This window comes from Enterobacter sp. BIDMC93 (genome assembly GCF_001037805.1).
Lineage (GTDB): Bacteria > Pseudomonadota > Gammaproteobacteria > Enterobacterales > Enterobacteriaceae > Enterobacter > Enterobacter hormaechei_C.
Genome location: NZ_KQ089962.1, coordinates 817,062 through 873,095 on the forward strand (window position 1 = coordinate 817,062; position 56,034 = coordinate 873,095).

Annotated in this window: 60 protein-coding genes (1 of these 60 cut by a window edge); 41 read left to right on the top strand and 19 right to left on the bottom strand. The window is 56.2% G+C overall.

The features are described from left to right. The 4 genes from hslO to SK58_RS03760 form a co-directional block, all read right to left on the bottom strand. Window positions 1-756: the 5' portion of an Hsp33 family molecular chaperone HslO gene (gene hslO / locus SK58_RS03745; protein ID WP_023304550.1), read on the bottom strand. It extends 123 nt beyond the left edge of the window; 756 of the gene's 879 nt are visible here — the first part of the coding sequence; it begins with the start codon at window positions 754-756; the stop codon falls past the left edge of the window. Between the two features lie 24 nt (window positions 757-780). Beyond that, window positions 781-1,182 carry a ribosome-associated heat shock protein Hsp15 gene (gene hslR, locus SK58_RS03750; protein WP_017693863.1) on the bottom strand — a complete coding sequence of 134 codons (402 nt, stop codon included), beginning with the start codon at window positions 1,180-1,182 and terminating at the stop codon, window positions 781-783. Continuing rightward, window positions 1,179-1,862, bottom strand: coding sequence for a GMP/IMP nucleotidase (gene yrfG / locus SK58_RS03755; RefSeq protein ID WP_000550486.1), 684 nt, complete (start codon window positions 1,860-1,862; stop codon window positions 1,179-1,181). The genes hslR and yrfG overlap by 4 nt, the downstream gene beginning before the upstream one ends. A gap of 64 nt (window positions 1,863-1,926) precedes the next feature. Continuing rightward, complete coding sequence (locus SK58_RS03760) at window positions 1,927-4,065, bottom strand: intracellular growth attenuator family protein (RefSeq protein WP_017384151.1); 2,139 nt, start codon at window positions 4,063-4,065, stop codon at window positions 1,927-1,929. Between the two features lie 327 nt (window positions 4,066-4,392). Between SK58_RS03760 and nudE the strand changes: the two genes are divergently transcribed. Beyond that, window positions 4,393-4,953, top strand: coding sequence for an ADP compounds hydrolase NudE (gene nudE, locus SK58_RS03770; protein ID WP_003861622.1), 561 nt, complete (start codon window positions 4,393-4,395; stop codon window positions 4,951-4,953). A 94-nt stretch (window positions 4,954-5,047) separates the two neighbouring features. Here the strand turns inward: nudE and mrcA are convergent, their stop codons facing one another. Beyond that, entirely contained in the window at window positions 5,048-7,600 is a 2,553-nt protein-coding gene (gene mrcA, locus SK58_RS03775; RefSeq protein ID WP_017693864.1) for a peptidoglycan glycosyltransferase/peptidoglycan DD-transpeptidase MrcA, read from the bottom strand. A 120-nt stretch (window positions 7,601-7,720) separates the two neighbouring features. On the opposite strand from mrcA, the gene pilM reads away from it, so the two are divergent. The 12 genes from pilM (at window position 7,721) to trpS (ending at window position 17,669) form a co-directional block, all read left to right on the top strand. Continuing rightward, complete coding sequence (gene pilM, locus SK58_RS03780) at window positions 7,721-8,494, top strand: pilus assembly protein PilM (RefSeq protein WP_017693865.1); 774 nt, start codon at window positions 7,721-7,723, stop codon at window positions 8,492-8,494. After that, on the top strand, window positions 8,494-8,985 hold the full coding sequence (locus SK58_RS03785) for a PilN domain-containing protein (RefSeq protein ID WP_045339141.1): 492 nt from the start codon (window positions 8,494-8,496) through the stop codon (window positions 8,983-8,985). The genes pilM and SK58_RS03785 overlap by 1 nt, the downstream gene beginning before the upstream one ends. A 63-nt stretch (window positions 8,986-9,048) precedes the next feature. Then, complete coding sequence (locus SK58_RS03790) at window positions 9,049-9,441, top strand: HofO family protein (protein ID WP_230683378.1); 393 nt, start codon at window positions 9,049-9,051, stop codon at window positions 9,439-9,441. Next, entirely contained in the window at window positions 9,431-9,835 is a 405-nt protein-coding gene (locus SK58_RS03795) for a HofP DNA utilization family protein (protein WP_048219398.1), read from the top strand. Before SK58_RS03790 ends, SK58_RS03795 begins: the two co-directional genes overlap by 11 nt. Then, complete coding sequence (gene hofQ / locus SK58_RS03800; RefSeq protein ID WP_048219401.1) at window positions 9,747-10,985, top strand: DNA uptake porin HofQ; 1,239 nt, start codon at window positions 9,747-9,749, stop codon at window positions 10,983-10,985. The genes SK58_RS03795 and hofQ overlap by 89 nt, the downstream gene beginning before the upstream one ends. A gap of 286 nt (window positions 10,986-11,271) precedes the next feature. Continuing rightward, complete coding sequence (aroK, locus tag SK58_RS03810; protein WP_003861630.1) at window positions 11,272-11,793, top strand: shikimate kinase AroK; 522 nt, start codon at window positions 11,272-11,274, stop codon at window positions 11,791-11,793. 57 nt (window positions 11,794-11,850) lie between these two features. After that, window positions 11,851-12,939 (top strand): 3-dehydroquinate synthase, encoded by a 1,089-nt coding sequence (gene aroB, locus SK58_RS03815; protein ID WP_003861631.1) that lies wholly within the window; start codon window positions 11,851-11,853, stop codon window positions 12,937-12,939. A gap of 92 nt (window positions 12,940-13,031) precedes the next feature. Continuing rightward, entirely contained in the window at window positions 13,032-14,321 is a 1,290-nt protein-coding gene (gene damX, locus SK58_RS03820) for a cell division protein DamX (protein ID WP_048219403.1), read from the top strand. A 67-nt stretch (window positions 14,322-14,388) separates the two neighbouring features. Continuing rightward, complete coding sequence (gene dam / locus SK58_RS03825; RefSeq protein ID WP_033488054.1) at window positions 14,389-15,201, top strand: adenine-specific DNA-methyltransferase; 813 nt, start codon at window positions 14,389-14,391, stop codon at window positions 15,199-15,201. 39 nt (window positions 15,202-15,240) lie between these two features. Further along, window positions 15,241-15,918, top strand: a complete 678-nt coding sequence (gene rpe, locus SK58_RS03830) for a ribulose-phosphate 3-epimerase (protein WP_003861634.1) — start codon at window positions 15,241-15,243, stop codon at window positions 15,916-15,918. Beyond that, a complete protein-coding gene (gene gph / locus SK58_RS03835) occupies window positions 15,911-16,672 on the top strand; it encodes a phosphoglycolate phosphatase (RefSeq protein ID WP_048219404.1) in 762 nt (253 codons plus the stop codon). The genes rpe and gph overlap by 8 nt, the downstream gene beginning before the upstream one ends. After that, window positions 16,665-17,669: a tryptophan--tRNA ligase gene (trpS, locus tag SK58_RS03840; protein WP_015571430.1), complete on the top strand. Its 1,005-nt coding sequence runs from the start codon at window positions 16,665-16,667 to the stop codon at window positions 17,667-17,669. Before gph ends, trpS begins: the two co-directional genes overlap by 8 nt. A 137-nt stretch (window positions 17,670-17,806) precedes the next feature. Here the strand turns inward: trpS and SK58_RS03845 are convergent, their stop codons facing one another. The 5 genes from SK58_RS03845 to tsgA form a co-directional block, all read right to left on the bottom strand. Then, window positions 17,807-17,977 (bottom strand): YhfL family protein, encoded by a 171-nt coding sequence (locus SK58_RS03845; protein WP_008503029.1) that lies wholly within the window; start codon window positions 17,975-17,977, stop codon window positions 17,807-17,809. Between the two features lie 142 nt (window positions 17,978-18,119). Continuing rightward, complete coding sequence (gene cysG, locus SK58_RS03850) at window positions 18,120-19,493, bottom strand: siroheme synthase CysG (protein WP_047740764.1); 1,374 nt, start codon at window positions 19,491-19,493, stop codon at window positions 18,120-18,122. A gap of 134 nt (window positions 19,494-19,627) precedes the next feature. Continuing rightward, complete coding sequence (gene nirD, locus SK58_RS03855; protein ID WP_047740765.1) at window positions 19,628-19,954, bottom strand: nitrite reductase small subunit NirD; 327 nt, start codon at window positions 19,952-19,954, stop codon at window positions 19,628-19,630. Beyond that, window positions 19,951-22,494, bottom strand: coding sequence for a nitrite reductase large subunit NirB (gene nirB, locus SK58_RS03860; protein ID WP_048219406.1), 2,544 nt, complete (start codon window positions 22,492-22,494; stop codon window positions 19,951-19,953). Before nirB ends, nirD begins: the two co-directional genes overlap by 4 nt. 261 nt (window positions 22,495-22,755) lie before the next feature. Further along, window positions 22,756-23,940, bottom strand: a complete 1,185-nt coding sequence (tsgA, locus tag SK58_RS03865) for an MFS transporter TsgA (RefSeq protein ID WP_015571426.1) — start codon at window positions 23,938-23,940, stop codon at window positions 22,756-22,758. Between the two features lie 278 nt (window positions 23,941-24,218). Here tsgA and ppiA point away from each other — a divergent pair, with 278 nt between their 5' ends. From ppiA to SK58_RS03885, 4 genes are all read left to right on the top strand, one after another. After that, a complete protein-coding gene (ppiA, locus tag SK58_RS03870; RefSeq protein ID WP_000920483.1) occupies window positions 24,219-24,791 on the top strand; it encodes a peptidylprolyl isomerase A in 573 nt (190 codons plus the stop codon). Between the two features lie 105 nt (window positions 24,792-24,896). Further along, a complete protein-coding gene (locus SK58_RS03875) occupies window positions 24,897-25,481 on the top strand; it encodes a putative adenosine monophosphate-protein transferase Fic (protein ID WP_048219410.1) in 585 nt (194 codons plus the stop codon). A gap of 30 nt (window positions 25,482-25,511) precedes the next feature. Next, window positions 25,512-26,075 carry an aminodeoxychorismate synthase component 2 gene (gene pabA / locus SK58_RS03880; RefSeq protein WP_048219412.1) on the top strand — a complete coding sequence of 188 codons (564 nt, stop codon included), beginning with the start codon at window positions 25,512-25,514 and terminating at the stop codon, window positions 26,073-26,075. A gap of 87 nt (window positions 26,076-26,162) precedes the next feature. After that, window positions 26,163-27,383, top strand: a complete 1,221-nt coding sequence (locus SK58_RS03885; protein WP_172973738.1) for a bifunctional acetylornithine/succinyldiaminopimelate transaminase — start codon at window positions 26,163-26,165, stop codon at window positions 27,381-27,383. Here the strand turns inward: SK58_RS03885 and SK58_RS03890 are convergent. Further along, window positions 27,380-29,467, bottom strand: coding sequence for a YccS/YhfK family putative transporter (locus SK58_RS03890; RefSeq protein ID WP_032104001.1), 2,088 nt, complete (start codon window positions 29,465-29,467; stop codon window positions 27,380-27,382). The two genes, SK58_RS03885 and SK58_RS03890, sit on opposite strands and share 4 nt — an antisense overlap. A gap of 57 nt (window positions 29,468-29,524) precedes the next feature. Beyond that, window positions 29,525-30,157, bottom strand: coding sequence for a cAMP-activated global transcriptional regulator CRP (crp, locus tag SK58_RS03895; protein ID WP_000242758.1), 633 nt, complete (start codon window positions 30,155-30,157; stop codon window positions 29,525-29,527). A gap of 310 nt (window positions 30,158-30,467) precedes the next feature. Here crp and SK58_RS03900 point away from each other — a divergent pair, with 310 nt between their 5' ends. After that, a complete protein-coding gene (locus SK58_RS03900; protein WP_015571423.1) occupies window positions 30,468-30,872 on the top strand; it encodes an OsmC family protein in 405 nt (134 codons plus the stop codon). Window positions 30,873-30,967: 95 nt separating this feature from the next. Here the strand turns inward: SK58_RS03900 and SK58_RS03905 are convergent, their stop codons facing one another. From SK58_RS03905 to SK58_RS03915, 3 genes are read right to left on the bottom strand one after another with little or no spacing between them, the layout of a single operon-like run. Continuing rightward, window positions 30,968-31,837 (bottom strand): phosphoribulokinase, encoded by an 870-nt coding sequence (locus SK58_RS03905; protein WP_003861663.1) that lies wholly within the window; start codon window positions 31,835-31,837, stop codon window positions 30,968-30,970. 30 nt (window positions 31,838-31,867) lie between these two features. After that, window positions 31,868-32,086 (bottom strand): YheU family protein, encoded by a 219-nt coding sequence (locus tag SK58_RS03910; protein WP_014171926.1) that lies wholly within the window; start codon window positions 32,084-32,086, stop codon window positions 31,868-31,870. Next, complete coding sequence (locus SK58_RS03915; protein WP_017693875.1) at window positions 32,086-33,105, bottom strand: hydrolase; 1,020 nt, start codon at window positions 33,103-33,105, stop codon at window positions 32,086-32,088. Before SK58_RS03915 ends, SK58_RS03910 begins: the two co-directional genes overlap by 1 nt. A 228-nt stretch (window positions 33,106-33,333) precedes the next feature. On the opposite strand from SK58_RS03915, the gene mdcA reads away from it, so the two are divergent. The 8 genes from mdcA (at window position 33,334) to mdcH (ending at window position 40,380) form a co-directional block, all read left to right on the top strand. Beyond that, complete coding sequence (gene mdcA, locus SK58_RS03925; RefSeq protein WP_015571421.1) at window positions 33,334-34,989, top strand: malonate decarboxylase subunit alpha; 1,656 nt, start codon at window positions 33,334-33,336, stop codon at window positions 34,987-34,989. Then, entirely contained in the window at window positions 34,989-35,846 is an 858-nt protein-coding gene (locus tag SK58_RS03930; RefSeq protein ID WP_017384166.1) for a triphosphoribosyl-dephospho-CoA synthase, read from the top strand. Before mdcA ends, SK58_RS03930 begins: the two co-directional genes overlap by 1 nt. Before the next feature lie 9 nt (window positions 35,847-35,855). Continuing rightward, a complete protein-coding gene (mdcC, locus tag SK58_RS03935) occupies window positions 35,856-36,155 on the top strand; it encodes a malonate decarboxylase acyl carrier protein (RefSeq protein ID WP_000411786.1) in 300 nt (99 codons plus the stop codon). Beyond that, window positions 36,148-36,981, top strand: a complete 834-nt coding sequence (locus SK58_RS03940; protein WP_017384167.1) for a biotin-independent malonate decarboxylase subunit beta — start codon at window positions 36,148-36,150, stop codon at window positions 36,979-36,981. Before mdcC ends, SK58_RS03940 begins: the two co-directional genes overlap by 8 nt. Next, window positions 36,981-37,781, top strand: coding sequence for a biotin-independent malonate decarboxylase subunit gamma (gene mdcE / locus SK58_RS03945; RefSeq protein WP_032104009.1), 801 nt, complete (start codon window positions 36,981-36,983; stop codon window positions 37,779-37,781). The genes SK58_RS03940 and mdcE overlap by 1 nt, the downstream gene beginning before the upstream one ends. 123 nt (window positions 37,782-37,904) lie before the next feature. Beyond that, window positions 37,905-38,864: an AEC family transporter gene (locus tag SK58_RS03950; RefSeq protein ID WP_000222846.1), complete on the top strand. Its 960-nt coding sequence runs from the start codon at window positions 37,905-37,907 to the stop codon at window positions 38,862-38,864. Between the two features lie 2 nt (window positions 38,865-38,866). Then, window positions 38,867-39,484 carry a malonate decarboxylase holo-ACP synthase gene (locus SK58_RS03955; protein WP_045614221.1) on the top strand — a complete coding sequence of 206 codons (618 nt, stop codon included), beginning with the start codon at window positions 38,867-38,869 and terminating at the stop codon, window positions 39,482-39,484. Then, the gene (gene mdcH / locus SK58_RS03960) at window positions 39,484-40,380 is read left to right on the top strand and encodes a malonate decarboxylase subunit epsilon (RefSeq protein WP_048219416.1); all 897 of its coding nucleotides are present in this window, start codon (window positions 39,484-39,486) and stop codon (window positions 40,378-40,380) included. The genes SK58_RS03955 and mdcH overlap by 1 nt, the downstream gene beginning before the upstream one ends. An 84-nt stretch (window positions 40,381-40,464) precedes the next feature. Here the strand turns inward: mdcH and SK58_RS03965 are convergent, their stop codons facing one another. Beyond that, window positions 40,465-41,397: a LysR substrate-binding domain-containing protein gene (locus tag SK58_RS03965; protein ID WP_015571415.1), complete on the bottom strand. Its 933-nt coding sequence runs from the start codon at window positions 41,395-41,397 to the stop codon at window positions 40,465-40,467. Between the two features lie 15 nt (window positions 41,398-41,412). Further along, entirely contained in the window at window positions 41,413-43,317 is a 1,905-nt protein-coding gene (locus SK58_RS03970; protein ID WP_045333837.1) for an ABC transporter ATP-binding protein, read from the bottom strand. Window positions 43,318-43,449: 132 nt separating this feature from the next. Here SK58_RS03970 and kefG point away from each other — a divergent pair, with 132 nt between their 5' ends. The 4 genes from kefG to slyD all read left to right on the top strand — a co-directional run bounded on the left by kefG (window position 43,450) and on the right by slyD (window position 46,705). Next, on the top strand, window positions 43,450-44,001 hold the full coding sequence (kefG, locus tag SK58_RS03975) for a glutathione-regulated potassium-efflux system ancillary protein KefG (protein WP_003861686.1): 552 nt from the start codon (window positions 43,450-43,452) through the stop codon (window positions 43,999-44,001). Continuing rightward, window positions 44,001-45,806, top strand: a complete 1,806-nt coding sequence (gene kefB / locus SK58_RS03980) for a glutathione-regulated potassium-efflux system protein KefB (RefSeq protein WP_032103994.1) — start codon at window positions 44,001-44,003, stop codon at window positions 45,804-45,806. Before kefG ends, kefB begins: the two co-directional genes overlap by 1 nt. A gap of 13 nt (window positions 45,807-45,819) precedes the next feature. Then, entirely contained in the window at window positions 45,820-46,020 is a 201-nt protein-coding gene (locus tag SK58_RS03985; protein ID WP_003861689.1) for a YheV family putative zinc ribbon protein, read from the top strand. A 94-nt stretch (window positions 46,021-46,114) separates the two neighbouring features. After that, window positions 46,115-46,705: a peptidylprolyl isomerase gene (gene slyD / locus SK58_RS03990; RefSeq protein ID WP_003861691.1), complete on the top strand. Its 591-nt coding sequence runs from the start codon at window positions 46,115-46,117 to the stop codon at window positions 46,703-46,705. A 51-nt stretch (window positions 46,706-46,756) separates the two neighbouring features. Here the strand turns inward: slyD and SK58_RS03995 are convergent, their stop codons facing one another. After that, window positions 46,757-46,975, bottom strand: coding sequence for a protein SlyX (locus SK58_RS03995; protein ID WP_003861693.1), 219 nt, complete (start codon window positions 46,973-46,975; stop codon window positions 46,757-46,759). A gap of 238 nt (window positions 46,976-47,213) precedes the next feature. Between SK58_RS03995 and fkpA the strand changes: the two genes are divergently transcribed. The 11 genes from fkpA (at window position 47,214) to bfr (ending at window position 55,415) form a co-directional block, all read left to right on the top strand. After that, entirely contained in the window at window positions 47,214-48,032 is an 819-nt protein-coding gene (gene fkpA, locus SK58_RS04000) for an FKBP-type peptidyl-prolyl cis-trans isomerase (RefSeq protein WP_003861695.1), read from the top strand. Window positions 48,033-48,199: 167 nt separating this feature from the next. Beyond that, window positions 48,200-48,922 carry a helix-turn-helix transcriptional regulator gene (locus tag SK58_RS04005; RefSeq protein ID WP_003861697.1) on the top strand — a complete coding sequence of 241 codons (723 nt, stop codon included), beginning with the start codon at window positions 48,200-48,202 and terminating at the stop codon, window positions 48,920-48,922. Then, on the top strand, window positions 48,922-49,308 hold the full coding sequence (gene tusD, locus SK58_RS04010) for a sulfurtransferase complex subunit TusD (RefSeq protein WP_003861699.1): 387 nt from the start codon (window positions 48,922-48,924) through the stop codon (window positions 49,306-49,308). Before SK58_RS04005 ends, tusD begins: the two co-directional genes overlap by 1 nt. Beyond that, a complete protein-coding gene (gene tusC, locus SK58_RS04015; protein ID WP_003861700.1) occupies window positions 49,308-49,667 on the top strand; it encodes a sulfurtransferase complex subunit TusC in 360 nt (119 codons plus the stop codon). Before tusD ends, tusC begins: the two co-directional genes overlap by 1 nt. 7 nt (window positions 49,668-49,674) lie before the next feature. Next, window positions 49,675-49,962 (top strand): sulfurtransferase complex subunit TusB, encoded by a 288-nt coding sequence (gene tusB / locus SK58_RS04020; protein WP_015571409.1) that lies wholly within the window; start codon window positions 49,675-49,677, stop codon window positions 49,960-49,962. A 124-nt stretch (window positions 49,963-50,086) separates the two neighbouring features. After that, complete coding sequence (gene rpsL / locus SK58_RS04025) at window positions 50,087-50,461, top strand: 30S ribosomal protein S12 (protein ID WP_000246815.1); 375 nt, start codon at window positions 50,087-50,089, stop codon at window positions 50,459-50,461. Between the two features lie 96 nt (window positions 50,462-50,557). Further along, window positions 50,558-51,028: a 30S ribosomal protein S7 gene (rpsG, locus tag SK58_RS04030; protein WP_003861706.1), complete on the top strand. Its 471-nt coding sequence runs from the start codon at window positions 50,558-50,560 to the stop codon at window positions 51,026-51,028. 96 nt (window positions 51,029-51,124) lie between these two features. Then, complete coding sequence (gene fusA, locus SK58_RS04035; protein ID WP_006812195.1) at window positions 51,125-53,239, top strand: elongation factor G; 2,115 nt, start codon at window positions 51,125-51,127, stop codon at window positions 53,237-53,239. A 69-nt stretch (window positions 53,240-53,308) separates the two neighbouring features. After that, the gene (gene tuf, locus SK58_RS04040) at window positions 53,309-54,493 is read left to right on the top strand and encodes an elongation factor Tu (RefSeq protein WP_022651945.1); all 1,185 of its coding nucleotides are present in this window, start codon (window positions 53,309-53,311) and stop codon (window positions 54,491-54,493) included. 178 nt (window positions 54,494-54,671) lie between these two features. Next, window positions 54,672-54,866: a bacterioferritin-associated ferredoxin gene (gene bfd, locus SK58_RS04045; RefSeq protein ID WP_003863268.1), complete on the top strand. Its 195-nt coding sequence runs from the start codon at window positions 54,672-54,674 to the stop codon at window positions 54,864-54,866. 72 nt (window positions 54,867-54,938) lie between these two features. Then, entirely contained in the window at window positions 54,939-55,415 is a 477-nt protein-coding gene (bfr, locus tag SK58_RS04050) for a bacterioferritin (RefSeq protein ID WP_003863270.1), read from the top strand. Here the strand turns inward: bfr and SK58_RS04055 are convergent. After that, on the bottom strand, window positions 55,399-55,872 hold the full coding sequence (locus SK58_RS04055) for a prepilin peptidase (protein WP_048219418.1): 474 nt from the start codon (window positions 55,870-55,872) through the stop codon (window positions 55,399-55,401). The genes bfr and SK58_RS04055 overlap by 17 nt on opposite strands. Between the last annotated feature and the right edge of the window lie 162 nt (window positions 55,873-56,034).

A 56,034-nucleotide genomic window follows, 5' to 3' on the forward strand; every position in this document is an offset into this window, starting at 1 on the left:
GATGCTGTCGATCTCTTCATCCGGCAGCGTTTTCAGGGCGCCAGCACAACGCTCGCGAGAGCAGGTGCACTTAAATTCCACATCCTGCGGATCGTAAACCGTCACTTCTTCTTCGTGGTACAGACGCCACAGCACGTCGGTCGCCGACAGGGTGAACAACTCTTCCGCTTTGATGGTTTCCGTCAGCGTTGCCAGATGCTCGAAATCATTGGTCTGCGCATCCTGCGCAGGCAGAACCTGAAGCAGCATACCACCGGCAGCAGGCTGACCATCCACTTCACCGGTGCGGATGAACAGGCGGGTTGGCAGCTGTTCGGAACGCATGAAGTAATCTTCCAGGCAGGCGGCAAGCGTGTCGCCTTCCAGACCGACAACGCCCTGATAGCGCTCACCCTCTTCAGGCGAGATCGTGATAACCAGGTAGCCATTTCCGACCAGCGTTTTCAGATCCGCATTTTCAGGGATATCGCCCTGAACGCGCGCCACGCCGCGCATCTGCTGCTGGTTATTGCCGTTGATCACCGCCAGCGACATCGGGCCATCACCCTGCAACTGAACGGTAATATCGCCAGCGAACTTCAGCGTGGCGGTCAGCAGGCTGGTGGCAACCAGCAGTTCGCCCAACAGGGTTTTCACCGGCAGCGGGTAGTTGTGGTTTTCCAGAATCTGTTTCCAGGTTTCGGATACGGTGACCAGCTCGCCGCGCACGGCGAATTGTTCAAACAGATAGCGGTGTAATTGGTCGTGTTGGGCCATTTTCATCTCTCGTGCAGGTGAGGGTTACTCGCTCTCACCGTGTTTAAATTTCATCAGATCGCGGCGCTCTTTTTTATCCGGTCGCCGGTCCGGGTGAGGCATGGTCAGCGCATTCATCTTGCGCGCCAGCGCGGTTTTCTCGCGCTTCTCTATGCTTTCGGCCGTCTCTTCATACAGCAAAACGGCTTCGGTTGCGGGCCGCCGCTGCTCGGTAATGGCTTTCACCACCACCGTTTTCTCATCGTTGCCCTGGCGAAGCGTTAGCGTGGCATTCAGTTCAACCAGCTTGCTCGGTTTGCTGCGCTGACCGTTGTAATGCACCTTTCCGCCATCAACCATTTCACGGGCAAGGGCGCGCGTTTTGTAAAAACGGGCGGCCCACAGCCATTTATCCAGTCTTACCCCATCAGCGGGTTTTTCTTTCATGGCGTCTCCTTCACGGTGAGTGAGGGGATCATCCGGCGATAGTCGTTCAGCCCCGGATGTCGCAGATAGCTTTTTTCAGCCAGGCCGGAATCCGGATTGGTCACGCCCAGACAATAGCGAATGCCAAAAGCGGCCGCAGAATCCAGAATCGGCTCGCTGTCGTCAATAAACAGCGTGCGTTCCGGCTGTAAACCGGTCTCTTCCACCACGGCATGCCACAACCGCTGATCCTCTTTCGGATAACCAAATGTGTGGGTGGAAAGCAATAAATCAAGGTGTGAAGCAAGACCGGTATGTTCCAGCTTCACGGCCAGGTTATGGGGATGCGCATTCGTCAGCAAAATGCGGCGCTTACCGCAGGCTTTCAGCGCATCCAGGAACGGGACCGTATCGTCGCGCAGTACGGCGCGTGCGCCCTGGGCGGTGGTCATGGCACAAATATCCAAACCGAGTCGCTCGCTCCAGTAGTCAAGACAGTACCAGTTTAGCGTATGCTGCACCGCGCTATATTGCGAACGAATGAATTCCTGCGCTTCCGCCGGGGAGATCCCCTGCTGTTCACCGTATGTTTCCGGGACCAGCTTTTGCCAGAAATAGTTATCAAAGGCGAGATCAAGCAGCGTGCCGTCCATATCAAGCAGGACGGTATCGACCGCCTGCCAGTCGATATTAAGATGCATAAGGGGGAACTCCAGCCAGAAGAAACGTGCGCGACAGGGTAGCACAACTTGTCGCGCAGGGACGTTATCCGATCAGGCTCTCGGAAGAGGAGATCAGTTTCGGGTTCAGGCAATTTTCGTAGTAGGCCTGGATTTCTGCCAGCCGCGTGCGGGAACGCTGATAGCGGCGTACGGCCTGATAACCGTTCCAGACAATGCACGCCAGCATTGCAATCAGCAGCAGGGATGTCCCTATATAGCGCCACAGGCCAGCGCTATCCGGCATACGGTGCAGGCCAATATGACGCGTGCCGTTGGCGTCGGTAAAGAGGGTGGTGACGATCCCTTCCGCGCTGAATGGCGTCTGCATCAGCATCTGCGCCAGACGCTGGAATTCGCTCCACTGCTCCTGGGCAGGATAGTCATAGAGCGAAACCTGCGGATAAGGTTGATCCACCAGGTCGCTGCCTTCATCGCTGGCAATCACAAAACCGCCGGGCGCGGGGCTGTTAAGCGCCTGGGCGGCACGGGTGGTTTCACGCATCACGAAGGGGGCGGTAGAGGTCGCCACCAGGTTATCCAGCGACTCGGCGCTGACCGGACGCAGAAGCACGTTCACACCGTCCAGGCGTCCCGCTTCGGCGCGTTTCACCAGCGCGTCCCAGTCTTTGCTGTTGCCGAGGTTGACCAGCGCGTTCTTCAGCCGGATACAGTCATCCTGGGCGGAACAGAGATCCTCGGTTTTCAGGACGATTTCGCCAAAGTCATCCAGCAGCACCATGCCCGACTTCTGAATAGCCGAACGCAGGGCAGGGCTGACGCGAGAATCATCATCCGGTTTTGGATGGAGCTGGCGATTAATCGTCTGGGTGAGCGCAGTGGCCTTGTTGACCACATCCGATTCCGGCAGCGGCAGCGGAGAGGCGTCATTCCAGATGATCTGAGAGCAGTCGAACGGCGCGAACGGCGAGTTCTGGCGCGTGTTCCAGGCGCCCGGCGTGTGGATATTACACATCCCGGTGCCTTTGAGGCGCAACGTATCTCCCACGCGTACACCCGCTTCTTCGAGCTGCTGTACGCTGGTGGCTTCCACAGTTTGCGCCCCTTTGATCCACGACAGGGTAAATTTAATCGGCATATCCAGCGGCACGAAGAGCAGCAGCATGACGAAGATTAACGCGGCACCACCGGCAATCACCGCGCTGCGGAGCCAGTGCTGAAGCGGGAAGTTTTTCACTTCGTCGTGCAGGGATAAGTAGCGCCCCTGGCGTACAACGTGGCGGTCGAGATAGATATCAATATCCGTTTTGTGGCCAAGGTCCTGCGCAATCCACGGCTGCCAGTGGCGCGGATAGATAAGATCGATGATCCCGAGCGAGATATTGTTGATATGTTCCTGATCGTTCTCACCGAACAGTCCCCAGCGTTTTGGGGTTCCGCGCAGGCAGTGAATTTCGCGTAATGACGTTTTTGCCGGCGGAGCAAATATGCCCCACAGCCCGGCGGCCAGAAGCAGTACTGCGCCACCCGCGAGCCACGGAACAAACACGTCCGGCGTCAGCAGGCAGATGAAAAAGAGCAGGAACGAGGCGACAATCAACACCGCTTCGCGAATGCCATCCGGGCGGCTCAGGACGTACTCTTCATGCGTCTCCTGGCGGATGTTCAGCAGTTCGATCTGCTCAGTCTCTTCACCGCGAATAGAGGCCTGCGTTCCGCTTGCGCGTTCCAGCGCAAAGCGTGGCGCTTCCTGAACATATTCGCTCAGAGTATGACCATTGAGGGAGATAACCAGCGGCAGCGTATCGGTATGGATGAGCTCGACGCTGTTTTCGTCGTTAATATACTGCTCCCAGAAGGGAGGCAGGTGCACTTCAACAGAGTCGAGATAGTAACGCCACTTGTTGGGATCGTCGGTTGTAATACCGTAGCGGGTAATGGAGCGCGTTACGCACAGAACGGTGTCACTTTGGGCGTTCAGGTTGAGCGATACGGGGGCGGCGCTGGCGCCGGTAGGGCCAGGCGAAAGCCGGGATCGGTTCAGCGTGTCGAGATACTGCTCAACGGTGCTGCGTTCCTCTGGCGAAAGCTTGCGCGTGTTTGCCCCGGCAAACGCGTTCAAAAAGGGCAGCCGATAACGGCGATGTACGCGGCGCCTGAATACCCACACCGCAATCGACGCGCAGGCCAGCACAGCAGCGAGAAAAATCAAAATGGTGCTCATGCTTTCCCCATCTTACTTATCTTCTTACAGGTGTTGTCAGTCGCACCTTTTGTACAATGAATGAGATTCTGTGGTCGGCTATCGGCAAGTATGGAGTCTAACTTGAGCATGTTGACGCGCATCCCAGTGACCGGTAATGATAACAAAGCCTGTTCCGGCGCGATATCAGCAAATTCCTGGAAACATTTCAACCTCTTGACATTTGTTTTGAAATGAGAATCGCCTACAGTTACGTTGCATAAATGTAAATAAAGAGCAATTGACATTGCCGAAACCGTGCGGCGTATCGCACAATAAAGCCAGTTCACCCAGCAAAGACCCGTCAAGATGACCAAACCCTTACAAAAGCCCACCATTCTGAATGTTGAAACCGTCGCGAAATCGCGTCTGTTTAATGTCGAAAGCGTGGATCTGGAGTTCAGCAACGGTGTGCGTCGTGTTTATGAGCGTATGCGCCCCTCCTCGCGTGAAGCGGTGATGATTGTGCCCATCGTCGACGAGCACCTGATCCTCATTCGTGAATACGCCGTGGGCACAGAATCCTACGAGCTGGGCTTCTCCAAAGGACTGATCGACCCGGGCGAAACGGTGTTTGAAGCGGCAAACCGGGAGCTGAAAGAAGAGGTCGGTTTTGGCGCGAAAGAGCTGACGTTCCTGAAAAAGCTGAGCATGGCACCGTCCTATTTCTCCAGCAAAATGAACATCGTAGTCGCGGAAGATCTCTATCCTGAATCGCTGGAAGGAGACGAGCCGGAACCGCTACCGCAGGTTCGCTGGCCGCTGGCTCATCTGATGGATTTGCTGGAAGATCCTGACTTTAACGAGGCGCGCAACGTGAGCGCACTGTTCCTGGTGCGGGAGTGGCTGAAGGGACAGGGACGTTTGTAGCGCCACCATTAAAAACGGCAACCGAAGGTTGCCGTTTTGCATTGACGTTGTAGGCCGGGTCAGGCGTAGTCGCCACCCGGCTTTTTTGTTGGCGTCAGAACAGCTCGTGCGTTTCGCCGTTATCAATCAATTCCGTACCCACCTCATGCACTGCCTGCGTGGTTGGCTGAGTGCCCTCGATGAAATACTCGGCACGGCTGTTACCGCCATTCGCGAGCTGTCCGGTACTGCGGTCGATATTCACCGTCACCACGCCCGGTGGAGGCGTTAGCGGCTGCTCTGGTACGCCCTCGAGAACGGCCTTCATGTATGCATCCCAGGCAGGTTGCGCACTCTTCGCGCCGCCTTCGTAACCGGAAATCTGATCTTTAATCGCGCCAGAGGCGGTCGTGCGCCCCAGATCGCGGCGGTGATCGTCAAAACCAATCCAGACGGAGGTGACAACCCCCGGGCCATAACCTGAGAACCAGGCATCTTTTGAACTGTTGGTTGTCCCGGTTTTGCCGCCGATGTCGTGGCGCTGCAAATCGCGGCCCGCTCGCCAGCCGGTGCCTTGCCAGCCCGGTTCACCAAAGATGTTGGTGTTCAGTGCGCTCTTAATCAGGAACGACAGCGGCGTGCTGATCACGTGCGGGGCATACTCCTGCGCGCCACTCTGGGCGACCAGCGCCTGATTGGCCTGTTCCAGCTGAGGCTGCGGCACCGCCAGATTCTGACGTTCCTGAGAGATCGCCACATCTTCCATATCCTTGTTTTCCAGGACATTGGATTTTGGCGTGTCGCCGTAAATCACCGGAATATCGCATTCAGGGCAGGCAATTTTCGGTTTCGCTTCAAACAGTACGCCGCCCTGATCGTTCTCTATTTTGCTGATGAAATACGGATCGACCAGGAAGCCGCCGTTCGCCATCACCGAGTAGCCACGCGCAACCTGGAGCGGCGTAAAGGACGCGGAGCCGAGCGCCAGAGATTCAGTATGAACGATGTTTTGCGCCGGGAAGCCAAAGCGTTGCAGATACTCTGCCGCATAATCCACGCCCATCGCACGCATCGCGCGAACCATGACCACGTTCTTCGACTGGCCAAGGCCCTGGCGCAGACGGATAGGGCCAGCGTATTGCGCCGGAGAGTTCTTCGGCTGCCAGTCAGAGCCCGCACCGGCATCCCAGCGGGAAATTGGCACGTCGTTGAGAATGCTGGCGAGAGTCAGCCCCTTATCCATCGCCGCGGTATACAGGAACGGTTTGATGTTCGAACCAACCTGACGCAGCGCCTGGGTCGCGCGGTTAAATTTGCTCTGGTTGAAATCGAACCCGCCAACCAGCGCCATCACGGCGCCGTTCTGCGGATTGATGGAGACCAGCGCAGAGTTTACGTCCGGCACCTGCGCCAGCCACCAGGCATCACCGACCTGACGCACCCAGATTTGTTGTCCGGTTTGTACGACATCGGTCACTTTACGTGGCGTAGGCCCCTGAAGGGTGTCAGAACGGTATGGACGCGCCCAGCGGACACCCTCCATGCGCAGCGAAACGGATGTGCCATCGGCCATCATCGCCACCGCTTCCTGTGGATCGGCCTGGGTGACGACCGCCGGACGCAGCGGGCCATAGGTCGGCAGCGCTTTCAGGGAATCCGTGATTTTTTTACTGTCCCATGCGCCTTCACCCACTTTCCACAGCACGTTGGACGGGCCGCGGTAGCCGTGACGCATATCGTAATCCATCACGTTATTACGCACCGCCTGCTGGGCAGCCTGCTGCACCTTGCGGGTCACGGTGGTATAGACGCGATAACCATCTTCATACGCTTTATCACCGTAGCGACTCACCATCTCCTGGCGAACCATTTCAGTAAGATACGGTGCAGAGAAAGCGATTTCCGGCGCATGGTAATTGGCGTCAATAACGTCGCTGCGCGCCTTATCGTACTCAGACTGGCTGATATAGCCTTCGCTCAACATACGCGACAGCACCACGTTACGGCGCGCGGTGGCGCGGTCCAGCGAGTAGAGCGGGTTAAACGTGGATGGCGCTTTTGGCAGGCCGGCAATGGTCGCCATTTCGCTCAGCGTGAGCTGATCGATCGGCTTACCAAAATAGACCTGAGCCGCAGCCCCTACGCCATAGGCGCGGTAGCCCAGATAGATCTTGTTGAGGTAAAGCTCAAGGATCTCGTCTTTGCTCAGCAGTTGCTCAATGCGGATCGCGAGGAACACCTCTTTGATCTTACGCATCAGCGTCTTTTCCGGGCTGAGGAAGAAGTTACGCGCCAGCTGCTGGGTAATGGTACTTGCCCCCTGAGAGGCATGACCGGAGAACAGCGCCACGCTTGCCGCACGGAAAATACCGACCGGATCGACACCGTGGTGCTCGTAAAAACGGCTGTCCTCGGTGGCGATAAAAGCCTTCACCATCACGGGTGGAATTTGATTTAAGGTCAGAGGGATACGACGTTTCTCGCCGTATTGCGCCATCAGTTCACCATCGGCGCTATAGACCTGCATAGGGATCTGAAGCCGCACATCACGAAGCGTGGCGACATCAGGGAGTTGCGGCTCGACATATTTGTACAAACCAATAATCGAGCCTGCTCCCAGCAGAATGCAACAGACTGCAAGGATCAATAAATACTTTACGAACTTCACCGGAGATTTCCCATTTGGTTTAGCCTGGGCAGTTTCTAAACAATCGCGCGGTAGTATAAAGGCAAGCCTGATTCATTGATATAGCCGTCACTCCGACGGGCGATAAGGAGATCGTGAAGCATGGCTTTTAAAACGTGGCAAACAGGCGTTCATATTCAACAGGATAAGGTGGTTGCGGTAGCGCTGACCAGAGAGCGGGCCGGATGGCGTTTACGGCGCTGGTGGGCGGTGCCGCTGTCGGACGGCGTTATCGGGGAAGGCAAAATACTTAAGCCAGAACAGCTGGTTAACGCATTACGTGGCTGGCGGAAAACATTGCCGCACTCGCATCGGGTATTTCTCTCATTTCCGGCGACGCGCGTTCTGCAACGCGCGTTGCCCCGTCCATCCGTTACCTTGCGTGACAGCGAACAGCTCACCTGGGTAGGCGCCGCATTAGCGCGTGAGCTGGAGATGCCCGCCGATACGCTCTGCTTTGACTACGCGCATGATACGTTCAGCAACACTTTTCAGGTTACCGCAGCGCAAAACAGAGAGGTCGATACCCTGTTGACGCTGGCGAACGCGCTGCGTTTGCGTCTGGCAGCAATCGCCCCGGATGCCGGCGCGCTGGCTAATCTTCTCTCTGCTGTTGCCCCCGCCCGGTGCGTCGCCTGGAGAGATCAACACCAGTGGCTATGGGCGATGCGTCACCAGTGGGGGCGGCGCTACACCACAGAAGCGGCGACGGTGAATGAACTGGCGGCGCTGCTTGCGCTTTCTCCTTCTGATATCGCCGTGTTTGATGCTGCCCGCGATCCCTGGGAAGCGGTGACGCTGTGCCAGCCGCCGTTGCCGGAATGCGGTGCTGATTACACCGTCGCCCTGGCGCTGGCCATGAGCGAGGCGCCGTAATGAGCATGCCCAATCTTTTACCCTGGCGTCGGCAGCAACGTAATCAGCGCCTGCGTTTCTGGGGGCTGCTGTTTGCTGGCTCATGGCTGGTGATGCTGGCGGGGAGTATCAGCCTGCGGGCGACGCAGACTCTCGCGTTACAGGCGTTGCAGAGCGAACTGGCCGGGACACGTGCGGTACAGAAAGTATTGAGAGCCCGTCAGCCGCAGTCAGCGGGGCAGAAAACCCCTTCGCCGCCGTCTGATCCGGCCTGGCAACCTGCGCTGGAGTCCCTTGCCAGCGCAATGCCCCGGCAGGCGTGGCTGACGGCGCTGCGTTATCAGCCACCCTCGCTGACCCTGACCGGCTATACCACCTCACTGCCAGCGCTCTCCGCCATGACCGATGCCCTGAAAAGGGTGACGGGATTTAACCCCGGACCGGCAGGCGAAATGCAACAGGATAGCCAGGGGCGATGGATGTTCTCTTTTCAACTACATAGCCGGAGGTAGCAGGTGGGTATCTGGTATCAACGCTGGACTGATGCACGTCCTTCCCGGCGCGTCCTTTGCTGGTTGATCGCATCGGGGCTTGTTGCGTGGGCAATTTGGGGACTGCTGCTCAGGCCCGCAGCTCTGCGCTACACCGATATTCAGGCGCAGGCCATCAGTGCGAAGCGAATCAACGCCTCGCTGTGGCCAGAGGCCGGACGGCGAGTAGTGGTTAGGCAAGTGACGCCCTCGCAGCCCTTTTCTCCCCTGGCTTTTCAGCGTGAGGGCGCAAGGCTGGTGTACTGGAAGCCGCAGCAGCGTGGGGGAGAGCTGGCGCTGGATGCCTCCTGGGGTGCCGTCCCGGCGCTCTTTTCCCGGCTGGCGCTTGAGAACGCGCGGGTGAGTGCGTTTTCCATCACCCCACAAGGCAAACAGTTACGCCTCAGCCTGCAACTGGAGATCGGTCATGCGCAGTAAAGCCCGTTTGCTGATCCTGCTTTCTCCACTTTTCCTGACCGGGATGCGGGATCCCTTCTCTGTACCGGAAGAGCGTTGCGCAGCCGGGCAGCTCAGCCAGTGGCGGTATCAGGGGGTAGTCAGCGGCAGCAGGGATATCGGCCTTATGCAGGACGGGCAGAAACGTTGGTACCGGGTAAAAACGCAGATGCTGTTACCGACAGGCTGGCGGGTGAGCGCGATAGATAAACAACAACTGACCGTTGATGTCGGCGACATGTGCAAGCCGAAGCGATGGACATGGCAACGAGAAGGAACGAAAAAAAGTGAAGATAGGGATAGGGCTGTTACTGGCGGCACTCAGCCAGCCCCTGTGGGCCGCGACGCCAAAACCGGTCACCCTGCTGGTGGATGATGTCCCGGTGGTGCAGATATTACAGGCGCTGGTGGCGCAGGAGGATCGCAATCTGGTGGTGTCGCCGGATGTCAGCGGTTCGCTTTCGCTGAATTTAACGCGGGTGCCCTGGAGACAGGCGCTTCAGACGGTAGTGAACAGCGCCGGGCTGGTATTGCGGGAAGAGGGCGGCATTTTTTATGTGCATACGGCGGCCTGGCAACGGGAGCAACAGACGCGTAAAGAGCAGGAGCGGGCCCAGCGTCTGCTTGACGCCCCGCTGCACTCTCACAGCATTCCGTTTGCTTATGCGGATGCAGCCGAATTGCAAAAAGCGGCAGAAAAGCTCTTAAGCCCGAAAGGCAGTCTCTCCGTCGACAAGCGCACCAACCGTTTCCTGGTCAGGGATAACCAGACGGTGGTGGATATGCTCCAGCGCTGGGCTGTGCAGATGGATCTGCCCGTCGAGCAGGTGGAACTGGCGGCGCAGATTGTGACCATCAGTGAAAAAAGCCTGCGTGAACTGGGGGTGAAATGGAGCCTCGCTGACGCAACGGAGGCCGGTAAGGTGGGTCAGGTCACGACGCTGGGGGCGGACCTGTCGGTGGCCAGTGCAACCACCCACGCAGGGTTTAACATCGGGCGCATCAACGGCAGGATGCTGGATCTTGAGTTGTCGGCGCTTGAGCAAAAGCAGCAGGTGGATATCATCGCCAGCCCGCGGCTGCTGGCATCGCACATGCAGCCGGCCAGCATCAAGCAGGGCAGCGAAATTCCGTATCAGGTTTCCAGCGGCGAGAGCGGGGCGACATCCGTTGAATTTAAAGAGGCGGTATTAGGCATGGAGGTCACGCCGGTGGTCCTGCCGGGCGGTCGCGTGCGCCTGAAACTGCATATCAGTGAAAATATGCCCGGCCAGGTGCTGCAACAGGCAGACGGCGAAACGCTGGCGATCGATAAGCAGGAGATCGAAACGCAGGTAGAGGTAAAAAGTGGGGAAACGCTCGCGCTGGGCGGGATCTTTTCGCAAAAGAATAAAACCGGACGCGACAGCGTGCCCGTGCTGGGCAACATTCCGTGGCTGGGTCAGCTGTTCCGCCATGACGGAAAAGATAATGAACGGCGCGAGTTAGTGGTGTTTATCACGCCACGTCTGGTCAGTATTCAGTAATGGGTAACGATCCCCGCAATGATTTTGCATTCAGTTTGTTGCAGATGTTTGACGTGGGGCATGAATTAGCATACAAGGAGTACCGATTTGAGTTGGACTTACGTCTTATTTCCTTATGCGCCGGGAACGGTGATTTAATCAGTTGCCAAACAAGCCGGAGTATTGAGATAATTTTTCGTCTGACTCTCGCTCTATTGCAAATGAGGTTTCAGTTCATGTCCTGCTACGCCGGGTGTCTGCGCAGCGGGGATTACCATTAACGAATAGTCTTAGTAGTACCGAAAAAATGGCAGAGAAACGCAATATCTTTCTGGTTGGGCCTATGGGTGCCGGCAAAAGCACTATTGGGCGTCAGTTAGCTCAACAACTCAATATGGAATTTTACGATTCTGATCAAGAGATTGAGAAACGAACCGGAGCGGATGTGGGCTGGGTCTTCGACGTAGAAGGCGAAGAAGGTTTCCGTGACCGAGAAGAAAAAGTGATCAACGAACTCACGGAAAAACAGGGCATTGTGCTGGCAACTGGCGGCGGCTCTGTAAAATCTCGCGAAACCCGCAACCGTCTCTCCGCCCGTGGCGTAGTGGTCTATCTTGAGACGACCATCGAAAAACAGCTGGCACGCACGCAGCGTGATAAAAAGCGCCCGTTGTTGCAGGTTGAAACACCGCCACGTGAAGTTCTGGAAGCTTTGGCCGATGAACGCAATCCTCTGTACGAAGAGATTGCTGATGTGACCATTCGTACTGACGATCAAAGCGCTAAAGTGGTTGCAAACCAGATTATTCATATGCTGGAAAGCAACTGATTCTGGCTTTATATACACTCGCCTGCGGGTAAAAGCATTTAAGGTGGATGTCGCGTCATGGAGAGGATTACAGTTACTCTCGGGGAACGTAGTTACCCTATCACCATCGCGGCTGGTTTGTTTAACGACCCAGCTTCCTTCTTACCACTGAAAGCGGGTGATCAGGCGATGCTGGTCACCAACGAGACGCTGGCTCCGCTTTATCTCGACCGTGTACGTCACCTGCTTGAGCAGGCGGGCGTGAAGGTCGACAGTGTGATTCTGCCCGATGGCGAGCAGTACAAAAGCCTGACGGTACTGGATACCGTCTTTACCGCACTTCTGCAAAAACCGCACGGTCGTGATACAACACTGCTTGCCCTGGGCGGCGGCGTTGTGGGCGATCTGACCGGTTTTGCAGCCGCCAGCTATCAGCGCGGCGTGCGCTTTATTCAAATTCCAACCACGTTGCTCTCACAGGTCGATTCTTCTGTGGGCGGTAAAACGGCGGTTAACCATCCGCTCGGCAAAAACATGATTGGCGCGTTCTACCAGCCTGCCTCGGTGGTGGTGGATCTCGACTGTCTGAAAACCTTGCCAGCGCGCGAACTGGCGTCCGGCCTTGCAGAAGTGATCAAATACGGCATTATTCTTGACGGGGAATTCTTCACCTGGCTGGAAGAGAATATGGATGCGCTGCTGCGCCTCGACGGGCAGGCAATGGCCTACTGTATTCGCCGTTGTTGTGAGCTGAAAGCAGAAGTCGTTGCCGCAGATGAGCGTGAAACCGGCTTACGTGCTTTACTGAATCTGGGGCATACGTTTGGTCATGCGATCGAAGCCGAAATGGGCTACGGTAACTGGCTTCACGGTGAAGCTGTCGCTGCCGGAATGGTTATGGCGGCGCGAGCCTCTGAACGTCTGGGGCAGTTCAGGCCGGAAGAGACAGCACGTATCATCGCGTTGCTTAAACGTGCTGGCTTGCCGGTGAGTGGTCCGCAGGAAATGTCTGCGCAGGCGTACCTTCCCCACATGATGCGCGATAAAAAAGTATTGGCAGGTGAGATGCGTCTGGTACTCCCGCTTGCAATAGGGAAAAGTGAAGTGCGCGGCGGAGTGCCGCACGAAGTCGTACTTGGCGCTATTGCTGATTGTCAGCAGGCGTAACAACTAGAAAGGTCAGACCGCTGTAACAGGTGGTCGTTTTAGCTTCAGGTAAATGCAGAGTCGTTGGCAGAAGCCTTTGAGTGGGGTGTTAAATGGATGAATTCAAACCAGAAGACGAGCTGAAACCCGATCCCAGCGATCGTCGTACTGGTCGTTCTCGTCAATCTTCAGAACGTGATAACGAGCCGCAGATCAATTTTGACGATGTCGAACTGGATGCAGACGATCGTCGCCCTTCGCGTAGCCGTAACGCGCGAAATGAGCGAGAAGACGAGGAGTATGAATCCGAAGAAGAGTTAATGGATGAACAGCCTGTTGAACGTCGTCCGCGCAAACGTAAAAAAGCGGTAGCGGCAAAACCGGCCTCCCGTCAGTACATCATGATGGGCCTTGGCGTTCTGGTGCTGGTCTTGCTGATTGTCGGCATTGGGTCCGCGCTAAAAGCACCTTCTACCAATTCTACCGAGCAGACGGCGTCTGCCGAGAAGAGCATCGACCTGTCTGGTAACGATGCGAGCAACCAGGCGAATGGCGCTCAGCCTGCGCCGGGCACCACTTCCGCAGAGCAGACCGCAGGTAACACCAGCGCTGGCCAGGATATCTCTCTGCCGCCTGTCTCTGCGACCCCGACTCAGGGCCAGGCGCCTGCGACGCCTGAAGGCCAGCAGCGTGTTGAAGTTCAGGGCGATCTGAATAACGCGCTGATGCAGCCGCAGAATCAGGAGCAGGTTAACGCTGCCGTGGTGAACTCCACGCTGCCAACTGAACCAGCCACCGTTGCGCCAGTTCATGGCAGCAATGCCCAGCAGCAAACGGCGACAACGGAAACCAAACCGCGCCAGACGCAGACTGCGCCACGCCAGGAGCGTAAGCAGGCTGTGATTGAGCCGAAGCGTGAGACGAAACCGCAAACCGTGGCAAAAGCGCCAGCGCAGACAAAACCTGCGGCGACTCAGCCGGTTAAAGCGCCAACGCCTGCGGCAACCACTGCACCGAAAGCAACGGCGACCACAACCGCGCCTGCTGCAACAACACCTTCTGCAACAACACCTGCGGCTCCCGCAGCCAAAACGGGCGCTGCATCAGGTAAAACGACGGGCAACGTGGGTTCTTTGCAGTCGGCCTCTTCCAGCAACTACACCCTTCAGCTGAGCAGTTCGTCTAACTATGACAACCTCAACGCCTGGGCGAAGAAATCGAATCTGAAAAACTACGTGGTTTATCAGACGACCCGTAACGGTCAACCGTGGTATGTGCTGGTGAGTGGTATTTATGCTTCCAAAGATGAAGCAAAACGTGCCGTTTCCACGCTGCCAGCCGACGTGCAGGCGAAAAACCCGTGGGCGAAGCCGATTCATCAGGTGCAGGCCGATCTGAAGTAATGTTTAAAGCGCAGGATGCTGTCGGAGCTTTCTCCACAGCCGGAGAAGGTGTAATCAGTTAGTCAGCATGAAAAAAAATCGCGCTTTTCTGAAATGGGCAGGGGGGAAATACCCCCTGCTCGACGATATTAAAAAGCACCTGCCGAAAGGCGAGTGTCTTATCGAGCCCTTCGTGGGTGCTGGATCGGTGTTCCTGAATACCGATTTTTCTCGTTATATCCTGGCGGATATCAACAGCGACCTTATCAGCCTCTATAACATCGTCAAACTGCGTACCGATGAGTATGTGGAAGAGGCGCGGAAGCTGTTTACGCCAGAGAACAACAACCCGGACGTCTACTATCAGTTCCGCGCTGAGTTTAATCAAAGCCAGGATCCGTTCCGTCGCGCACTGTTGTTCCTCTACCTCAACCGCCATGGCTACAACGGCCTGTGCCGGTATAATCTGCGTGGTGAATTTAACGTGCCGTTTGGTCGCTACAAGCGCCCTTACTTCCCGCAGGATGAGTTGTACCACTTTGCTGAAAAAGCGCAGAATGCAGAATTCCACTGTCTCTCCTATGAGGAGTGCATGGAGCTGGCTGGCGTAAACTCGGTGGTCTACTGCGACCCGCCTTACGCGCCGCTGTCTGCCACGGCAAATTTCACCGCCTACCACACCAATAGCTTCAGCCCGGCCGAGCAGGCTCGTCTGGCTGAGATGGCGGAAAAGCTGGTCAGCAAAAGAATTCCGGTGTTAATTTCGAATCACGACACGCCTGATACGCGCGAATGGTACAAAGCCGCGAAGCATTTTCAGGTAAAAGTGCGGCGTAGCATTAGCAGCAACGGCGGCACACGTAAAAAGGTGGACGAACTTCTGGCGCTTTATCGACCCTGAGCCTTTGCCCGCCGGTAAACACATTTCAAGGAGATGCGGATGAAACAGTTTTTGATTGCCCCCTCAATTCTGTCGGCCGATTTTGCCCGCCTGGGTGAAGACACTGCCAAAGCTCTCGCGGCTGGCGCGGATGTCGTCCATTTCGACGTTATGGATAACCACTACGTTCCCAACCTGACCATCGGTCCGATGGTGCTTAAAGCGCTGCGTAACTACGGGATCACCGCGCCCATTGACGTGCATCTGATGGTGAAACCGGTTGACCGCATCGTGCCTGATTTCGCCGCGGCGGGTGCCAGTATCATCACTTTCCACCCGGAAGCCTCCGAACACGTTGACCGCACGCTACAGCTGATCAAAGAGAACGGCTGTAAGGCGGGGCTGGTCTTTAACCCGGCGACCCCGCTGAGCTATCTCGACTACGTGATGGACAAGCTGGACGTGATCCTGCTGATGTCCGTCAACCCAGGCTTTGGTGGTCAGTCATTTATCCCTCAGACCCTCGACAAACTGCGTGAAGTGCGCCGCCGTATCGATGAGTCTGGCTATGATATTCGTCTGGAAGTGGACGGCGGCGTGAAGGTCAATAACATCGGTGAGATTGCGGCGGCAGGAGCGGATATGTTCGTCGCAGGCTCCGCCATCTTCGATCAACCGGATTACAAAAAAGTCATTGATGAAATGCGCCGTGAACTGGCGAAGGTAAGTCATGGATAAATTGCAGGCTATTCGGGGTATAGCATTTGACCTCGACGGCACGCTGGTCGACAGCGCGCCAGGATTAACCCGCGCCGTCGATCAGGCGCTGTATGCCCTTGAACTCCCCGTTGCAGGCGAAGAGCGCGTCGTGACGTGGATTGGTAACGGTGCAGACGTGCTGATGGAGCGCGCGCTGACCTGGGCTCGTCAGGAGCGTGCCTCTCAGCGTTCCGCGCAAGGTAAACCGAGTGTTGACCACGCGGATATTCCCCAGGATGAGCAGCAGCGTATTCTGCGCAAACTGTTCGACCGTTTCTACGAAGAGACCGTCGAAGAGGGCAGCTTCCTGTTCCCGGATGTCGCTGAAACGCTGAGCGCGCTACATGCCAAAGGCATCCCGCTGGGACTGGTGACTAACAAGCCGACACCGTTCGTTGCGCCTCTGCTGGAAGCGCTGGATATCGCGAAATACTTCTCCGTAATTGTGGGCGGCGATGACGTGCAGAATAAAAAGCCGCATCCGGAACCGCTATTGCTGGTGGCAGGAAAATTATCCTTAGCGCCTGCGGAGCTGCTCTTTGTCGGGGATTCCCGCAATGATATTCTGGCTGCCAGAGCGGCAGGTTGCCCGTCGGTTGGGTTGACCTACGGCTACAACTACGGTGAAGCCATTACGCTGAGTGAGCCGGACGTTGTGTTCGACCACTTCAAAGATTTGTTGCCCGCACTCGGGCTCTCGCACAGTGAACATCAGGAATTGAATAATGACTAAGCCCATCGTTTTTAGTGGCGCACAGCCTTCAGGTGAACTGACCATTGGTAACTACATGGGTGCGTTACGTCAGTGGGTGAGCATGCAGGATGACTACCACTGCATTTACTGCATCGTGGATTTGCATGCTATCACCGCGCGTCAGGATCCCGAGAAGCTGCGCAAAGCAACACTTGATACGCTGGCGCTGTACCTGGCGTGCGGTATCGATCCAGAGAAGAGCACCATTTTCGTTCAGTCTCACGTGCCAGAGCACGCGCAGCTGGGCTGGGCGCTGAACTGCTACACCTATTTCGGCGAGCTGAGCCGCATGACCCAGTTCAAGGATAAGTCTGCCCGCTACTCTGAAAACATCAACGCCGGTCTGTTTGATTATCCGGTGCTGATGGCGGCCGACATTCTGCTGTACCAGACCAACCAGGTGCCGGTGGGTGAAGACCAGAAGCAGCACCTGGAGCTGAGCCGCGATATTGCCCAGCGCTTCAATGCGCTTTACGGTGACGTGTTCAAAGTGCCTGAGCCGTTTATTCCGAAATCCGGTGCGCGCGTGATGTCGCTGCTGGAGCCGACCAAAAAGATGTCCAAGTCTGACGATAACCGCAACAACGTTATCGGCCTGCTGGAAGATCCGAAATCAGTGGTGAAAAAGCTCAAGCGTGCGGTGACCGACTCCGACGAGCCGCCAGTGGTGCGCTACGACGTGCAGAACAAAGCGGGCGTGTCTAACCTGCTGGACATTCTCTCCGGTGTGACCGGACAGAGCATCCCTGAGCTGGAAAAACACTTTGAAGGCAAGATGTACGGCCACCTGAAAGGCGAAGTGGCAGACGCCGTTTCCGGCATGCTGACCGAGTTGCAGGAGCGCTATCACCGTTACCGTAACGACGAAGCTTTCCTGCAAAAAGTGATGAAAGAGGGCGCGGAAAAAGCCAGCGCGCGCGCCTCCGAAACCCTGAAAGCGGTGTACGACGCTATTGGGTTTGTGGCGAAACCTTAAGCCGCTTTGCCGGGTGGCGCTTACGCTTACCCGGCCTACGGGACCGTGCAGGTCGGGTAAGGCGGAGCCGCCACCCGACAAAACTGACGAAACAAAAAAACCGGGACATCCCCGGTTTTTTTACGCCTGAAAAACGCTTACTGCTGTGCCGCCGGGCCGCAACCGCCGATGATCTTCGAAATGGAGATCGCCGGGTGAAGCAGGTAATCGTAGCTGCAATTATTTTTAGTATTTTGAACGTGACCGGTGCAGGCCGTCAGAGTTGATAACAGGCCGACCAGAACGGCAGCTTTTGCCAGTTTGAACATACGCATTCCTTGTCAATAAATCGAAAATTGGATGTAACACGAGGGAATAAATGGAAAAGTTCCATTATGCGGGCGGTATGTTATCGACTGAGGTAAGAAGGGAGTAGTCCGCTTAAAGACTACTCCCGGGAGAGATTATGCGTTAGTGGCTGGAGAACCAGTTCAGTTTTTCGCGCAGGGCTACCACGCGACCCACCACGATCAGCGCCGGGCTTTCAACCTGCAGCGCCAGCTCGCCCAACTGCGTCAGCACGCCATCGACCACGCGCTGCGTAATGGCGGTGCCGTTTTCCACCAGTGCGACCGGCATATCTGCTTCCATGCCGTGCTCCAGCAGTTTCGCCTGGATCGTGGCTGCCTGATTTAGCCCCATATAGAACACCAGCGTCTGCTTTTCAGCGGCCAGATTATGCCAGTCCAGTTCGCTGCCGGTTTTCAGGTGGCCCGTCACCAGGCGCACGCTCTGGGCATAGTCGCGATGGGTTAACGGAATGCCGGAATAGGCAGAACAGCCGGACGCCGCCGTAATGCCCGGCACCACGGAGAACGGAATACCCGCGTTGCACAGGGTTTCCAGCTCTTCGCCGCCACGACCAAAGATAAACGGATCGCCACCCTTCAGGCGCACCACGCGCTTTCCTTTTTGCGCTTCACGCAGCAGGGTCTGGTTGATCTCCTCCTGCGGTACGCAGTGATAACCTGCCCGTTTGCCGACGAACACGCGGTCAGCATCCCGGCGCACCAGATTCATGATGTCATCAGAGACCAGACGGTCATACACCACGATGTCCGCCTGCTGGATCTGCTGGAGACCCTTCAGCGTCAGCAGGCCCGCATCGCCGGGACCTGCGCCCACCAGCACCACTTCACCGCGATGGTCCAGCGGCTCGCTCAGGAGCTGTTCGGTCGTCTCTTCAACGGCTTTGGTATCCTGATTGGCAAGGGACTGCGCCAGCCTGTCGTTGACAAAGAACTTCTCCCAGAAGCGACGGCGTTCGCCCACGGTTGCGAAGGTTTGCTTCACGCGGGAACGCAACTGCCCGGCGTAGTGGGCAATCTGACCAAGATGCTGCGGCAGCACGGCTTCCAGTTTTTCCCGCAGCAGACGGGCAAGAACGGGCGAGCGCCCGCCGGACGACACCGCAATCATCAGCGGTGAACGGTCGATAATCGACGGCATGATAAAGCTCGCCTCTTTCGGCGCATCCACCACGTTACAGAAGATGCGGCGCGCTTCGCAGGCGTCGCTGACGCGCTGGTTAACATCATCGTTATCCGTTGCGGCGATGGTCAGCCAGCAGGTATCCAGCAGGGATTCATCAAACTCGCCCTGCACCTGGGTGAGCATCCCTTCCTGCGCCCAGACGTCAAACTGTGGGGCGAAGGTGAGGGCATTAACGGTCAGTCGGGCGCCCGCCTCTAACAGCAGGCGCGCCTTGCGTTCAGCCACATCGCCGCCGCCCACGAGCAGGCAGTCGCGGTTGCGTAATTGACAAAAAATCGGCAGGTGATCCACGACGTTACCTCACAGCATTCATGGCGGGGGAAGAATTGACGTCAGGATAACAGCAGGGATCGTACAGAACATACGGTTTTTCCTGCTGCTACCCACAAGAGGTCATAAGCCTTTCCTATTGGAAAGGCGGAGGGTTACGCTTTCAGCTGCACCTCGCCGTCCTTCACGCGGACGTCGTAGTGTTTGACCGAGAAGCTTTCATCTTCCATGCAGCGCCCGTCGGTTAAGCGGAAGCGCTGCTTTTTCAGCGGGCTGGCAACCCAAAGTTCGCCCTGGTGCTCCGCAATCAGACCGCGGGAGAGCACGCTGGCCTCGAAGAACGGGTCGATATTGCTGATGGCATAGACCTGTTCATCGTGGCGAGGGCGGAAAATCGCCACCTGCTCGTTGCCCAGCAGGGCACAGACGCCGGTTGCTGGCAGAATGTCGTTAATATTGCAGATGTTTACCCACTGGCTCATGCGTTTTCCTCCACCAGCATCACCGGAATACGTTCATACGGGGTCGCTGGACGATGCTGTTCGCGCTCCGGCACCACCTGCACGTTCGGGTCGCGCTGGGTGCTGTTGATAAAGTGTTTGAAGCGCGTCTGCGCCGCTGGCGTGTTCACGGTTTCGGTCCACTCGCAGATCACCGCCTCGCGCAGGCGAGTCATCTCGGATTCCAGCTGTTCATTCAGACCCAGCTTGTCGTCGATAATGACCGACTTCAGGTAGTCGATGCCGCCTTCGAGATTATCCAGCCAGGACGCGGTACGGGTCAGCTTATCGGCGGTACGAATGTAGAACATCATGAAGCGGTCGAGGTATTTGATCAGCGTATCGCGATCGAGATCGGCGGCCAGCGGATCCGCGTGGCGAGGTTTCATCCCGCCGTTACCGCACACGTACAGGTTCCAGCCTTTCTCCGTGGCAATGATACCCACGTCTTTCCCCTGTGCTTCCGCACATTCACGGGTACACCCTGAGACGCCGAACTTCATTTTGTGCGGCGTACGGATGCCTTTGTAGCGGTTTTCCAGCTCTACGCCGAAGCCCACGCTGTCGCCCACGCCGTAGCGGCACCAGGTGCTGCCCACGCAGGTTTTCGCCATGCGCAGCGCCTTGGCGTACGCGTGACCGGTTTCAAAGCCCGCTTCAATCAGCTGACGCCAGATTTCCGGCAGGTCATCTTTCTGCGCACCGAACAGGCCGATACGCTGGGAGCCGGTGATTTTGGTGTACAGGTTAAACTCACGGGCGATACGGCCCACGGCGACCAGCCCTTCCGGGGTAATCTCCCCTCCGGCAGAACGCGGGATCACCGAGTAAGTCCCGTCTTTCTGAATATTGGCCAGGAAGTTATCGTTGGTGTCCTGAAGCGGAGTGTGTTCTGGTTTGAGCACATATTCGTTCCAGCAGGACGCCAGCAGAGAACCGACGGTAGGCTTACATACTTCACAGCCATAGCCCTGGCCGTGTTTCTCCAGCAGTTCGTCGAAGGACTTAATGCCTTCCACGCGGATCAGGTGATACAGCTCCTGGCGAGAGTAAGCGAAGTGCTCGCACAGGTTGTTGTTCACTTCAATGCCCTGTTTTGCCAGCTCGGCGTTCAGCACCTGAGTGACCAGAGGAATACAGCCGCCGCAGCCGGTCCCGGCTTTGGTTTCCGCCTTCAGCGCCGCAACGGTGTGGCAGCCTTTGTTAATGGCGGAGATCAGCATGCCTTTGGTCACGTCGAAGCAGGAGCAAATCTGCGCGCTGTCCGGCAGTTTATCCACGCCGATGGACGGCTTACCGCTGGAGGCGTGTGCCGGGAGGATCAGCGCATCTGGGTTTTCCGGCAGCTCAATGGCGTTCAGCACCAGCTGGAGCAGGTTACCGAAGTCGCTGGTATCGCCCACCAGCACCGCCCCGAGCAGGGTTTTGTTGTCCTGGCTGACGATGAGGCGTTTGTAGACCTCTTTGCTTTCGTCCAGATAAACATAGCTGCGGGAGTTCGGGGTGCGGCCATGCGCATCGCCAATACCGCCCACGTCCACGCCCAGCAGCTTCAGCTTGGCGCTCATGTCTGCGCCGGTGAAGGCGTTTTCGTTGCCGAGGATATGGTCAACGGCGACCTGCGCCATTTTGTACCCTGGTGCAACCAGGCCGTATACGCGGTTATTCCAGCTGGCGCATTCGCCGATAGCGTAGATATCCGGATCGGAGGTCTGGCAGGTATCGTTGATCATGATCCCGCCGCGCTGCGCAACGGCCAGACCGCACTGGGTGGCCAGCTTGTCGCGCGGGCGAATACCGGTGGAGAAGACGATGAAATCCACTTCCAGCTCGCTGCCGTCTGCAAAGCGCATGGTTTTACGCGCTTCGGTGCCTTCCTGCACGATCTCTTTGGTGTTCTTGCTGGTGTGAACCTTCACGCCCATGCTTTCGATTTTACGGCGTAGCTGGTCGCCACCCATATGGTCCAGCTGTTCTGCCATCAGCATCGGGGCAAATTCGATGACGTGGGTTTCAACGCCGAGGTTTTTCAGTGCGCCTGCCGCTTCCAGACCCAGCAGACCACCGCCGACAACCGCGCCGCGTTTGCTTCGACGTGCGCAGGATTCAATGGCGTTGAGGTCTTCAATGGTACGGTAAACGAAGCAATCCTGGGTTTCCGACCCTTTAATAGGCGGGATCCACGGATACGAGCCCGTCGCCATGATCAGCTTATCGTAAAAAACCGTACGTCCGGCGCTGGAGTGGATCACTTTCTCCTGACGGTTGATGGTGATAGCGCGTTCGCCCACCAGCACTTTTACGCCATGCTTCTCGTAGAACCCTTCACGCACCAGAGAGAGCTCTTCGGCGGTATGGTGAGAGAAGTAGGAAGACAAGTGCACACGGTCGTACGCCTTGCGGGGTTCTTCACAGAACACGGTAATATCGAACTGCTCAGCATCGGCTTTATCGAGAAGATCCTCAATAAAGCGGTGGCCGACCATGCCGTTACCGATGATAGCGAGTCTGACTTTGCTCATTTTTGCCTCGATTTCTTTTCTATTACTGCCTACCTTAACGATTCAGCAGGGGCACTTATTGATGCAAATCAAATACGCCTTCACCTACCCCTTAGTGGGTATATCTATGATTTGTCAGGATTTTTATAAGTGACGGATATTGTTTGATTTTTGTGCTTGCTTATTTTTTTGCACAAATGTAGTGGTGTTTTTTACCCATTGGCGGGCAGGGCGGGTGAGCAGGGGAAAACCCCTTTGCATTACGCAAAGGGGTTACGGCGATTAGTGGGTAGCTGTTGCCGGGTTGTGTTGACGGTGACGGGTCACAAAGCCCAGCACGAAGCACATGATGAACACCACGGCGTACAGACCGTTAGCGGTATGCAGCGCCGCCAGCGGGCCGCTGTGCGCAACAATCGGGCCCGTGACCACGAAGGTCAGCATGGTGCCGATGGTGCCGCAGGTCAGCACGAAGTTCACCAGCTTTGGCGAGGCCACTTTGGTCTGAAGAGAGCCAAGGGTGATGATCGAGGTATAAATCGCGCTGGAGAAGAAGCCCAGGGTCAGGATGAACCACGGCATATGCTCCGGGGAACCGTTGATGAACAGATACATCAGCACGGTTGCCAGACCCGCCAGAACGGTCAGGATCCGTTGCAGGTCGAAGAAGCGCAGGATAAAGCTAAACGCCCACATGCCGAACATGTAAGACATCCAGAAATCACTCACCAGTTTACCCGCGTCGTTCAGGCTCATGCCCAGACCTTTCGCGTATTCAGGAACCCAGGAGATAAAGCCCAGCTGGCCGAGGATGTAACACAGCGCGGCGATGGAGAGGAACAGTACGCCGATACCCCATTTTTCTTTCGCAACCGGCTCGGACGTAGTCTGCGCTTTTTTGCCCAGCACCGGGAACTCGCAGCCGAAGGTGAGAACAAAGATCGCGACATAAACCAGACCAATGCAGGCGTACACCCAGTACCACTCAATGCTGCGCGCCAGAAGATACGCGGCGACCATCGGGAAAATCATCCCGGCCATGCTGAAGAAGGAGTCGGTGAACAGCAGACGCGCGCCGCGCTGGCGGCCTTCATACATGTGCGTAATCAGGAACGTACCGATCGACATGGTGATCCCGCTCACCAGGCCCAGCACGAACATGGCGGCAGAGAAGAGGGCGATGCTGTGGCTCAGCATCAGGCCCGCCACGGCGGCAACCATCAGCACGAAGCCGAAACGCAGCTGCGTTTTCAGCGGCACGATTTCCATCAGCCAGGCATTAAGGAAAATAGAGATCAGGATCCCCGCGTTCAGGAAGGTGAAGGTGTTACTCATGCTGGAAACGGGCAGCTGGAAGTAGTCTGCGATATTTCCCATCACCATCCCGGTGACGATCACCAACGCGCCGGTCAGGGCGTAAGAGAAGAAGCTGATCCATGTGAGCTTGATGCGATTGCTGTTAGTCATGTCTGGCCTGTTAAAAGTAAAGAAAAACGCAATGACTGCGTTTGAGCGGGCAGATTTTAGTCGCGAAAGTGATCTAATTAAATCTTTTCAGAAAATTTTGAGCACAATTGCAGGTTTTAACGTGATGCAGATCACATTACGTTGTGGGGTGAACAATCGTTTGCGCGGTAATAATTGTTTCAATTTGGTAAAATTAGGTAAAAGACTGGTCTGGGTTCATACTGCTCTTTAGAATCAAGCCATTCGCTTTTTATACTGCGCTTTGTTAAGGAATTCTCATGCTCAAATCAACACTGGCGGCTGTCGCAGCTGTGTTTGCTCTTTCTGCCGTTTCCCCTGCTGCGCTGGCAGCCAAAGGAGACCCCCACGTCCTGCTGACTACCTCTGCGGGGAATATTGAGCTGGAGCTGGATAGCCAGAAAGCCCCTGTTTCGGTGAAAAACTTCCTCGACTACGTGAACAGTGGTTTTTATAACAACACCACGTTCCACCGCGTGATCCCGGGCTTTATGATTCAGGGTGGCGGTTTTAACGAGCAGATGCAGCAGAAACAGCCCAACCCGCCCATCAAAAATGAAGCAGACAACGGCCTGCTGAACAAGCGCGGCACCATCTCCATGGCGCGTACGGCGGACAAAGACAGCGCCACCAGCCAGTTCTTCCTCAACGTGGCTGATAACGCCTTCCTGGACCACGGTCAGCGCGACTTTGGCTACGCGGTGTTTGGCAAAGTGGTGAAAGGCATGGACGTTGCGGATAAGATCTCTCAGGTTCAGACTCACGATGTCGGTCCATACCAGAATGTGCCGTCTAAGCCAGTCGTCATTCTCTCCGCGAAAGTGCTGCCATAATCGTTCCCCCACACGGGCACATCTTGCCCGTGTCTTTCCACCCTCCCTGCGAAAGCGCGTTTTGCTGCTTATACTTGTGGCAAACGGACTATTCAGGGAGGCGTAGTGAAAAAACTCACCGACAAGCAAAAATCCCGTCTCTGGGAGCAACAACGTAAGGTCAATTTTCAGGCCAGCTGCCTCCTTGAAAAAGGTAAGGGTCCCGCTGAACCTGATATCGAGACGCTGGAACTGGGGCCTTCCGCACCGGGTTTACCCCATCTGTGTCTTATTCACCGCCATTTATTCCGCAACGAAGTGAAAGGCGCGGGCGAGCTGCGCACCGCCGATATTTCTAAGGGCGACATTCCTTTTTGCCATTTCGAGTACATCGAGAAAGTGGGTAATGAGCTGATGGCTTCGCTGGAAAGTGATAAATATCTGGTGGGCCTTCAGAAAGAAGAGTTTACAGACAGAATCAGTCATTACTACTGTGAAATCAACATGCTACATCCGTTTATGAGCGGTAATGGCGTGGCCCAGCGGATCTTCTTTGAACAACTGGCTATTCATGCGGGCTATGTGCTGAACTGGCAGGGGATCGACCCGAACGACTGGGCAGCCGCCAATCAGAGCGGGGCAATGGGGGATTTGACAGCCCTGAACGCCATCTTTGCCAAAGTTGTGAGCGAAGCGCGGGAATCTGCGTAAAATAGGGCGGCCATTTTTTCAGGAGCCGCCATGATTCTGCTGATTGATAACTACGATTCCTTTACCTGGAACCTTTACCAGTATTTTTGTGAGCTGGGGGCAGAGGTGGTTGTCCGCCGTAACGATGAGATCGCGCTGGCTGACATTGACGCGCTGGCACCCCAGAAAATCGTGATTTCGCCGGGGCCGTGTACCCCTTCGGAGTCTGGTATCTCGCTGGAGGCGATCCGCCATTATGTGGGCAAACTGCCGATTCTGGGCGTCTGCCTGGGTCATCAGGCCATTGCGCAGGTCTTTGGCGCCACCATTGTCCGTGCCGCGAAAGTCATGCACGGCAAAACCTCTCCGGTCACGCACACCGGTACCGGCGTATTCCTGGGGCTAAACAATCCGTTAACCGTGACGCGCTACCATTCTCTGATCATTGATCCGCCGACCCTGCCGGCCTGCTTTGAGGTCACCGCCTGGAGCGAGACGCAGGAGATCATGGGCATTCGTCACCGTGAGTACGATCTGGAAGGCGTGCAGTTCCACCCGGAAAGCATTCTCAGCGAACAGGGGCACGCGCTGCTGGCCAATTTCCTTAATCGCTGAATATCTGTTGCCTTGTTGTGATTTTTTATGCATATTTTGTGATTATATTTTCACAATCAATGTGACATAAAAATGGATGGTCATGACATGGCAACTGAACAACCAGCAATTACCCGCGCGACATTCGATGAAGTGATCCTGCCGATTTATGCACCGGCTGAGTTTATCCCGGTGAAAGGGAGAGGCAGCCGCGTCTGGGATCAGCAGGGCAACGAGTATGTTGATTTCGCAGGCGGTATTGCGGTGACGGCGCTGGGCCATTGCCATCCTGCGCTGGTGGACGCGCTGAAAACGCAGGGCGAAACGCTGTGGCACACGAGCAACGTGTTCACCAACGAACCGGCGCTGCGTCTGGGGCGTAAGATCATCGATGCCACCTTCGCCGAACGCGTGCTGTTTATGAACTCCGGCACCGAAGCCAACGAAACCGCCTTTAAGCTGGCGCGCTACTACGCAACCACGCGTCATAGCCCATACAAAACCAAAATCATCGCCTTCCATAACGCCTTCCACGGTCGCTCCTTCTTTACCGTTTCCGTTGGCGGCCAGCCGAAGTATTCCGACGGCTTTGGTCCGAAACCTGCGGATATCATCCACGTGCCGTTTAACGATCTGCACGCCGTTAAAGCGGTGATGGACGATCACACCTGTGCCGTGGTGGTCGAGCCCATTCAGGGGGAAGGCGGCGTCACGGCGGCCACCCCGGAATTTCTGCAAGGGCTGCGCGAGCTGTGCGACGAGCACCAGGCGCTGCTGGTGTTTGATGAAGTGCAGTGTGGGATGGGGCGTACCGGAGACCTGTTTGCTTATATGCACTACGGCGTAACGCCGGATATTCTGACCAGCGCGAAAGCGCTCGGCGGCGGTTTCCCGGTCAGTGCCGTGCTCACCACCCAGGATATCGCTTCCGCATTTCATGTGGGCTCACACGGCTCTACCTACGGCGGTAATCCGCTGGCGTGCGCCGTGGCGGGTGCGGCGTTCGACATCATTAATACGCCGGACGTCCTGAATGGCGTGAATGCGAAACGCGACCTGTTTGTGAAACATCTCCAGCAGATTGACCAACAGTTTGATGTCTTCAGCGACATCCGCGGGATGGGGCTGCTGATGGGCGCCGAACTGAAGCCGCAGTACAAAGGCCGCGCGCGCGATTTCCTGCACGCCGCCGCGCACGAAGGCGTCATGGTGCTCAACGCCGGGCCGGACGTGATGCGCTTTGCGCCATCGCTGGTGGTGGAAGACAAAGACATCGAAGACGGATTAACCCGTTTTGCCGCGGCGGTCGCGAAGATCGTCAGCGGCTAATACGCGGTTCGTTTTAACCGGCGCGTTAACCAAATCCCGTGATGCGGGCGCTGACGCCATGCCACCGACGAAATGGTGTGCATGGTGTTCAGGTGCCCGAGAACGCGCTGTAAATGCTGCTCAAGGGTGCTCATCGGCCCGTGGGTCAGCGTCTCCGGCGCTTCCAGAATGTTCGAATCCCCTGACTCGCCCGGCGCGTCATACTCCAGACGCTGCTGACAGCGCTGCAACGCAATTTCACACGACTGCAAATAGCGCTGCGCCAGATCCGTCGTCAGCATCGTGTGCTCCCGCGCCAGCGTCGTCATGGCATTGATGTGCTCGACGATAAACTGGCTGTGCGTGACCCACAGCTTCATGTCAGCCAGATAGTGCGCGTTAAAGCCCGGCTCCTGCATGGCCTGGTTAAGGGAGTTGAACAGGGCGTTATGCGCCTGGTTGACCTTCATGCGCTCGTAGGCCAGCGGAGAGGGCTGCGGGTCATCGCTTAGAATAAGACGAATGGCCTGCTGATCGGCTTCGAGCGCGTCGTGGGCGTTCTGCCTCAGCAACCCGCTTTGCCACTGCGGCCACAACCAGACCATGCCGCCAAAGGCGATCAGGCAGCCAATTAGCGTATCGACCAGCCGGGCAATAATAAACTGTTCCCCGTTAAGCGTGAGCAGTTGCAGGGTATACACCGCCGTGACCGTAAAGCCCACCATCGCCCAGCCGTAGTTTTTGCGGATGATCAGGTAGCTCACCAGCGTGATCGCCAGCATACCGGCCAGGGTATAGCCTTCCGGCACGTGAAAGTGCAGCGTCACGCCCGCGATAATCAGCCCCGCCATCGTACCGCCCGCCCGATGCAGAATGCGCACCCGCGTGGCGCCATAGCCGTTCTGGGTGACAAACAGCACGGTCATTAAGATCCAGTAGGGTTTCGGCAGGTGCAGGGCCATTCCCATCAGGCTGGCGATGCTCAGCATCACACTGATCCGCGCGGCATTGCGCAGGGCGGAAGATTTCAGTGATAGATAGCTTTTGAGCGCGGGCAGCAGCGGCAGCCGTTTTTGCTTATCGGCCATCAGGTCCCGGGCATAAAGCGGGCGCTGGGTGCGTAACACCCGGGCGATGCGGCTGAAATGCCAGGCAGCAAATTGCCCGACCGGGTTATCCGCGTGCTGACGCGCAATCTTTTCCAGCGCGCCGAGCTGTTTGTCCATGTTAAAGCGCGTCGGGTAGCGGTGATAGAGGATATCGTCAGCCAGCACCCGCAGGCGGGCCGCGACGGTCTGCGCGTTCCAGCGGATCACCGCTTCCGCATGGCTGCGCTCCACCAGCTTTTGCACCTCTTCCGGATTATGAAGGCTGACGGAGATATGCTCCTGCAAATCCAGCCCGACCTGGAAGGTTCGCAGCAGCCGCTTGTATTCATGATTTTTGTTGGCGGCAAGCATGTGCAACTGCTGATAGCACTGGCTGATCAGATCCACCACTTTTTGCTGGCGCGCCAGCAGCGGCGGCAGGGATTTTTCCGGGTCGGTATGTTGAGTGAGCAGGGTGTATTTTGCTTCGCAGTATTCAGCAAGTTGCACGTAGAGCAGGCTCAGGGATTCGCGCAGCGGCTGTTCCCGCCACAGCCAGAACCAGAACCAGTTAAACAGCCCGTACCACAGCGTGCCGAGGGCGTAGATCAGCAATGGCTCCCACACCGGCATATTGCCCGCAAGGCTTAAGGTGAAGATGGCGGCAATCAGCGACGCGGGAAGCAGGCGGGCGTGCAGCGAGCTGATTTCGGCGGTGACGCCGAGCGTCATCGCCAGCACGGTCAGGATCAGCGGCAGAGGAATGTCGCGGGCCAGTAAGAGTTGTACGGCAAGGCTACAGCCGGCAAACAGGCAGCCGCCAATAATCAGACGTTTAAAAAAGCGTTTATGCGGCGTATCCAGACCGGCAATGTTGCAGCAGGCGGGCACAAGAGAAAACAGCAGGCCTTGCTGAAGATGTCCGAGGATCAGGCCCACGGCCACGGGAAGACACAACACCAGCGTTTGTCGCAGTGCGTAGTTAACTTCCGGGTGATAGATCAGCCTGCGCCACATGAGGAGTAGAGACAAAAACGGCGTGCCACCCTGCGGCGGCACGCCGTTTGACCGAAATTAACGGGTTCCGTAGACCACGATAGTTTTACCGTGGGCAGAGATCAGGTTCTGGTCTTCCAGCATCTTCAGGATACGGCCCACTGTTTCACGGGAGCAGCCGACGATCTGACCGATTTCCTGGCGGGTAATTTTAATTTGCATACCGTCAGGGTGGGTCATGGCGTCTGGCTGTTTCGCCAGGTTCAACAGCGTCTGCGCGATACGACCGGTCACGTCCAGGAAGGCGAGGTTACCCACCTTCTCAGAGGTCACTTGCAGACGGCGTGCCATCTGGGAAGAAAGACGCATCAGGATGTCAGGGTTGACCTGAATCAGCTGACGGAATTTCTTGTAAGAAATTTCAGCCACTTCACATGCTGTTTTTGCACGAACCCAGGCGCTACGTTCCTGGCCTTCTTCAAACAGGCCCAGTTCACCGATAAAATCGCCCTGGTTCAGATAAGAAAGGATCATCTCTTTCCCTTCTTCATCTTTGATCAGCACGGCCACCGAGCCTTTAACGATGTAATACAACGTTTCCGCTTTTTCACCCTGGTGAATCAGCGTGCTCTTTGATGGGTACTTATGAATGTGGCAATGAGACAAGAACCATTCGAGAGTCGGGTCTGTTTGCGGTTTGCCAAGCACCATGCGCTGTTATCCTCTGTTATAAGCTGTCACCAGAGTCATAAGATGCATCCGGACTCTGGGGTTGCAATCGAATTCTTACCCATACCTGGGAAGTCGGCTGTCGTAACGTTTCGCAGCCAGTAAAGTTTGATGTCCTCTGCATACATGTGTAACGTCAATGTATTACTGTAGCATCCAGAGTGTTTTAGCATAGCTTTCGCCGCGTGTCTCCTGGTGTCTCGCTTCAGCATGACGCAGGTCGCCTTCCGTTGCGAGAAATGTAACGTACACGTAATCTGTCATAAAAAATGCAACGTTGGAGTGAGTGAATATGCAAGCGCGTGTCAAATGGGTTGAAGGGTTAACGTTCCTGGGCGAGTCTGCTTCCGGGCACCAGGTTTTGATGGATGGCAACTCCGGCGATAAAGCGCCAAGCCCAATGGAAATGGTGCTGATGGCGGCGGGGGGATGCAGCGCGATCGACGTGGTGTCGATCCTGCAAAAAGGCCGTCATGACGTGACCGATTGTGAAGTGAAGCTGACGTCAGAACGTCGCGAAGAGGCGCCACGCCTGTTCACGCATATTAATCTGCACTTTATCGTCACCGGCAAAGAACTGAAGGATGCGGCGGTCTCGCGTGCGGTTGACCTGTCTGCGGAGAAATACTGCTCTGTGGCGTTAATGCTGGAGAAAGCGGTAAAAATCACCCATTCGTATGAAGTGATCGCGGCTTAATTTTTTGGCGGGTGGCGCTTCGCTGACCCGCCCTACAAAAGCTACAACTGCACGAACGTAGGCCGGATAAGCGAAGCGCCATCCGGCAACAGGCGTCACGCGATCTGCTTTCCTTCCATCAGCCGCTGCACCAGCGGTGTCATGATCAGCTCCATTGCCAGCCCCATTTTTCCCCCGGGCACCACTAACGTATTCATGTGCGAAATAAACGAACCCTGTAGCATCGCCAGCAGCCAGGGGTAATCAATGCCTTCCAGGTTGCGGAAGTGGATCACCACAAAGCTCTCGTCCAGGGAAGGGATGCTTTTTGCAGCGAACGGGTTGGAGGTGTCCACGGTGGGGACGCGCTGGAAGTTAATGTGGGTTCGGGAGAACTGCGGCGTCAGGAAGTTGATGTAATCTTCCATGGAGCGCACCACCGAGTCCATGACCGCCTCTCGCGAATGGCCGCGCTCGCTCATGTCACGCGTCAGCTTCTGGATCCACTCAAGGTTAACAATCGGCACCACCCCCACCAGCAAATCCACGTGGCGCGCCACGTCGTGCTGAGGCGTCACCACGCCGCCGTGCAATCCTTCGTAAAACAGCACGTCAGTCGGTTCCGGCAGCGGCTGCCAGGGCGTGAACGTGCCGGGGACCTGGTTCCAGGGCACGGCTTCATCGTAGGTGTGGAGATACTTGCGGGACTGCCCGGTACCGCTTTGCCCGTATTCACGGAAGGTTTGCTCCAGCAGGCCGAAGTCATTCGCCTCCGGGCCGAAGTAGCTGATGTGTTTACCCAGATCGCGCGCTTTGCGGATGGCCATATCCATCTCCGGGCGCGTGTAGCGGTGAAAGCTGTCGCCTTCTACCTCTGCCGCCCGTAAGTTAAGCTGGGCGAAGATCTTGCGGAAGGCGAGGCTGGTGGTAGTGGTTCCCGCCCCACTCGAACCCGTAACGGCAATAACCGGATGTCTGGCAGACATAGCAACTCCCTGACTGGAAAAGTGTAAAGATCAGCCGTGAAACGCGTTGCGTGGCATGATATTGACCGTCTCATGCAGTTCGGACCATACCAGCACCACGTCGCCGCTTTTAAGCTGGCGCTTAACATCGTTGACCTTTTGTTCAAGCGAACGTTCATGTTCACCATAATCGGTGCCTTCGCGCAAGACAAAGCTTTCAATCAGATTATCGAGCGTGTCGGGAGAGAGATCCTGCCAGGGAATAATCATTATTTACCGTCCAGATAAGCCGTTAACCAGTCGGGAATACGCGTCTCAAGCCACATTTTTGGCCGACGCAGCGTGCCGCCGACAAAGCCGACGTGTCCCCCGAATTGGGTGAGCTGATACTCCACGTTGGCCGGCAGATGATCGGGCGCCGGAATCGAGTGATGATCCATAAACGGATCATCTTTGGCGTGGATAATCAGCGTAGGTTTCGTGATTTGGTTCAGTAAAGGCATGGCGCTGCACTGACGGTAATAGTCAATCGCATCGGCAAAGCCGTGAATTTTCGAGGTGATCAAATCATCAAACTCGCGCAGGCGCTTCACGCGTTTGAGCTGTTGCAGCGTCACAGGCAGCGTATCCGGATAGGCCTTCAGCTTGCGCGCGGCGTTGGCTTTCAGCAGGTTGAGCAGGTAGCGCTGGTACACTCGCGAAAACCCCTTTTCCATATGATAGCTGCACTGCTCCAGCATAAAGGGCGCAGAGACGATCACCGCCGCATCCAGCGGTACGGCGTCGCTCTCCTTCGCCAGCAGGCAGGCCAGCATATTGCCGCCCAGCGAATACCCCACCGCTGCCGTTGGCGCCTCGCCGAAATTGTCTCTTAGCCAGCGCAGGAACCAGGTGCCGTCCTCGGTTTCACCCGAGTGATAAATGCGTTTCTGACGGTTAGGCTCGCCGCTGCATCCGCGAAAATGCATCACTACCCCAAGCCAGCCGCGGGCTTTCGCCGCCTCAATGAGACCGTGTGCGTAAGGGCTGTGCAGGCTGCCTTCCAGACCGTGAAACACCACCAGACGGGGTTTATGTCTGGCCCGATCCGGATCTTCGCTCCAGGCGAGATCCAAAAAATCGCCATCCGGCAAATCCAGCCGTTGCCAGTGCGGGGTGAACTGTACCTTGCGGCGGATCAGGCGCGGCAGCATGGTTTGCAGGTGAGGGTTAGCCACCCCGCGCATGGGCACGAACTCTGCGCTCTCTTCGGCTGCAATGTCGAAGTCTGAGGGAATGATTTGGGTCATAAGGGCGATGCTGATTCTTGTCAGAAATTAACTATACCTTCCGAATTGTACCCCGTTTAGCCCGTTTTTCCGAAACATGAACTGATCCCGATCACAAATATTTACCTTGATTATTACTCTCAGGCTAATGATTTGGCTCTACGCTTAATTGATGCCTTTCTCACCAGAGCGCACACTTTACTCAACGTTAAGCAAATCAGAATGATGTGCTGAATCAGGAGGTTAATAATGTTATCTGGGCAAACACCCACCCGGCAATGGAACACCCGACGCAGTGAGAAAGCGCGTCGTCTGGCGTCCGTACCGGTGCAGGGCAAGGTACTGCCAACCGGCGATCTTGTCGCCATGCTGGAAAAACTGATCGCACCAGGCGACAAAGTCGTTCTGGAAGGCAACAACCAGAAGCAGGCGGATTTCCTTTCCCGTTCACTGGCGGAAGTGAACCCGCAAATCGTGCACGATCTGCATATGATCATGCCGAGCGTGGGCCGCAGCGAACATCTGGACATCTTTGAAAAAGGCATCGCCCGCAAGCTGGACTTCTCCTTCTCCGGTACGCAAAGCCTGCGAATCTCCCAACTGCTGGAGGATGGTCAGCTCGAAATCGGGGCGATTCACACCTACATCGAACTCTACTCACGTTTATACGTCGACCTATCGCCAAACGTGGCGCTGATTGCCGGTTTTAAAGCGGACCGCAAAGGCAACCTCTATACCGGGGCGAGTACTGAAGATACTCCGGCGCTGGTGGAAGCCGCCGCGTTCCATGACGGCATCGTCATCGCGCAGGTGAACGAGCTGGTGGACGACGAGTGCGACCTGCCGCGTGTGGATATTCCGGGCTCGTGGATTGATTTTGTGGTGGTTGCCGATAAGCCGTTCTTTATCGAACCGCTTTTCACCCGTGACCCGCGCCTGATCAAACAGGAACATATCCTGATGGCGATGATGGCGATTAAAGGCATCTACGCTGAACACCAGGTGCAGTCCCTGAACCACGGGATTGGCTTTAACACCGCAGCGATCGAGCTGCTGCTGCCAACCTACGGCGAACAGCTCGGACTCAAAGGCAAAATCTGTAAACACTGGACCCTGAACCCGCATCCAACGCTGATCCCGGCCATCGAAAGCGGCTGGGTGGAGAGCGTCCACTGCTTCGGCGGCGAGCTGGGAATGGAAGAGTACATCCGCGCCCGTCCTGACGTGTTCTTTACCGGTGCCGATGGCTCCATGCGTTCTAACCGCGCCTTCTGCCAGCTGGCTGGTCAGTACGCGGTCGATATGTTTATCGGCTCCACGCTACAGGTTGATGGTTACGCTAACTCCTCAACCGTGACCCGCGGCCGTCTTTCCGGCTTCGGCGGCGCGCCAAACATGGGCCACGATCCGCACGGTCGTCGCCACGCCACACCGGCCTGGCTGAACATGATCACCGAGCCTGACCCGATGCAGCGCGGTAAAAAGCTGGTTGTGCAGATGGTGGAAACCTTCCAGGCGGGCGTGAAGCCAACCTTCGTGGAAAAACTCGACGCCGTTGAGGTCGCGAAAGCCTCTGGTATGCCGCTGGCGCCGGTCATGATTTACGGCGATGACGTCACCCACGTGCTGACGGAAGAGGGGATTGCTTACCTCTACCGGGCGAAAGATCTGGAAGAGCGTCGCGCCATGGTCGCCGCCGTGGCGGGTATCACCGATATCGGTCTGGGCGTTGACGCCAAACGCGTGGCGGAACTGCGCCAGAGCGGCAAGGTTGTGTATCCGGAAGATATGGGCATTCGCCGCACCGATGCCACCCGTTCGCTGCTGGCGGCCGGTAGCGTCGCGGACCTGGTGGAATGGTCCGGCGGTCTTTACAACCCACCTGCGAAATTCCGGAGCTGGTAATGAAACTTCTGCCCCAGATCCAGGTTGAAGGCGGTGCCGAATGGCTGGCGCGAACCGCCACGCAGTGTCTGATTGACGAAGCACGTTTAAGCCCGAAGCCCGGTCTGGTGGACAGCCGGGGGAACGGCGCGCACCACGATTTATCGCTTGCGCTGATGGAGCGCTCCGCTCACAGCCTGACCCCCACGTTTCAGGCGCTGGCGCAGCAGAGCTGGCAGCGTCCGGCGGATATTGCCCTCAGGCAAACCGTTGGCCGCCTGGGTCGCGAAGGTGAACGGCAGATGATGGCCGCTACCGATGGCGTGAACACGCACCGTGGCGCGATCTGGGCGCTGGGATTGCTGGTGAGCGCGGTGGCGATGCTGGGCGGCGATGCCCGGGCGCAAACCGTCGCGAACACCGCCGCTCAGCTGGCGAAGCTGCCGGATGACGCGGCGCCGAAAGTGTTCAGCAAGGGGTTACGCGTTACGCACCGCTACCGTGTGCCGGGCGCGCGTGAAGAGGCTCAGCAGGCGTTTCCGCACATCATGCAACGCGCGCTGCCGCAGCTTCGCCTCAGCCGTCTCAACGGCAGCAGCGAAACGCAGGCCAGACTCGACGCGCTGATGGCGATCATGACCTCGCTCACCGACACCTGCGTGCTGTCGCGCGCCGGCATGGAGGGGCTGGACGCCATGCAGAACGGCGCCCGTGCGGTGCTGAACGCCGGAGGATGCGCAACCCTCGCCGGGCAGCAGGCGCTGGCGCGGTTAGACCGTCAGATGCTGGCGCTTAACGCCTCGCCGGGCGGAGCCGCAGACCTGCTTGCCGCCACGCTGTTTCTTGACCGCGCCGAAACGCCCTATTCAAAGCATTAAGAGGATGTTATGGAAAAAATCACATTGACCGTGCCCGCCAGCCGCGAAGTAAGCGGCAGGGCGCTGGCAGGGGTCGTCGGTTCCGGGGATATGGAGGTGCTTTTCACCGCCGAACCGGGCCAGACCTTAACCATTGATATCACCACCTCCGTCGACAACAGCCGCGGGCGCTGGGAGGCATTGTTCAACCGCCTGCAAACCGTCAGCAGCCTGCCCGCAGGTAAGCTGACCATCCACGACTTCGGCGCGACGCCGGGCGTGGCACGCATTCGTATCGAACAGGTTTTTGAAGGGGTGAACCATGCGTGATGACAGCAGCTTTATCGAATTAAAAGCGCGCCAGCGTGCGCAGGCGCTGCTCGACGACGGCAGCTACCGCGAACTGCTGGATCCGTTTGAAGGCATTATCTCTCCGTGGCTTGGGCCACAGGGGATTGTTCCTCAGGCCGATGACGGCATGGTGGTCGCGAAAGGGACCATCAACGGCCAGCCTGCGGTGGTGGTGGCGATTGAAGGCACCTTCCAGGGCGGCAGCATGGGCGAAGTGTCCGGCGCCAAAATGGCGGCAGCGCTGGAGCTGGCGGCGGAAGATAACCGCAACGGCATTCCGACTCAGGCGGTGCTGTGCCTCGAAACCGGCGGCGTACGTTTGCAGGAAGCCAACCTCGGCCTGGCGGCGATTGCCGATATCCACGCCGCGATCGTTGACCTGCGTCGCTATACCCCGGTCGTCGGGATTGTCGCCGGGACCGTGGGCTGCTTCGGTGGGATGTCTATCGCCGCGGCGCTGTGCAGCTACCTGATTGTGACCCGCGAAGCGCGGCTCGGCCTCAACGGTCCGCAGGTTATCGAGCAGGAAGCGGGCATTGAAGAGTATGACTCCCGCGACCGTCCGTTTATCTGGAGCATGACCGGCGGCGAAGTACGCTTTGAAAGCGGGCTGGTGGACGCGCTGGTGGGCGACGGCGTGAACGCGGTGAAAGCCGCGATGAACGAAGCCATCGCCAAAGGCGTACCGGCGAAACATCGCACCGATAACTACGACGATTACCTGAACCGTCTGACGAATTTCGACACCCGCAAACAGGCCGATGCCGAACAGATTAAAGCGCTTTTTGCCCGGGAGGTGAAATGATGACTAACTCAATTAGCCGTGGCGAACTCTGGCTGGAAACTCTGGCCCCGAACGCGAAACGTCTGGAGGGGTTATGCCCGTCCGTGCAGGCCGCAGACGGCGAGCTAAACGGTGAAACGGTGCGTTTTGTCGCCGTGGTGCCGGACGCCAACAACCACTTCCCGCGCGCGGCGCAGGGTGAAGTCGGCCTGCTGGAAGGATGGACGCTGGCAAAAGTGGTCAGCGAAACCGTCGCCGCCGACGCAGATAAAGCCGTGAAGCGCCCGATTGTGGCGGTAATCGACGTCCCAAGCCAGGCCTATGGCCGTCGCGAAGAGGCGTTTGGTATCCACCAGGCGCTGGCCGGCGCCGCTGCCGCCTACGCTAATGCGCGGCTGGCGGGTCATCCGGTGATTGGTCTTATCGTCGGTAAGGCCATGTCCGGCGCGTTTCTGGCGCACGGCTACCAGGCTAACCGTCTGATTGCCTTCAACGATAAAGGCGTGCTGATCCATGCCATGGGCAAAGAGTCTGCGGCGCGCATTACGCTGCGTACCGTTGAGGCGCTGGAAAAACTGGCTGCAACCATTCCGCCAATGGCGTATGACATCAGCAACTACGCCACGCTGGGGCTGCTTTCCGACCTGCTGGATATCAGCAATCCGGATGCCCCTACCGAAAGCGATCTGACGCGGGTGAAAACCACCCTGCAACAGGCCATCAGCGACGCTCGTCAGGACACCACGTTGAAAAACCGTCTGGGTGCTGACAACCGCCGCAGCTCGGCGCTCGTACGTGAACGTATGCGAGCCAGCTGGTAAGTAAAAAGAGACCTGCCAGATGCATCACCCCGTGGGCGCGCCCGTTGCGTCCACGCGGGAACCTGCATCCTGAAAATAATAAACATCGCGCCAGTGCTTAAACTTTTTTACTACAGGTGATTTATGACTTACGTAATTGTTCATGCTCTTGCACCGATTTTCGTCATCATGCTGCTGGGATTCTGGGCCGGTAAGGCAAAGATGGTCGATAACAAAAATGTTTCCCTGCTGAATATCTTCGTGATGGATTTTGCACTCCCGGCTGCGCTGTTCAGCGCCACCGTGCAAACCCCGTGGACCGGCATCGTGGCGCAGTCGCCGCTGATCCTGGTGCTCACCCTGGCGATGTGGATCACCTATGCGGTCATCTACTTCCTCGCGACGAAAGTGTTTAAAAAATCCCCGCAGGATGCGGCCGTGCTGACGCTTACCGTCGCCCTGCCAAACTACGCGGCGCTTGGCCTGCCGATTCTGGGCAGCGTGCTGGGCGAAGGCCCTTCAACCTCACTGTCCGTGGCGGTCTCCATCGCCTGTGGTTCAGTGTTGATGACCCCGTTCTGCCTGCTGATTCTGGAGCGTGAGAAAGCCCGCGCCGAAGGCAATAACTCGGGTTCAACGCTTTCCATGCTGCCGGTGCTGATGTGGCGTTCCATTAAAAAACCGATCGTGATGGGCCCGCTGCTGGGTGTGATCCTGTCCGCTATCGGCATCAAAATGCCGGAGCTGGTACTGGCGGCGATTAAACCGCTGGGACTGTCTGCGACCGCTGCGGCGCTGTTCCTGACCGGGGTGATCCTCTCCGCGCGTAAACTTCAGATCAACACCATGGTGATCACTTCCACTATCGCCAAGCTGCTGATCCAGCCAGCGATCGCCTGGGGTATCGTTTTAATCTTCGGTCTGCACGGCTCCGTGGCGATCACCGCCATCCTGATGATTGCGCTGTCCGCGGGCTTCTTTGGCGTGGTGTTCGGTAACCGCTTTGGCGTGCAGTCGCCGGATGCTGAAGCCGTGCTGCTGTTGAGCTCCGTACTGTGTATCCTGTCGCTGCCGCTGTTTATCTCGCTGACTTCAGGAATGTAATCATGACCACAACATTACGCCCACACGACCTCATCTGGCTTACCGCGCGCGACGCCCTGGAAGGGGTTACCGAATCCTGGGTGGACGCGGCCTGGCATACCGGACTACCGGTAGTGGTGCGGCGTGATGTTGATAATGAAGGCCGTATTCCCGTTGGCGTGCGCGGATTGCGCCGCGACCAGCGGGCGGCCGGATGGGTGAAGCCTGAGAACGTGTTGCGCGTGGTGTCGCCCGAAGATTTGAGCGTTGCCGCCGACCTGCTGCGTTCGCCGTTTATCACTCAGCCGCCGGTTCAGGTGGCGCTTCAGCTTGCGCAGCAGTCGTGGACGTGGACGTGGGGGATAACCGGCAGTACGGGTTACGCGCTGGCGACCGGCATTCCGGTGATCCACGCCGACAGCGATCTCGATCTGCTCATCCGCGCCCCGCGTGCCGTTTCCCCTGAGGCGTTTACTGGCTGGCAGGCTCAGCTCAGCCGTGCGTTGTGCCGGGCGGATACGCAGGTGGACACGCCCGAGGGCGGATTCGCGCTGGCGGAATGGTTACGCGACGGCAAAACGCTGCTAAAAACGCAATGTGGACCGCGCCTGGTGGCGGATCCATGGCACAGGGAGGAGTAATGAAAATACTGTTTACCTTTCCGGGGCAGGGCACACAGCATGAAGGTATGCTGCAAAACCTGCCGGGAACGGAGCTGGAGCAGGCCCGTGCTGTGCTGGGGGCGGAAGTTGATACCCTGGACAGCGCATCCTCGTTAACCCACACCCGTGCGGTTCAGCTTTCGCTGTTGATTGCCGGCGTGGCGTGGGCGCGCGAGCTGGAACGTCGCGGCGTGTCGCCGGATATCGTCAGCGGGCTGTCCATTGGCGCTTATCCTGCGGCGGTTATCGCCGGTGCGCTGGACTTTACGGACGCGCTGAAGCTGGTGGCGTTGCGCGGCGATCTGATGGAGCAGGCATACCCGCACGGCTACGGCCTGACGGCGATTATGGGGTTGACCCTGCCCCAGGTGGAAAACCTGCTTCAGGGGACAGGAACCTATATTGCTAACCTGAACGCCGAAACGCAGATCGTGATTGCCGGAACCGATGACGGCATGGCGCAGGTGGCGGAGCGCGCCCTGGCAAAAGGCGCGAGCAAGGCTAAGCGGCTGGCGGTGAGCGTACCGTCGCACTGTGAACTGCTGGCGGAACCGGCGCAGAAGCTGGTGGCAGCATTTAATTCGGTCACGCTTTCACGTCCGCGCTGTGCGTACCTGAGCGGCAGTACCGGACGCGTGCTCTGGCAGCCGGAGAAAATTGCCGACGATCTGGCGATGAATATGGCGCGAACCGTGCGCTGGCAGGAGGCGGTGATTTCCGCTAACGAGCGTGAAGCGCGGCTGGCGATTGAGATGCCGCCAGGGGGCATCCTGACCTGTCTGACGCGGCAGGCGGCGTGGGAAGGTGAATCCATTTCGCTGGAGCGCAGCGGGGTGGACGTGGCGGTTCATCTGGCGGGTCGGCTTCAGCGGTGACTTTTTGCCCGGTGGCGGCTGCGCCTTACCGGGCCTACTCCCGGATTGTAGGCCCGGTAAGCGTAGCGCCACCGGGCAATAACATCAGGCACTATCCTGCAAACTTCTGGCATACATCCGCCCTTCGGCGGCCAGCGCGCGCAGGCTCGGATCCTGCTCGCGGTTGCGGGCAAAGACAATCGCGATCAGCTGCTGCATCTGGTACGGCTCCGCCAGCTTCAACAGTTGCACGGAATTCTCGTAGACCTTCTTCATCCTTCCCGGCATCAGCGTAAAGCCGACGCCCGCCTGCACCAGGCTGAGCATTGAGAAAATGTCGTTCACCCGGGTAACAATCTCTGGTTCAAACCCGGCGATATGGAACGCTTCCTGGAACCCGGCGTAGGTCGCAAAGCCTTCTGCAAGCGCGACAAATTTCTGATCTTTATAATCGCGGAGATCCGCTGGCCCGTGGGTATTTAGCGTGGCGGAAGCCGGTGCGGCAAGGAAGATATCGTCATGGAACAGCGGCAGAACCTCAAGGCTGTTGCGATCGATATCGCTTTCGGAGATGGAGATAAGAATCGCGTCCAGCGAGCCTTCATCCAGCATGTGCAGCAGGGTGTCGTTGGAGCCCATCGTCAGATCCATCTCCAGATCCGGACGGCGCAGCTTCATGCCCATAATCAGGCGCGGCACGGTTTCCAGCGTCAGGGAGTAGAGCGTGCCCACGCGCAGCCGCCCCTGGCCGATTCCGGCAATTTTGCGGGATTCTTCCAGCCCGCGCTCCATCACCTGCATCACCTCCTGACAATACTCCAGCAGCGTCCACGCGGAGGGGAGGGCAATCAGGTTACGCCCTTTGTGAGCAAAGAGCGGGCAGCGGACGTTCTCTTCGAGGGTATGCAGCGCGCGGTGCACGCTGACACCGCTCAGGCCGAGCGTTTCGGCGGTACGTGCGATATTGCCCTTCTCCATGAACGTCATGAAGATGCTGAGCTTACGGAATGTAATCTCGCTCGTGGTATCGAAGCCCATAACCCTCCCGGCGTGTTAGTCGGCTTGCAGCATCGCTTCCAGCTGTTCCTGCGCGTCCAGCCATGCCATTTCGCACTCTTCGAGGCTGGATTTGGCTTTCGCCTGAGTTTGCAGACAGTCCGTCAGCTCCGCTTTGCGGCTCTGATCGTACAGTTCGCTGTCGCCCAGCTTCTCTTCGACGGCAGCAAGCGTGGCGTTGAGCTTTTCCATCTCTTTTTCGAGACGGGCAATCTCTTTACGCAGCGGCTGCGTCTGGGTGCGCAGTTCCGCTTCACGGCGCTTCTGATCTTTACGCGCCTGGGCGCTGTTGGCGTTGTCTTTCGCTGACTCTTCCGGCTGGTTTTCCTGCTTCTGCACGTCCGTCAGCCACTGCTGATAATCTTCCAGATCGCCGTCGAACGGCTCCACTTTGCCGCCGTGCACCAGGTAGAGATCGTCGGTGGTGGAGCGGATCAGGTGGCGGTCGTGCGATACGACAACCAGCGCCCCTTCGAACTCTATCAGCGCTTCGGTCAGCGCCTGGCGCATGTCGAGATCGAGGTGGTTGGTCGGTTCATCAAGCAGCAGCAGGTTCGGGCGCTGCCAGACGATCAGCGCCAGCACCAGACGGGCTTTTTCGCCCCCGGAGAAGCGCTCGGTGTTTTCCGTCACCTTATCGCCCTGGAAGCCAAAGCCGCCGAGGTAGTCGCGCAGCTTTTGCTCCATCTCCTGAGGCGCCAGGCGCGCCAGGTGCTGGATCGGCGATTCATCCGCGCGTAAAAATTCCAGCTGATGCTGGGCGAAGTAACCAAGCTTGATGCCTTTCGCCAGGCCGATTTCGCCGCTGACCGGGTTAAGCTCGCCCGCCAGCAGCTTGATCAGCGTCGATTTACCGGCGCCGTTACGTCCCAGCAGACCAATGCGTGAACCTGGCACCAGGTTGAGCTTGATAGAGTCGAGGATAATGCGATCGCCATAGCCCGCGCTCACTTTTTCCATTTTCAGCAGCGGGTTCGGCAGGCTCTCCGGCTCGCGGAAGCTGAAGTGGAACGGGTTATCCACGTGCGCCGGGGCGATCATCTCCATGCGTTCCAGCATCTTGATGCGGCTCTGCGCCTGCTTGGCTTTTGACGCCTTGGCCTTGAAGCGATCCACAAAGCTTTGCAGGTGCGCCACGCGCTGCTGCTGGCTTTCATACATCGCCTGCTGCTGGGCAAGGCGCGTCGCGCGCTGGCGCTCGAAAGAGCTGTAGTTGCCGGTGTATTCGAACATGCTTTGCTGTTCGATATGAATGATTTTATCCACTACCGGATCGAGGAAGTCGCGATCGTGGGAGATCAGAATCAGAGTGCCCTGATAGCTCTTGAGCCACTTCTCCAGCCAAATAACCGCATCAAGATCGAGGTGGTTGGTGGGTTCATCGAGCAGCAAAAGGTCGGAGCGGCAGATCAGCGCCTGGGCCAGGTTAAGGCGCATGCGCCAGCCGCCCGAGAAATCGCTCACCGGGCGTTCAAGCTGTTCGTTGCTGAAACCCAGACCGTGCAGCAGGCTGGAGGCACGGGAGCGAATGGTCCAGGCATCGATGGCGTCCAGCTTGCCGTGGACGGTGGCGATGGCGTGGCCGTCGTTGCGTTCGTTGGCGGCGTTGAGCTCCGCTTCGAGCTTGCGGTATTCACGGTCGCCGTCGATAACATAGTCGAGCGCGGGTTCGCTCAGCGCGGGCGTCTCCTGGTTCACCCAGGCGAGCTGCCAGTTGCCCGGGAAGGTAAAGTTACCGCCATCCGCGCTTATCTCGTTTTTCAGCAGCGCCAGCAGGGTGGATTTACCGCAGCCGTTTTTGCCGACCAGCCCCACTTTCTGGCCCGGGTTGATGGTAGCAGTCGCGTTATCCAGCAGGACGCGCACGCCGCGACGAATTTGTAACGAGGAGAAAACAATCATAGAAGCGCCGTATGTTCCGACTATGTTAATTTGTCATTATGATAATGTAAGGTGTGGGCCATTTTCCCCACCGGGCCGCCATGGTAGCCCAAAACGACAACAATACACAAAAACAGAACCGGGAGGGGAGTGATGTCTCAGACAGCGAAAGTGCTGCTGCTGTATGCCCATCCGGAATCACAGGACTCGGTGGCGAACCGGGTGCTGCTTAAGCCGGCCACACAGCTCAGTAACGTAACGGTGCACGATCTCTACGCGCACTATCCTGATTTTTTTATCGATATTCCTTACGAGCAGGAACTGCTGCGTCAGCACGACGTGATTGTGTTCCAGCATCCGCTTTATACCTACAGTTGTCCGGCGCTGCTCAAAGAGTGGCTGGACCGCGTGCTGAGCCGGGGCTTCTCCAGCGGGGTGGGGGGCAACCAGCTGGCGGGAAAGTACTGGCGGAGTGTCATTACCACCGGTGAGCCGGAAAGCGCTTACCGTCACGACGGGCTGAACCGTTACCCCATGAGCGACATTCTGCGGCCGTTTGAGCTGACGGCGGCGATGTGCCGTATGCACTGGATGAGCCCGATTATTATCTACTGGGCACGGCGACAGGATCCGAAAGCACTGGCGAGCCATGCCAGGGCCTATGGCGAATGGCTGGCGTCACCGATTCCGGCGGGAGGACGCTAATGGACGGTTCGAATTTACTCCTTGCCGGGGTGCTGTTTTTGTTTGCCGCCGTCGTCGCGGTACCGCTTGCCGCGCGTCTCGGCATTGGCGCGGTGCTGGGCTATTTGCTGGCGGGGATCGCCATTGGCCCCTGGGGGCTTGGGTTTATCAGCGATGTGGATGAAATTCTCCACTTCTCCGAGCTGGGCGTGGTCTTCCTGATGTTTATCATCGGGCTGGAGCTGAACCCCGCCAAGCTGTGGCAACTGCGGCAATCTATTTTTGGCGTCGGGGCGGCGCAGGTGTTACTCAGCGCGGCCATTCTCGCGGGACTGCTGATGTTGACGCAGTTTTCCTGGCAGGCCGCGGTGATTGGCGGGATCGGTCTTGCGATGTCGTCGACGGCGATGGCGCTTCAGCTGATGCGCGACAAAGGGATGAACCGCAACGAGGCGGGGCAACTGGGTTTTTCGGTGCTGCTGTTCCAGGATTTAGCGGTGATCCCGGCGCTGGCGCTGGTGCCGCTGCTGGCGGGCTCCGGAGACGATCATTTCGACTGGATGAAGATCTCCATGAAGGTGCTGGCCTTCGCGGGGATGCTGATCGGCGGACGGTTTTTACTGCGTCCGGTGTTCCGGTTTATTGCCGCATCCGGCGTGCGCGAGGTATTCACCGCCGCAACGCTGCTGCTGGTGCTTGGCTCAGCGCTGTTTATGGATGCGCTGGGGCTGTCGATGGCGCTTGGGACGTTTATCGCCGGGGTGCTGCTTGCGGAAAGCGAGTACCGCCACGAGCTGGAGACCGCCATCGATCCGTTTAAGGGGCTGCTGTTAGGGCTGTTCTTTATCTCGGTGGGTATGGCGCTTAATCTTGGCGTGCTCTATACCCATCTGCTGTGGGTTATTGCGAGTGTCGCCGTGCTGGTGGCGGTCAAAACGCTGGTGCTGTATCTCCTCGCGAGGATTTACGGGCTGCGCAGCTCGGAAAGAATGCAGTTTTCCAGCGTGTTAAGCCAGGGTGGAGAATTTGCGTTTGTGCTGTTTTCCACGGCGTCGTCTCAGAAGCTGTTCAAAGATGACCAGATGGCGCTGCTGCTGGTGACGGTTACGCTGTCGATGATGACCACCCCGCTGCTGATGAAGCTGGTGGACAAACTGCTGTCGCGCCGCCTGAATCCCGCAGACGATGAAGACGAAGCGCCGTGGGTGGAAGATGATAAACCGCAGGTGATCGTCGTGGGCTTTGGTCGCTTCGGACAGGTGATTGGTCGCCTGTTGATGGCGAATAAAATGCGCATTACGGTGCTGGAGCGCGATATCAGCGCCGTCAACCTGATGCGCAAATATGGTTATAAGGTGTACTACGGCGATGCGACGCAGCTTGAGCTGTTGCGCTCGGCGGGGGCAGAGGCTGCGGAGTCCATCGTCATCACCTGCAACGATCCGGAAGACACGATGAAGCTGGTGGAGCTGTGCCAGCAGCATTTCCCGCATCTGCATATTCTGGCGCGTGCGCGTGGACGTGTGGAGGCTCACGAACTTTTGCAGGCGGGTGTGAAACACTTCTCCCGCGAAACCTTCTCCAGCGCGCTGGAGCTGGGACGCAAGGCGCTGGTTTCGCTGGGTATGCATCCTCACCAGGCGCAACGCGCCCAGATGCATTTCCGCCGGCTGGATATGCGAATGCTGCGTGAACTGATGCCCGTGCACAGCGACACGGCGCAGATCTCCCGCGTGCGGGAAGCGCGTCGCGAACTGGAGGAGATCTTCCAGCGTGAGATGCAACAGGAACGACGCCAGCTCGACGGCTGGGATGAATTTGAATAAAGGGTAACGAAAGATGGCTGTACGTAAACGCTTTATCGCGGGCGCAAAATGCCCATCCTGCCAGGCGCAAGATACACTGGCCATGTGGCGTGAAAATAATATCGATATCGTTGAATGTGTTAAGTGCGGTCACCAGATGCGTGAGGCCGATAAAGAAGCCCGCGATCACGTTCGCAAAGAAGAGCAAGTGATCGGCATTTTTCATCCAGACTAGCGATATGCTCTGAGTTTTTTTAAGCTTAAGGGTACACGGGTGCAGATTTCCGCTACAATCTGCGCCAGCAATTTTCCCACGCTCAGGAGATATCATGAAAGTAGCAAAAGACCTGGTGGTCAGCCTGGCCTATCAGGTACGTACAGAAGACGGTGTGTTGGTTGATGAGTCTCCGGTGAGTGCGCCGCTGGACTACCTGCATGGTCACGGTTCCCTGATTTCCGGCCTGGAAACGGCGCTGGAAGGCCATGAAGTTGGCGACAAATTCGACGTTGCTGTAGGCGCGAACGACGCTTACGGTCAGTATGATGACAACCTGGTTCAGCGCGTTCCTAAAGACGTATTCATGGGCGTTGACGAGTTGCAGGTTGGCATGCGCTTCCTGGCGGAAACTGACCAGGGTCCGGTGCCGGTTGAAATCACTGAAGTTGAAGACGACCACGTTGTGGTTGACGGCAACCACATGCTGGCGGGTCAGAACCTGAAGTTCAACGTAGAAGTTGTTGCGATCCGTGAAGCGACCGAAGAAGAGCTGGCTCATGGCCACGTTCACGGTGCGCACGGTCACGATCATGACCACGATCACGGCCACGACGGCTGCTGCGGTGGTCACGGCCACGACCATGGTCATGACCACGGCCACGGTAAAGGTGGTTGCGGTAACGGCGGCTGCGGTTGCCACTGATTCCGTACTCCGGAAAATAAAAAAGCGGGATAATCCCGCTTTTTTTACGCCTCAATAATGAGGTGGTGGCGTCTCTTCTGACTGAGAGGCAATGTTTGACGGCTGTGTGGCCTTCAGCTTTTCCGTCAGCAGGCGCATGTGATCGCGCAGTTTTGCCATTTCAAGCTCATGGGCCGTCACGGTCTGATTCAGTTCTTCGATGGTGATGTCCTGAAAAGCCAGGCGGCTTTCCAGCTCAGCCAGTCTCGCTTCGATCGTTGTATCCTTCATCATTCACCTCGTTTATCTCTCATTCGCCATAATGGACCAGCGGCGGCGAAGTTTAGCTGACTTTTTCCTTAAGTACAGTATCCATCTCCCTGACAAGAAACTTATTTAAACAAAAATAGTCTGAAAAGAAGCGACATTCGGGGGAGTCTGTCTGTAGATTTCTTCCGCAACGTTTTATAGTACGTCACTCATTTACGTTTAACACTGGGGTGAGAGACCTCAGGTCCTGGAGATATGGATGAAATCACTGTTTAAAGTTACGCTGCTGGCGACCACTATGGCTGTAGCGCTCAATGCGCCGCTGTCTTTCGCTGCTGATACTGCTGCGAAGCCTGCTGCGACTACAGACAGCAAAGCGGCATTCAAAAATGACGACCAGAAATCCGCCTACGCACTTGGCGCGTCTCTGGGTCGTTACATGGAAAACTCTCTGAAAGAACAAGAGAAACTGGGCATCAAACTGGACAAAAACCAGCTGATCGCAGGGGTTCAGGATGCGTTCGCAGACAAGAGCAAACTGTCTGACCAGGAAATCGAGCAGACTCTGCAAGCGTTTGAAGCGCGCGTGAAAGGCGCCGCTCAGACCAAGATGGAAGCAGACGCTAAAGATAACGAAGCGAAAGGCAAAGCCTACCGCGACAAGTTCGCTAAAGAGAAAGGCGTTAAAACGTCTTCTACTGGCCTGATCTATAAAGTTGAGAAAGAAGGTACCGGCGACGCGCCTAAAGACAGCGACACCGTTGTGGTGAACTATAAAGGTACGCTGATCGACGGTAAAGAGTTCGATAACTCTTATACCCGCGGTGAGCCTCTCTCCTTCCGTCTGGATGGTGTGATCCCGGGCTGGACCGAAGGCCTGAAGAACATCAAGAAAGGCGGTAAAATCAAGCTGGTCATCCCACCGGATCTGGCTTACGGCAAAACCGGCGTTCCGGGTATCCCGGCTAACTCCACGCTGGTATTTGATGTAGAACTGCTGGACATCAAACCGGCGCCGAAAGCGGATGCGAAAACAGACGCACCGGCTGACGACAAAGCCGCAGCAGCTAAGAAGTAATGCTGAAAAAAACCGCCGCCTTTACAGGCGGCGGTTTTTTTATTGTGGGGCAGATATAATTAACACTGGAAAGCGTTATACACGCTGTATTAATTTAGTTGTCCGTGTAGATAATGAGCCTGCCCTGAAAACCTAACGACAGGCTCCTGAAAAGGAGTGTTTTTTTCATGTCCAGGTCGCTTTTAACCAACGAAACCAGTGAACTTGATTTGCTGGATCAACGTCCATTTGACCAGACCGACTTCGATATTCTGAAATCCTACGAAGCGGTAGTGGACGGGTTAGCGATGCTCATTGGTTCCCACTGCGAAATCGTATTGCATTCCCTGCAAGATCTTAAGTGTTCCGCTATCCGCATTGCGAATGGTGAGCACACTGGCCGTAAAATTGGTTCGCCAATCACCGACCTTGCATTGCGTATGTTGCATGACATGACCGGCGCGGACAGCAGCGTCTCAAAATGCTATTTCACCCGCGCCAAAAGTGGCGTGCTGATGAAATCAGAAACGATCGCGATTCGAAATCGCGAACACCGGGTAATCGGTTTGCTGTGCATCAACATGAACCTTGATGTGCCATTCTCGCAAATCATGAGCACCTTCATCCCGCCAGAAACGCCGGACGTGGGCTCATCGGTGAACTTTGCTTCTTCGGTTGAGGATCTCGTGACCCAGACGCTGGAGTTCACCATTGAAGAGGTGAATGCCGATCGCAACGTATCCAACAACGCCAAGAATCGTCAGATCGTCCTGAACCTCTATGAGAAAGGGATTTTTGATATCAAAGATGCCATCAACCAGGTGGCCGATCGCCTGAATATCTCCAAACACACGGTTTACCTCTATATTCGCCAGTTCAAAAGCGGCGACTTCCTGGGACAAGACAAGTAATGCGTTTTGCGTTAATGGTGACGGGCCCGGCGTACGGTACCCAGCAGGCCAGCAGCGCGCTACAGTTTGCCCATGCGCTGCTTGATGCCGGTCATGAACTGGCAAGCGTCTTCTTTTATCGCGAAGGCGTATATAACGCGAACCAGTTTACGTCTCCGGCGAGCGATGAGTTTGACCTCGTGCGCGCCTGGCAAAAATTAAACGAAACGCAGGGCGTTGACCTGCATATCTGCGTCGCGGCGGCACTGCGTCGCGGCGTGACGGATGCGACCGAAGCCGAACGCCTTGGTCTGGCGGGGGCTAACCTGCAACCGGGCTTTTCGCTCAGCGGACTGGGTGCCCTGGCACAGGCGGCGTTGACCTGCGACAGAGTGGTGCAATTTTGATGAAGCGCGTAGCGTTTGTTTTTACTTCTGCGCCGCATGGCAGCGCTTCAGGCCGGGAAGGGCTGGATGCATTGCTCGCGACATCGGCTTTAACCGAAGATATCGGCGTCTTCTTTTTAGGCGATGGCGTATTCCAGCTTCTGGCAGGCCAACAACCGCAGGCCATTCTTGCGCGCGACTACATTGCGACCTTTAAAGTTCTGCCGCTCTATGACATTGAAACCTTCTATGTGTGCGCCGACTCGCTGGCCGCGCGTGGGTTAAACGAGAAAACACCGTTCGTGCTGGACGTGACGATCCTGACATCTGCTGCGCTGCGCGAACAACTCTCTCACTACGATACCGTTCTGACTTTCTGAGGCTGTCATGCTCCATACCCTGAGCCGTTCACCGTGGCAATGCGATATCGACACGTTACTGAGCATGCTGCGCGAAGGTGATGATCTGCTGCTGATTCAGGATGGCGTGCTTGCGGCGCTTGAAGGCAGCCGTTTTGTTGAAATCCTCGCTAATGCCCCCATAACAGTCTCTGCGCTGAAAGAGGATCTGGATGCGCGGGGTCTTTCTGGTCAAATTTCAGCCAAAATTGACGTGGTTGGCTATACTGATTTCGTCAATCTTACTGTGACGCACGCCAGTCAAATGAACTGGTGATTTGAGATCGCTGTATATTTCTTGACACCTTTTCGACGTAGCCCTAAAATTTCGCGTCCTCATATTGTATGAGGTCGTTTTATTACGTGTTTACGAAGCAAAAGCTAAAACCAGGAGCTATTTAATGGCAACAGTTAACCAGCTGGTACGCAAACCACGTGCACGCAAAGTTGCAAAAAGCAACGTGCCTGCGCTGGAAGCCTGCCCGCAGAAACGTGGCGTATGTACTCGTGTATATACCACCACTCCTAAAAAACCAAACTCCGCACTGCGTAAAGTATGCCGTGTGCGTTTGACTAACGGTTTCGAAGTGACTTCCTACATCGGTGGTGAAGGTCACAACCTTCAGGAGCACTCCGTGATCCTGATCCGTGGCGGTCGTGTTAAAGACCTTCCGGGTGTTCGTTACCACACCGTTCGTGGTGCGCTGGACTGCTCAGGTGTTAAAGACCGTAAGCAGGCTCGCTCCAAGTACGGCGTGAAGCGTCCTAAGGCTTAATGGTTCTCCGTTAAGTAAGGCCAAACTGATTTATCTTAATGTCAAACTAAACTCGTAGAGTTTTGGACAATCCTGAATTAACAACGGAGTAATCCCATGCCACGTCGTCGCGTCATTGGTCAGCGTAAAATTCTTCCAGATCCGAAATTCGGATCAGAACTGCTGGCAAAATTTGTAAATATCCTGATGGTAGATGGTAAAAAATCTACCGCAGAAGCAATCGTATACAGCGCGCTGGAGACCCTGGCTCAGCGTTCTGGTAAAAATGAACTGGAAGCCTTCGAAGTCGCTCTCGACAACGTGCGCCCGACTGTAGAAGTTAAGTCTCGCCGCGTTGGTGGTTCTACTTATCAGGTTCCAGTTGAAGTTCGTCCGGTTCGTCGTAATGCTCTGGCAATGCGTTGGATCGTTGAAGCTGCTCGTAAACGCGGTGATAAATCCATGGCTCTGCGTCTGGCGAACGAACTTTCTGATGCTGCGGAAAACAAAGGTACCGCAGTTAAGAAACGTGAAGACGTTCACCGTATGGCAGAAGCCAACAAGGCGTTCGCACACTACCGTTGGTAATCCCTTCGGAGTCGTAGTCACCAGGCGGGCGCTTCAGAGAAGCCGCCCGCTCTGGGTAACTTAACTGAACGCCTAAAGATATAAACGAGGAATCAAATGGCTCGTACAACACCCATCGCACGCTACCGTAACATCGGTATCAGTGCGCACATCGACGCCGGTAAAACCACTACTACCGAACGTATTCTGTTCTACACCGGTGTAAACCATAAAATCGGTGAAGTTCATGACGGCGCAGCCACCATGGACTGGATGGAACAGGAGCAGGAGCGTGGTATTACTATCACCTCCGCAGCGACTACTGCATTCTGGTCAGGTATGGCTAAGCAGTACGAACCGCATCGCGTAAACATCATCGACACCCCAGGGCACGTTGACTTCACCATCGAAGTAGAACGTTCCATGCGTGTTCTTGACGGCGCGGTAATGGTTTATTGCGCAGTTGGTGGTGTTCAGCCACAGTCTGAAACCGTATGGCGTCAGGCAAACAAATATAAAGTTCCACGCATCGCGTTCGTTAACAAAATGGACCGTATGGGTGCTAACTTCCTGAAAGTTGTTGGCCAGATCAAAACCCGTCTGGGCGCGAACCCTGTTCCGCTTCAGCTGGCAATTGGTGCTGAAGAAGGTTTCACCGGCGTTATCGACCTGGTGAAAATGAAAGCCATCAACTGGAACGAAGCAGATGCGGGCGTTACCTTCGAATACGAAGATATCCCGGCAGAGATGCAGGACCTGGCTGACGAATGGCACCAGAACCTGATCGAATCCGCAGCAGAAGCTTCTGAAGAGCTGATGGAGAAATACCTGGGTGGTGAAGAACTGTCTGAGCAAGAGATCAAATCTGCTCTGCGTCAGCGCGTTCTGAACAACGAAATCATCCTGGTAACCTGTGGTTCTGCGTTCAAGAACAAAGGTGTTCAGGCGATGCTGGATGCGGTAGTTGACTACCTGCCATCCCCGGTTGACGTTCCTGCGATCAACGGCATCCTGGACGACGGTAAAGATACTCCGGCTGAGCGTCACGCAAGTGATGACGAGCCGTTCTCTGCACTGGCGTTCAAAATTGCTACCGACCCATTCGTGGGTAACTTGACCTTCTTCCGCGTTTACTCTGGTGTGGTTAACTCCGGTGACACCATCCTGAACTCCGTGAAAGCGGCGCGTGAACGTTTTGGCCGTATCGTACAGATGCACGCTAACAAACGTGAAGAGATCAAAGAAGTTCGTGCGGGCGACATCGCTGCTGCTATCGGTCTGAAAGACGTGACCACTGGTGACACCCTGTGTGACCCGGATCACCCGATCATTCTGGAGCGTATGGAATTCCCTGAGCCGGTAATCTCCATCGCAGTTGAACCAAAAACCAAAGCTGACCAGGAAAAAATGGGTCTGGCTCTGGGCCGTCTGGCGAAAGAAGACCCATCATTCCGCGTATGGACTGATGAAGAATCTAACCAGACCATCATCGCTGGTATGGGTGAACTGCACCTGGACATCATCGTTGACCGTATGAAGCGTGAATTCAACGTTGAAGCGAACGTGGGTAAACCTCAGGTTGCTTACCGCGAAGCGATTCGCGCGAAAGTTACCGATGTTGAAGGTAAACACGCTAAGCAGTCTGGTGGTCGCGGTCAGTACGGTCACGTTGTGATCGACATGTACCCACTGGAGCCGGGCTCTAACCCTAAAGGTTACGAGTTCATCAACGACATCAAAGGTGGTGTAATTCCTGGCGAATACATCCCTGCCGTTGATAAAGGCATCCAGGAGCAGCTGAAAGCTGGTCCTCTGGCTGGTTACCCGGTTGTAGACATGGGTGTTCGTCTGCACTTCGGTTCTTACCACGACGTTGACTCCTCTGAACTGGCGTTTAAACTGGCTGCGTCTATTGCCTTTAAAGAAGGCTTTAAGAAAGCAAAACCAGTTCTGCTTGAGCCGATCATGAAGGTTGAAGTAGAAACTCCTGAAGAGAACACCGGTGACGTTATCGGTGACTTGAGCCGTCGTCGCGGTATGCTGCGTGGTCAGGAATCCGAAGTAACTGGCGTTAAGATCCACGCTGAAGTTCCGCTGTCTGAAATGTTCGGATATGCAACTCAGCTGCGTTCTCTGACCAAAGGTCGTGCATCATACACTATGGAATTCCTGAAGTATGATGATGCGCCGAACAACGTTGCTCAGGCCGTTATCGAAGCCCGTGGTAAGTAATCCACAGGATTAAAACCTAAGTCCCGTGCTCTCTCCGAAGGGGAGAGCACTATAGTAAGGAATATAGCCGTGTCTAAAGAAAAATTTGAACGTACAAAACCGCACGTCAACGTTGGTACTATCGGCCACGTTGACCATGGTAAAACTACCCTGACTGCTGCAATCACCACCGTACTGGCTAAAACCTACGGCGGTGCTGCTCGTGCTTTCGACCAGATCGATAACGCACCAGAAGAAAAAGCTCGTGGTATCACCATCAACACTTCTCACGTTGAGTATGACACCCCGACTCGCCACTACGCACACGTAGACTGCCCAGGCCACGCCGACTATGTTAAAAACATGATCACCGGTGCTGCGCAGATGGACGGCGCGATCCTGGTTGTTGCTGCGACTGACGGCCCTATGCCTCAGACTCGTGAGCACATCCTGCTGGGTCGTCAGGTAGGCGTTCCTTACATCATCGTGTTCCTGAACAAATGCGACATGGTTGATGACGAAGAGCTGCTGGAACTGGTAGAGATGGAAGTTCGTGAACTGCTGTCTCAGTACGATTTCCCAGGCGACGACACTCCAATCGTTCGTGGTTCCGCGCTGAAAGCGCTGGAAGGCGAAGCAGAGTGGGAAGAGAAAATCATCGAACTGGCTGGCTACCTGGATTCTTACATCCCAGAACCAGAGCGTGCGATTGACAAGCCATTCCTGCTGCCAATCGAAGACGTATTCTCCATCTCCGGTCGTGGTACCGTTGTTACCGGTCGTGTAGAGCGCGGTATCATCAAAGTTGGTGAAGAAGTTGAAATCGTTGGTATCAAAGAGACTGCGAAGTCTACCTGTACTGGCGTTGAAATGTTCCGCAAACTGCTGGACGAAGGCCGTGCTGGTGAGAACGTTGGTGTTCTGCTGCGTGGTATCAAACGTGAAGAAATCGAACGTGGTCAGGTTCTGGCGAAGCCAGGCTCAATCAAGCCACACACCAAGTTCGAATCTGAAGTGTACATTCTGTCCAAAGACGAAGGCGGCCGTCATACTCCGTTCTTCAAAGGCTACCGTCCACAGTTCTACTTCCGTACAACTGACGTGACCGGTACCATCGAACTGCCAGAAGGCGTAGAGATGGTAATGCCAGGCGACAACATCAAGATGGTTGTGACGCTGATCCACCCAATCGCGATGGACGACGGTCTGCGTTTCGCAATCCGTGAAGGCGGCCGTACCGTTGGCGCGGGCGTTGTTGCTAAAGTTCTGGGCTAATTAATTATCCCTGAAATAAAAAGGACGCTCCGGCGTCCTTTTTTGTTTTCTGCCGTTGGGGCATTGTCATAAAAATTCGCATTTTTTGCTTTCTCCCGCCACGTATTCCGACGCCCGCGCTATTGTAATCATAACCATTCTCACTTACACTTTGCGCATATTTTGAACGGGAGTCTTTATGTACGTTTGTTTATGTAATGGTGTAAGCGACAAAAAAATTCGTCAGGCCGTTCGCCAGTTTCAACCACAATCTTTCCAGCAGCTTCGCAAGTTTGTTCCGGTGGGAAATCAATGCGGTAAATGCGTTCGCGCAGCGCGTGAGATCATGCAGGACGAACTGATGCAGATCCCGGAATTCAAAGAGATCGCGTAAGCCTCTATCTTTTTTTTGACATCCCCGTAGCCCGATCTACGCTTCAATGAGTGGAAGCGGAGGGACTATATAATGAAAGGTGATGTTAAAATCATAAGTTATCTCAATAAATTATTGGGAAATGAGCTTGTCGCAATCAATCAGTATTTTCTCCATGCAAGAATGTTTAAAAACTGGGGACTGACTCGCCTCAACGATGTTGAATACCATGAGTCCATTGATGAAATGAAACACGCCGATAAATACATTGAGCGTATTTTATTCCTCGAAGGCATTCCTAACCTACAGGATCTCGGAAAACTGGGCATCGGAGAAGATGTCGAAGAGATGCTGCGTTCTGATCTCCGGCTGGAGCTGGAGGGTGCAAAAGATCTGCGTGAAGCCATTGCCTATGCGGACAGCGTACATGACTACGTCAGCCGCGATATGATGATCCAGATCCTGGCCGATGAAGAAGGGCACATCGACTGGCTTGAGACCGAACTGGATCTCATTAGCAAAATTGGCCTACAGAACTACCTTCAGTCTCAGATCAAAGTGGAAAGTTAATCAGGCTTTCCCAGCCAACGCATAAACCCGCTGCCGCCAGAAATGGCCCAAAAGGCAGTGGGTTTTTTAATGCCTGCTTATCAGGGGTAAACAACGAGAAAGCAACCAGATACAGCAGAGCCATTAACGCGGCCACTAATGCCAGTATTGGTAGTACACACCAGCCATGCCATGCCCCCAGCGCCGCCAGATATTTTATGTCGCCATATCCCATCCCTTCACGTCGGCAGATGAGCCGGTATCCCCAATAGATAATGGCGAATCCGGCATATCCTGTCATCGCACCCACTACCGCGCTCGGCAAAAAATCAGGATGGAGACAAAGCTGGTAGAGCAGGCCCGTCCATAGCAGCGGGCAAAGAAATTTATCGGGAAGAAGCCCCGAGCGAATATCGGTGCGAACAAGCAAGGCCGATAACGCAAAATAGATCAGCAGAAAGGGGAGGGACAGTAGCATAGCGAGAGCCTCAAAATGGTTTGAGCGCATACTCGTAATAATCTGCATGCCCGGCAATGTGTAAAAACAGCAATTGCGTAGCGGCTTCAGACAAAGAGTTGAGAAGGGATACTTTGCATAAAAAATTGCGCGGCCTTACGTATAGTACGTCTTTGGCGCTTA

Coding starts and splice junctions, on each gene's coding strand:
- slyD (WP_003861691.1), top strand. CDS start 46,115: ATGAAAGTAGCAAAAGACCTGGTGGTCAGCCTGGCCTATCAGGTACGT.
- SK58_RS03940 (WP_017384167.1), top strand. CDS start 36,148: ATGCGTGATGACAGCAGCTTTATCGAATTAAAAGCGCGCCAGCGTGCG.
- bfr (WP_003863270.1), top strand. CDS start 54,939: ATGAAAGGTGATGTTAAAATCATAAGTTATCTCAATAAATTATTGGGA.
- kefG (WP_003861686.1), top strand. CDS start 43,450: ATGTCTCAGACAGCGAAAGTGCTGCTGCTGTATGCCCATCCGGAATCA.
- SK58_RS03905 (WP_003861663.1), bottom strand. CDS start 31,837: ATGTCTGCCAGACATCCGGTTATTGCCGTTACGGGTTCGAGTGGGGCG.
- aroB (WP_003861631.1), top strand. CDS start 11,851: ATGGAGAGGATTACAGTTACTCTCGGGGAACGTAGTTACCCTATCACC.
- SK58_RS04055 (WP_048219418.1), bottom strand. CDS start 55,872: ATGCTACTGTCCCTCCCCTTTCTGCTGATCTATTTTGCGTTATCGGCC.
- rpsL (WP_000246815.1), top strand. CDS start 50,087: ATGGCAACAGTTAACCAGCTGGTACGCAAACCACGTGCACGCAAAGTT.
- SK58_RS03900 (WP_015571423.1), top strand. CDS start 30,468: ATGCAAGCGCGTGTCAAATGGGTTGAAGGGTTAACGTTCCTGGGCGAG.
- SK58_RS03910 (WP_014171926.1), bottom strand. CDS start 32,086: ATGATTATTCCCTGGCAGGATCTCTCTCCCGACACGCTCGATAATCTG.
- SK58_RS03985 (WP_003861689.1), top strand. CDS start 45,820: ATGGCTGTACGTAAACGCTTTATCGCGGGCGCAAAATGCCCATCCTGC.
- trpS (WP_015571430.1), top strand. CDS start 16,665: ATGACTAAGCCCATCGTTTTTAGTGGCGCACAGCCTTCAGGTGAACTG.
- aroK (WP_003861630.1), top strand. CDS start 11,272: ATGGCAGAGAAACGCAATATCTTTCTGGTTGGGCCTATGGGTGCCGGC.
- SK58_RS03970 (WP_045333837.1), bottom strand. CDS start 43,317: ATGATTGTTTTCTCCTCGTTACAAATTCGTCGCGGCGTGCGCGTCCTG.
- SK58_RS03760 (WP_017384151.1), bottom strand. CDS start 4,065: ATGAGCACCATTTTGATTTTTCTCGCTGCTGTGCTGGCCTGCGCGTCG.
- kefB (WP_032103994.1), top strand. CDS start 44,001: ATGGACGGTTCGAATTTACTCCTTGCCGGGGTGCTGTTTTTGTTTGCC.
- gph (WP_048219404.1), top strand. CDS start 15,911: ATGGATAAATTGCAGGCTATTCGGGGTATAGCATTTGACCTCGACGGC.
- SK58_RS03915 (WP_017693875.1), bottom strand. CDS start 33,105: ATGACCCAAATCATTCCCTCAGACTTCGACATTGCAGCCGAAGAGAGC.
- SK58_RS03950 (WP_000222846.1), top strand. CDS start 37,905: ATGACTTACGTAATTGTTCATGCTCTTGCACCGATTTTCGTCATCATG.
- mdcE (WP_032104009.1), top strand. CDS start 36,981: ATGACTAACTCAATTAGCCGTGGCGAACTCTGGCTGGAAACTCTGGCC.
- pilM (WP_017693865.1), top strand. CDS start 7,721: ATGGCTTTTAAAACGTGGCAAACAGGCGTTCATATTCAACAGGATAAG.
- tsgA (WP_015571426.1), bottom strand. CDS start 23,940: ATGACTAACAGCAATCGCATCAAGCTCACATGGATCAGCTTCTTCTCT.
- fkpA (WP_003861695.1), top strand. CDS start 47,214: ATGAAATCACTGTTTAAAGTTACGCTGCTGGCGACCACTATGGCTGTA.
- SK58_RS03995 (WP_003861693.1), bottom strand. CDS start 46,975: ATGAAGGATACAACGATCGAAGCGAGACTGGCTGAGCTGGAAAGCCGC.
- SK58_RS03955 (WP_045614221.1), top strand. CDS start 38,867: ATGACCACAACATTACGCCCACACGACCTCATCTGGCTTACCGCGCGC.
- SK58_RS04005 (WP_003861697.1), top strand. CDS start 48,200: ATGTCCAGGTCGCTTTTAACCAACGAAACCAGTGAACTTGATTTGCTG.
- SK58_RS03885 (WP_172973738.1), top strand. CDS start 26,163: ATGGCAACTGAACAACCAGCAATTACCCGCGCGACATTCGATGAAGTG.
- nirB (WP_048219406.1), bottom strand. CDS start 22,494: ATGAGCAAAGTCAGACTCGCTATCATCGGTAACGGCATGGTCGGCCAC.
- mdcH (WP_048219416.1), top strand. CDS start 39,484: ATGAAAATACTGTTTACCTTTCCGGGGCAGGGCACACAGCATGAAGGT.
- rpsG (WP_003861706.1), top strand. CDS start 50,558: ATGCCACGTCGTCGCGTCATTGGTCAGCGTAAAATTCTTCCAGATCCG.
- SK58_RS03965 (WP_015571415.1), bottom strand. CDS start 41,397: ATGGGCTTCGATACCACGAGCGAGATTACATTCCGTAAGCTCAGCATC.
- mdcC (WP_000411786.1), top strand. CDS start 35,856: ATGGAAAAAATCACATTGACCGTGCCCGCCAGCCGCGAAGTAAGCGGC.
- SK58_RS03785 (WP_045339141.1), top strand. CDS start 8,494: ATGAGCATGCCCAATCTTTTACCCTGGCGTCGGCAGCAACGTAATCAG.
- ppiA (WP_000920483.1), top strand. CDS start 24,219: ATGCTCAAATCAACACTGGCGGCTGTCGCAGCTGTGTTTGCTCTTTCT.
- tusD (WP_003861699.1), top strand. CDS start 48,922: ATGCGTTTTGCGTTAATGGTGACGGGCCCGGCGTACGGTACCCAGCAG.
- rpe (WP_003861634.1), top strand. CDS start 15,241: ATGAAACAGTTTTTGATTGCCCCCTCAATTCTGTCGGCCGATTTTGCC.
- crp (WP_000242758.1), bottom strand. CDS start 30,157: ATGGTGCTTGGCAAACCGCAAACAGACCCGACTCTCGAATGGTTCTTG.
- fusA (WP_006812195.1), top strand. CDS start 51,125: ATGGCTCGTACAACACCCATCGCACGCTACCGTAACATCGGTATCAGT.
- SK58_RS03845 (WP_008503029.1), bottom strand. CDS start 17,977: ATGTTCAAACTGGCAAAAGCTGCCGTTCTGGTCGGCCTGTTATCAACT.
- mdcA (WP_015571421.1), top strand. CDS start 33,334: ATGTTATCTGGGCAAACACCCACCCGGCAATGGAACACCCGACGCAGT.
- nirD (WP_047740765.1), bottom strand. CDS start 19,954: ATGAGCCAGTGGGTAAACATCTGCAATATTAACGACATTCTGCCAGCA.
- tusC (WP_003861700.1), top strand. CDS start 49,308: ATGAAGCGCGTAGCGTTTGTTTTTACTTCTGCGCCGCATGGCAGCGCT.
- hslR (WP_017693863.1), bottom strand. CDS start 1,182: ATGAAAGAAAAACCCGCTGATGGGGTAAGACTGGATAAATGGCTGTGG.
- SK58_RS03795 (WP_048219398.1), top strand. CDS start 9,431: ATGCGCAGTAAAGCCCGTTTGCTGATCCTGCTTTCTCCACTTTTCCTG.
- SK58_RS03890 (WP_032104001.1), bottom strand. CDS start 29,467: ATGTGGCGCAGGCTGATCTATCACCCGGAAGTTAACTACGCACTGCGA.
- yrfG (WP_000550486.1), bottom strand. CDS start 1,862: ATGCATCTTAATATCGACTGGCAGGCGGTCGATACCGTCCTGCTTGAT.
- bfd (WP_003863268.1), top strand. CDS start 54,672: ATGTACGTTTGTTTATGTAATGGTGTAAGCGACAAAAAAATTCGTCAG.
- damX (WP_048219403.1), top strand. CDS start 13,032: ATGGATGAATTCAAACCAGAAGACGAGCTGAAACCCGATCCCAGCGAT.
- dam (WP_033488054.1), top strand. CDS start 14,389: ATGAAAAAAAATCGCGCTTTTCTGAAATGGGCAGGGGGGAAATACCCC.
- nudE (WP_003861622.1), top strand. CDS start 4,393: ATGACCAAACCCTTACAAAAGCCCACCATTCTGAATGTTGAAACCGTC.
- pabA (WP_048219412.1), top strand. CDS start 25,512: ATGATTCTGCTGATTGATAACTACGATTCCTTTACCTGGAACCTTTAC.
- tusB (WP_015571409.1), top strand. CDS start 49,675: ATGCTCCATACCCTGAGCCGTTCACCGTGGCAATGCGATATCGACACG.
- SK58_RS03930 (WP_017384166.1), top strand. CDS start 34,989: ATGAAACTTCTGCCCCAGATCCAGGTTGAAGGCGGTGCCGAATGGCTG.